Source organism: Acinetobacter sp. LCT-H3 (assembly GCF_001866125.1).
GTDB classification, from domain to species: Bacteria; Pseudomonadota; Gammaproteobacteria; order Pseudomonadales; family Moraxellaceae; genus Acinetobacter; species Acinetobacter schindleri.
Map to the genome: position 1 here is coordinate 1 of NZ_MODX01000024.1, position 48,253 is coordinate 48,253.

The window sequence follows — 48,253 nt, forward strand, 5'->3', positions numbered from 1 at the left end:
CCTCTAGACGATAGGGACGTTGCGAGGTGATAGCTATGTTAAGGACTAAGCTAAGCTTTGTCAAAAGGCTTTTTGCTAAAAATGAATTAACAGATTAAACATTAAACAAGAACAAAGGATTAACGTGATTTCTGATTTTAAACTAGCGTATCCATCAGTTTATAGCATCAGAAATCGACATTAAAACCTCAAATTCCCGTCAATTTACAGGAGTTTAAGCAGTGTGGATTTAATGGTCAGGTGTTTGGGATTCGGCCGGTTGACTGGCTGGAACCGTTTGTTCCGCAGGTGCTTCGGTTTTATCTTCACGGTTGACGATATATAGATACAGCATGGAAGGAGCTAAAATCATTAAAACCAGTAAGATCTTTTTTAACATGGCACAAATGCAAGAGATGAAATTGCAGCAATTATAGCCTAAGCAAATTAAAAAGAGCACCTGAGTGCTCTTGTCCATGAGTTAGAATTTAAAAGTGATATCTGCGATAAATTGGCGGCCAATTTCAGAGTACAGTTTGCTTCCACTCACATATAAATTATTGCGGTTAGTAATATTATTGACCGTTAAGCCAAAAATCGCTGAATAATCTTTTGAAACTTTCCAATCATAGGTGGTGCGCACATCCCATGTAAAACGAGGTTTTACATCTTGTAGCGTATAAGTATCGATTTTAACGCTATCATGCACCACTTTGTCAGCAGAGCTCGCTTCTAGCACTTGCTCATAGGTGTCTTTATAGCTAAAGAAGTTGGAAATTTTTAAAGGAAGAGAATCAAAGCCAATATTCCACATGACACGTGCAGTAATCGGTTGATTATAGTTTGATGCAGGACGGTCACCATAAGGCATGATTTTGCCATCATAGGAAATCAGCTCCTGAAGATCTTCTTCGGTAAAGTTTTCCGTATAATCTGGTGCACTACGGTACACTTCCGAGTAATTGACCGCTAAGCCTGAATCATGTTGAGTGCCTTTAAATTTAAGTGGCTCAATCGTATTAAGTTCTAGCGTTACGGTATCATTTTCGCCATAACCGCTGTTATCAAACTCATAAGAATAAGTAAAATAGTCGTTTGGAATATCAGTTCTATTACGGGTGATTTCATCATCATACTGACGATTCACCCATTTTAAGCTGAGATTGGTGTTTTTAAATTGGCTATTAAACCCAAGGACAAATTCATCTGCAAATGGGGTTTTAAGATCCTTGCGGCGTGTATCATTGGCTGAAACTTTTGCTTCTTCAACCCATTCAGAATTTTGATCAGCACGGCTGATGTCAAAATCTAATGAGGTCAGATGTTGACGCAAGTCCGTCATATACGTTGGGGCATTATAGTAGCGGTTCCAACCTGAAGTCAGGGTTAATAATTTATTGGAAAAAGGCTGATAACTAATGCTGCTACGTGGTGCAAAGTTAAGATTATTATTTGATTCATCATAATCAGCACGCACACCTAGACGGGCATTGAGGTTGTTCCAATGAATATTATCTTCTAGATACAAGGCTGCTTGATGATATTGACCAGCAAAGCTGCCTGCTTTGTATACATTACCCTTTTTAAAGTATTGGCCATCAAAGACCATAGGGACTTTATTGTTCAGGAATACAGCCGTGGTATTTTCATCGCAGAGGGGATCATTGATTTGACATTGTTGACCTTTAAGATCAAACATGTTTTGGGTTTTCCCTGATGTCACGCCATAGAAAGTTGAAAAATCTTTGGTACGTTCCCATTGTACATCATCATAATGATAGGTAAAACCGGCGCTGATTTGATGGTCGGTGTCTGCAAATTTAAAGTTATTAAATACCGCATCTAACCCATAACTCACAGAAGATTGTTTTAAATCAATATCTGCAGAGGTTGCACCTTCCCATACTTTTTCAGTATTTGCCCAGTCTTTGCTCCCTGCTGCATAAATCCAGTTCACACCGCGATCAGATGATGATTTACGTGCATTGTCAATTTGCTGGTAATTGAGCTGGTGTATTAATTGTCCCCAATCTTGTTTTTGTTGCGTCTCTGCGAAAATCAAAACTGATTGATTATTGGTGCTGCTGTGAGAGTTACGACGTTTGTCTGCGTAAGTATTGTCTTCCAAATCACCTAAAGCGAAACCGAATTTCATACTGGTGTCTGCATTTGGATCGACATACAAGGTTCCGCCGACATTGGTATTACGTTTTTCTTGATCAATTTGTTTTGGTACAGGTAAGCCACTTTCAATAGGAATTGTTGATTGACGTTGTGAAGCATAGAGGTCGAAGCCATAAACCTCTGAAAGCTTAGCAAAAATATTGGCACTAACACCTTGGCGAACATACTCTTTTTGGTTTGACTGGGTTGATGCACCTTCAAAAAGTCCTTTGTCTGCATCGGTTTTTAAGTGGTAGTGGTTCCTGTCACTTTCTGTATAGTCATAAGTGATGCTACCATGGACTTTGCCAATTTCAGATTTAGGCGCACAGGTTTCTGCCTGAACCACACCACCGGTGAAGCCACCGTGTTTTGCACTAATGTTGCTGTCTAATACTTTTAAATTACACAATAAATCGGTGTTGATTGCCACACCTTGTGAACCGCCAGACACTGCACCGTAGTTGGTTGTTCCTGAACCAGCAGGGTCGAGGTTATTGCTGTTGCTGACGCCATTGACCACAAATTTATTATTAAATGATTGTGCACCATGAATCGAAATTTCAGTCGGTTTTAAATCAGCTTGTGAGCTGGCTGCCATATGTTCATTGCTAAACTGCACATTCGGATTTACTTTTAAAAAGTCAGTAATATTTTTAGAGCTATTCGGCGTCTTTTCTAAGTCTTCTTTTGAATAAATGGTTTTTCCAAATTCATTTTCTTGCTGAACTGCAATAATAATCGTGTTGAACTTAACCGTAGCTTCATTAAGGATGGATTCTTGATAATTTGATTCTTCTGCAAAGCTAGAGGTTGATAATGTTGTTAGAACTGCAATAGAAAGTGTTGAATAAGCAAAACGCATGAGAAGGGTTGAATCTGTAAAAGATAATGAAAGTGATCATCATTAACTTTGGTGTAACAATCAATAATAATGAGAATTATTTGCATTAATAGGTTTTTTATGTGTGCGGAATTTAATCGACTTAAATAGCTGAATAATAGAAATAAAAAGACAGAGGAAAATAGATGGCGTCCCTACGGGGATTCGAACCCCGGTTACCGCCGTGAAAGGGCGATGTCCTAGGCCTCTAGACGATAGGGACGTTTAGAAGATGGCGGTATCTTATTGATCCGCCACCAAAGTGTCAAGCAGGTGTGGGGTGAGTTTGTTTAAAATATAGCAAAACAGTTCAGCTGTCTTCTGCGTGTCGTATAACGCAGAATGGGCTTCTTTGCCATCAAACTCGATACCGGCCTGAATACAGGATTTTGCCAGTACGGTTTGACCAAACATCACCGCGCTCAAAGTCACTGTGTCGAAGACAGAAAAACTATGAAATGGGTTCTGGTTTTTGGTTCCTGTACGTGCAATAGCTGCCTGTACAAAGCCTAAATCGAAATGGGCGTTATGACCGACCAGAACGGCATGGGTACAGTTTTGCTGGCGGCGTACTTCATTGACAGATTTAAAAATACGTTTAAGCGCAGTTTTCTCATCTTCGGCCATTGCAATACGCATCGGATTAGAGGGATCGATCCCAATAAAGTCCAGCGAACGGCGGTCAAGGTTTGCCCCTTCAAATGGATTGATATGTGCATGGTGAGCAGGGCCCGGCACAAATTCACCTTTCTCATTAAAAATAATAGGAATGGCAGCGATTTCCAGCAAGGCATCAGTTTGTGCATTAAAGCCCGCTGTCTCTACATCGACAACAACAGGCAGGAATCCACGGAAACGTTGACCAATGACTGGGAGAGTTTCATTTGTCACACTTTTCTCCATTGAATGGTTTTACCCGCATATAACGGAATAATCTGTTCACCATCCAAATAGTCCAGACTCTCAGGAATCACTTGATCTTGTTTTACCAGAGTAATGGTATTGGTATTGCGAGGAAGGCCATAGAAGTCAGCACCAAAGTGGCTCGCAAAACCTTCCAGACGGTCAATTTTGCCGACCTGATCAAATGCCTGAGCATAAAGTTCAATTGCAGTGGGCGCACTATAACATCCTGCGCAACCACATGCATTTTCTTTGGCATTTTTTGAGTGCGGCGCACTGTCAGTTCCGAGGAAGAATTTTGGATTCCCACTCGTTGCGACTTCCAGCAGAGTTTGCTGATGCGTCTGGCGCTTTAAAATCGGCAGGCAGTAGAAATGCGGTTTCACCCCGCCAACCAGCATGTCATTACGGTTAAACAGTAAATGTTGTGGCGTAATTGTTGCAGCCACATTACGGTCCTGTTCCAGGACAAAGTTTGCCGCTTCACTGGTAGTGATATGTTCAAGCACCAGCTTCAGCTTCGGGAACTGTTTTAATAATGGAGAAAGTACTTCGTCCAGGAAACGTTTTTCACGATCAAAAATGTCGACATGGTTATGTGTGACTTCGCCATGTAGCAATAAAGGTACCTGATGTTCTTCAAGCTGCTCAATTACTGCATACACTTTAGAAATATCGCTTACACCGCTATCCGAATTTGTAGTCGCACCAGCAGGATAAAGCTTGATGGCATTCACATACTCAGATTCTTTGATTTTTTTAACTTCGGCAGGTGAAGTATTGTTGGTGAAGTACAACACCATGCGTGGATCAAAGTTGCAGCCTTCCGGCACATGCGCCATGATGCGTTCACGATAGCTGTTTGCCTCTTCCACGGTTTTTACTGGTGGAACCAGATTTGGCATACAGATTGCGCGGGAAAATTGTTGAGCTAGATCAGGAACAGTACGTTTAAGTGCTAGACCATCACGTAAGTGAGCGTGCCAGTCATCTGGCTGGAGAATCGTAATCGTATTCAAGGCGAATTCAATCAGAGAAATAATATGAATGATAATGCATCTATACCGAAAATGGTAATGTGAAATACTGACAAAAGATGCATTAACTATGAATTAATTTAAAAAAGTATGTTATTTTAAAAACACTAAAAAAATTACATACATGCTTGCCATGGAATATAAGTATAATTTAGCAAAACTGCAGGATCAAAAGGAAAAAGTCGAAGAGCTTATTGCTGGGCAGAAATTGAGCCGAGTTTTTCCTCAACCGCTTGAAGATGAATTCTGGACCAAAAATCTGGAACGTGCCCGTAAGCACACCGATCAGTATGTCTGGGCAGGATTATTAATCTATTTTGTCGGCATCCTTATCCTTATTCCTACAGATTACTGGATCATCGATAAACAATATTTTGTACATGATTTTGTATTGTCTTTAATAGGTATTATTAATGGCGGAATTAGTTTATTTGTTTTCTATTTATTCTCAAGTTTAGAACGCTTAAAACCTTTTTTTCAGCCTGCTTCACTGGTCTTGATATTCTGGGCACTGGTTTCAACTTCATGTCTGACTATGTCTATTCAGACCGCAGCCTTGCAACATCAATCCATGGCAATTGTCACCATTATTTATGTGCTGGGTTATATCCTTACTGGTGTCAAGCCGATTCAGATGATGATCACTGGTGTATTGGCAGCTGGAACTACGATTATTTGCCTGACCCTGGTTGGGGCTAACTTTAATCTTTTGGTATTTGGCCGAATTCTGTTGGGAAGTTGCCTGCTCGGTTTTGTTATTAGTCATATGATTTTTGCACGTGAACGGATGATTTTTCTTTATTCCATGCGGGCGCGGATCAGTGAGCAGATTCACCGGATTCACAATACCGAGCTGTTACATCTGAGCCAGCATGATGAGCTGACCAAAATCTCGAATCGCCGTACCTTTGATGAAATGCTGGAAATTTACTTTTCTACCGCTCAGCGTCAGGAAAGCTCTCTGGCTATTTTATTTATCGATGTAGATTTCTTTAAGAACTATAACGATTTTTATGGGCACCAGAAGGGTGATAATGTGATTTCGACCATCGCCAAAACTATCAAGAATGCGATCCGGCATATGGACTTTGTTGCGCGTTATGGAGGTGAGGAGTTTGTGGTGCTGCTTCCAGAAACTGATGCACATGGGGCTTATGCAGTATCTACCAATATCTTTAAAGCAATTGAACGTCTGGAAATACCACATGAAAAATCTTTGGTATCCAAGCAGATTACGGTAAGTCTAGGCATTACGGTTTATCGCGGCGAGCAAGCCATGACCAAAGATGAATTACTCGGCATTGCAGATCAGGCACTGTATCGTGCCAAGCAACTGGGGCGCAATCAGATTTATTATCAGAGCATTGCTTCGGCAAATTCAAAACCGCTGCATATCAGTTAAATTTTTCCTGAATTACAGACAATAAAAACCGCGCAGTTTGCGCGGTTTTTTTGACACAACTAAAACTTAGTTTTTGTCTTTTAATTGTGGAACAGCTGAACCGGTACCCACTGCAAGTAAACCCGCACCTGTGTAGATACCCAGTTTCGCACGCGTATCCGTAATGTCCAGGTTACGCATAGTTAACTGACCGATACGATCCATTGGTGAGAACATAGAATCACCTTTCTCCATCGTTAAGCGTTCAGCTTCGTATGTCAGGTTTTCAGATTCAGTGTTCATAATCGTGTAGTCATTACCACGACGTAGTTCTAAAGTTACAGTACCTGTGATTGCTTTAGCAACCCAACGCTGAGCAGTTTCGCGAAGCATAAGCGCTTGAGAATCGAACCAGCGACCTTGGTAAAGCAGACGACCCAAACGAAGACCGTTGATACGGTATTGTTCAATGGTATCTTCGTTATGAATACCCGTCACCAGACGTTCATAAGCAATGTGAAGCAGCGCCATACCCGGAGCTTCGTAAATACCACGAGATTTCGCTTCAATGATGCGGTTTTCAATCTGATCCGACATACCAAGACCGTGACGACCACCAATACGGTTCGCTTCAAGAATGAACTCTACTGGATCTTCGATACGTTGACCGTTGATTGCAACAGGGAAACCTTCTTCAAAAGTGATCGACACTTCTTCAGGTTTGATTTCAACGTCGTCTTTCCAGAACGCAACGCCCATGATTGGCTCAACGATTTTGATACCAGCATTCAGGTATTCAAGATCTTTGGCTTCGTGAGTTGCACCCAACATGTTTGAGTCAGTTGAATAAGCTTTTTCTTTTGACATTTTGTAGTCAAAGCCGTTGTCGATCAGGAACTGAGACATTTCAGCACGGCCACCAAGCTCGTCAATAAACGTCTGGTCTAACCACGGCTTGTAAATTTTAAGCGCAGGGTTAGTCAACAAACCATAACGGTAGAAACGCTCGATGTCGTTACCTTTATAGGTTGAGCCATCGCCCCAAATGTTCACGTCATCTTCTTTCATTGCGGTAACAAGCATTGTCCCTGTTACTGCACGGCCCAGTGGCGTTGTGTTGAAGTAAGGAACACCACCAGTTGAGATGTGGAACGCGCCACATTGAATTGCAGCAATACCTTCTAATGCAAGCTGTAAACGGCAGTCGATTAAACGTGCTTTTACTGCGCCATAGGCTTCAGCTTTCTTTGGAATGGCATCGTAATCATCTTCATCAGGCTGACCCAGGTTTGCAGTATATGCATAAGGTTCTGCGCCTTTTTGTTTCATCCACAACAGGGCTGCTGAAGTATCCAGACCACCAGAAAAGGCAATACCAACTTTTTTGCCTACAGGTACATTCTGTAAGATAGTTGCATTATCAGACATTGTTAATCCTAACGATAGAATAATATAGGCACCACTTATATTGGTGGCCAAAGAGAATTTTGAATGCAGATATTGTAACACCTTTCAAATGGCAAGTTTTCGCAAAAAAAATGCAAAATCTAAAAAATAGACAAAAAAATAAACAATCTAATGCAAAGAGAGCTATCAAAAATGGCCTTGAATTGGCCAAATCCAGGGTTTTAAAGCGGGCTAAGACTAAAGTTCTATAGGCTTCATTTTATTTCAACCTTTGCTTCTCTCGACCTGTTAAATACCGGATGTTGCTTAGCTATCACTTATATTGAATTCCATCTTTTAATATAAAAATTGGTCATACCAATTATATTTTAATAAATTAGCTATTGCAGTATTTTAAATATTTCATTAACTTTGGCTGAATAAAAGACCGAGATTGGTCTGTTTAATGCTAAATTGGTCATACCAATAATCTTTTGGACATGTCCTGTAATGAAATAACAAACAAGCATTTCAAGGAGTAGAGAATGCTTCAACAGTGGCAACAAATTTACGATCCAATCGGAAATATCTGGATTTCCAGCGCGATCGCCCTCATTCCAATTGTATTCTTTTTCCTTGCTCTTGCTGTTTTCAGAATGAAGGGCAGTGTAGCAGGAACGATTACTGTGGCTTTGGCATTTCTGGTGTCAATGTTTCTCTACAAAATGCCAGTCACTATGGCATTGGCTTCCATGGTCTACGGGTTCTTCTACGGCTTGTGGCCGATTGCCTGGATTATTATTGGCGCCGTATTCCTTTACAAGATTTCAGTGAAGACCGGTCAATTTGACATTATTCGCTCATCGATCCTGTCATTAACCGAAGACCAGCGTTTACAAATGTTATTGGTCGGCTTCGCTTTTGGTACTTTCCTGGAAGGTGCTGCAGGCTTTGGCGCACCGGTTGCGATTACTGCTGCATTATTAGTAGGTCTTGGATTTAAACCGCTGTATGCTGCGGGTTTATGTCTGATTGTGAATACTGCACCTGTGGCTTTTGGTGCGATGGGGATTCCGATTATTGTCGCTGGTCAGGTATCAGGCGTAGACACCATGGAAATCAGCCAGATGGTAGGACGTCAGTTGCCAATCATGGTACCCATCGTACTGGTGTGGATTATGGCAATCATGGATGGCTGGCGTGGTGTGAAAGAAACCTGGCCTGCAATTTTAGTCGGTGGTGGTTCTTTTGCCCTGGCGCAGTTCCTGACTGCTAACTATGTAGGTCCTGAATTACCCGATATCACTGCAGCGATTGCATCTTTGGTGAGCTTAACGGTATTACTCAAGTTCTGGCAGCCAAAACATATTTTCCGTTTTGATAATGAAAAACAAGTCGATAGCAATATTGCTTTGGCAAGCCAGCAAAAATATAGCATCGGTCAAATTATTAAAGCGTGGTCGCCATTTGCGGTACTGACTGCCATGGTAACTTTATGGAGCATCAAACCCTTTAAAGATCTGTTTGCCAAAGATGGGGCTTTAAGTGATTTAGTAATTTCCATTAAAGTGCCTTTCCTGCATCAAATGATTCAAAAGTTGCCGCCGGTGGTCGCTGAAGCGAAAGATTACGACGCGATCTATAAATTTGACTGGTTATCGGCGACGGGTACAGCGATCATGATCGCTGCAATCATCACCATCATTTACCTGAAAATGAAACCGAAAGAAGCTGTAGCGACCTTTGCTGAAACAGTAAATGAGCTGAAAACACCGATTTACTCAATTGGTATGGTATTGGCATTTGCTTTTATTGCCAATTACTCAGGCTTATCGGCAACCTTGGCATTAGCCTTGGCACATACAGGACAAGCATTCACGTTCTTCTCACCATTCCTGGGTTGGGTCGGTGTATTCCTGACAGGGTCTGATACTTCAGCAAACGCATTGTTCTCGGCTTTACAGGCAACTACGGCTCAGCAGATCGGTGTACCTGAAGTATTACTGGTGGCTGCGAATACCAGCGGTGGTGTAACCGGTAAAATGATTTCACCACAATCGATTGCAATTGCCTGTGCCGCAGTAGGTCTTGTCGGTAAAGAATCGGATTTATTCCGCTTTACCGTAAAACACAGTATCACCTTCACGGTGATGATCGGTATCATTATCACCTTACAAGCTTATGTGTTCCCATGGATGATTCCATAACACCATACTGAGGGCGATGCAATGAAAGTCTCTGATAAAGTCGTACAAAGTCTGCGTAATCTGATTGAAAAAAATCATATGCAGGTCGGGGACCGTTTGCCCGCAGAACGTAAATTATGTGAACAGTTAGGTGTGTCGCGCTCTTCGTTGCGAGAAGCGCTGCAGCATCTGGTTAGTCAGGGCATGCTGGTGAGCCGTGTTGGTGCCGGTACTTATTTGCAGGAACTGCCGAATCACTGGTCACAGCATCATATTGTGCAGCCTTTAAGTGACCTGATGGATGTCGATCCTGAATACCGTTTTGATGTTCAGGAGTCTCGTCTGATTCTGGAAGGCGGTACAGCCTGGTATGCGGCACAGCGCGCCACACCCGATGATATAAAAAAAATCAGACAGTGTTATGACCAGATTGCGCACTATCAGCTGTTGGGTGATGACGATGAGGCAGCTCGCGCGGATGCCCGTTTTCATCTTGCCATTGCCGAAGCATCGCATAATGTGGTGCTGATCCAGTTGATGCGCAGTCTGTTCGACCTGCTGCAATTTAATGTGGTACTCGGACGACGCAAGGTCTATTCCGAGGCCCACCGTTTTGATCAGTTGCAGGACCAGCACTTTAAGGTGATGGCCGCAATTGAGCGTCAAGATCCAGAAGCTGCACGTCAGGCAGTTTGTGGACACATTGAGTTTGTCATTCAGCAAGTACGCACGATTGATGAGGATGAAGCCCGTCAGCAGCGTATGAGCCGATTAAACAGGATCTAAATTATGATTATCTCTTCTGCAAATGATTACCGTGAAGCCGCACGACGTCGTCTTCCACCATTCCTGTTTCATTATATTGATGGTGGGGCTTATGCAGAATACACGCTGAAACGCAATGTAGAAGATTTATCAAAAGTAGCGCTGCGTCAACGTGTCTTGAATGACATGTCAGCACTAAGTCTGGAAACTAAATTATTTGATGAAACCCTTTCGATGCCGGTGGCTTTGTCACCTGTAGGCTTGACCGGTATGTATGCACGCCGTGGGGAAGTACAGGCAGCAGTTGCGGCAGACCAAAAAGGTATTCCATTCACCTTGTCGACGGTATCTGTGTGCCCAATTGAAGAAGTGGCACCAGCGATCCAGCGCCCAATGTGGTTCCAGCTCTATGTCCTGCGTGACCGCGGTTTTATGAAAAATGCCTTGGAACGTGCCAAAGCTGCGGGTTGTTCAACGCTGGTCTTTACCGTGGATATGCCAGTGCCGGGTGCACGTTACCGTGATGCGCATTCTGGCATGAGTGGACCAAATGCAGCGATGCGCCGTTATATGCAATCTTGCATGCATCCACACTGGGCCTGGAATGTTGGCTTAATGGGTCGTCCACACGACTTGGGTAATATCTCGAAATACCTTGGTAAACCGACAGGCCTTGAAGATTATATCGGCTGGTTGGGTGCCAACTTTGATCCTTCTATTTCCTGGAAAGATCTGGAGTGGATCCGTGACTATTGGGATGGTCCAATGGTGATCAAAGGGATTCTGGATCCTGAAGATGCTAAAGACGCTGTGCGTTTCGGTGCGGATGGCATTGTAGTATCCAACCATGGTGGTCGTCAGCTAGATGGTGTGTTATCCACCACACGTGCCTTGCCACCAATTGCTGATGCGGTAAAAGGTGAACTGAAAATCCTGGTCGACTCTGGTATTCGTAATGGTCTGGATGTGGTGCGTATGCTGGCAATGGGTGCGGACACCTGTATGCTCGGTCGGGCCTTCGTTTATGCATTGGGTGCTGCAGGCGGGGCAGGTGTCAGCAACCTTCTTGATCTGATCGACAAGGAAATGCGTGTGGCCATGACCTTAACAGGTGCCAAGACCATTGCTGAAATTACACAGGATTGTCTAGTAAGGCTTGATCGCGAAATTTCACAATAAAACCAATCAGGATGACCACTCTAAATCGTGGTCATCCTAAAGTAATTCGGAACAACAGAATTGCTGCTATTTCATCTATTCAAGATTAAAAATCCAAAACATGCTTATGGCTGATTTTATAAAAAGATAGCCATAAAAATGAAACGGGGCTCTACTATGCAAAACTCATTTGACGCTACTGCGACCTTAAACAATCTGGTCGCTGTGGTCGGCCAGCAACATGTGTTAACGGACGATCACGATACTCGTCTGTATCGGCAGGGCCGGCGTTATGGTTCAGGTGAGGTGTTTGCGGTCGTCACTCCAGGTTCATTACTAGAACAATGGCAAGTATTGCAAATTGCTGTTGCAGCAGACTGTATCATGATTATGCAGGCAGCCAATACCGGTTTAACTGGTGGTTCAACGCCGTTTGGTGAATATGACCGTCCAGTGATTGTGATGAGTACTCGCCGTCTGACAGGTATTCAGGTGATCCAGGAGGGTAAACAGGTTGTCTGTTTGCCGGGTGCAACACTTGATGCACTGGAAAAACAGCTAGTGCCATTTAACCGTGAACCGCATTCGGTGATTGGTTCATCCTGTATTGGTGCTTCGGTGCTGGGTGGCGTATGCAATAACTCCGGTGGAGCCTTGGTTCGCCGGGGGCCGGCCTATACTGAACTGGCATTATATGCGCGTGTGAATGAACATGGCGAACTGGAGCTGGTGAATCATCTCGGTATCCATCTGGGGCACAGTCCGGAAGAGATCCTGAAAAATCTGGAACAGAAACAATATAATGAGCAGGATATCCAGCAGCAGGAACATCGCTGTGCTTCCGATCATCGTTATAGTCAGGATGTGCGTCAGGTCGATGCTGATACTCCGGCACGCTTCAATGCCGATCCAAGTCGTCTGTTTGAAGCCTCTGGTTCTGCTGGTAAAGTTTGCGTATTTGCCGTGCGTCTGGATACTTTTGAAAAGATTCCAAGCCAGGTGTTCTATGTTGGCACCAACTCGCAGGATGATCTAACAGAAATCCGTCGCTTTCTGCTCAAAGATCTGCCAGGTCTGCCGATTGCTGGAGAATATATTCACCGTGTGGCTTATGACATCGGTGCGGAATATGGCAAAGACACTTTTATGTTCATTGAAAAATTTGGTACTGCCAAAGTGCCTGCCGCATTTGCCATGAAAGACAAGGTTGATGGGATATTGCAGAAAATGGGGCTACGTGGCTTAAGTGACAAAATTCTGCAAATGATCAGTAAAATGCTGCCATCACATTTGCCAAAACGCATGAACGAGTACCGTGATCTGTATGAGCATCATCTGATTCTCAGAATTGAAAATCAGGATGTGGCACAGGTACAGGCCTTCTTTGAAGGCTACTTTAAGGCCCATCCTGGCGGGAACTATTTTCTCTGCACCGAAGACGAAGGACGTAAGGCATTTCTGCACCGTTTTGCCGTAGCTGGTGCAGCAATTCGTTACCGTGATACCCATTTAAGTGAAGTGGAAGATATTGTGGCGCTGGATATTGCGCTGCGTAGGAATGACCGCCAATGGGTAGAAACCCTGCCACAGGAGATGGAAGAGCAGATCTTACATAAACTTTATTATGGTCACTTCCTGTGCCATGTATTCCATCAGGATTACATTGTAAAAAAAGGGGTTAATCCGCTGAAAATGGAACATGCCATGTGGAAGCTGCTGGATGATCGTGGTGCGGAATATCCGGCTGAACATAATGTAGGGCATCTCTACATTGCCAAACCGGCATTAAAAAACCATTACCAGAAGCTGGACCCGACCAATAGTTTTAATGTCGGTATTGGGCATAGCTCAAAGCTGAAATACTGGAAATAAGCAGAAAAACTGGGAATAACAACAATAACAATATGATCTGGCCTATCTCATGCAGTGCTCGCACTGCATTTTTTTATCTGTAAAACATTGGAAAATACAGGTTGTACGAATGTTGCAATAGATCGAAAAACTGCTGATTTAAATCCATTCTTGGGTTTTAATATGCCAAGTAGAGATCATTACCTGGTCCTGATACGATAAAACTAACAATAACAATTTTTTAGGAATCTCTTATGAATTCGAGTATCACCCCGCCCCAGCTGCCACGACTGCATGAGCGTAATCAGACTTTGTCTGTATTGCATGGCATTTATGCCGGCCTGTTGATCTTTAGTGGCGCAGTATTTCTTTATCTTGAATCTCAGCAAAGAACCGCTTCAACCATCAGCCTGGGATTTATCATTCTATTAATGCTGGTATTGATCTATTTCAATGTTCAGGCAGCTCTGAAAGTTAAGAAAGGTCAGGGCGAGGGGCGTACACTTTCCCGAGTTATGGCGGTGCTGATGCTGTTGAGTTTTCCTGTAGGAACAGTACTGGGGGCAATTGCATTATGGAAAAGCTCGGCGAAACAGTGGGAGGCCTGAGTTGACCTGAGAAAGCAATAATTTTGTGAAAATGCCATAAACAAAAATAAAAAACACGCTAGAGTAATATGCAACAAGTTGCAAAGCCATCATCAAAGGGAATAGCCATGACAACGACTCGTTATGCAAATATTTTAAAACCGCTTCATCTGGGATTTACCACGATTAAAAACCGGGTGGTGATGGGTTCAATGCATACCGGGCTGGAGGATCGTTTCTATAATTACCCCAAACTGGCAGCTTATTTTGGCGAGCGTGCCAAAGGTGGGGTAGGTCTGCTCATCACGGGTGGTATTTCTCCAAACCGTCAGGGCTGGTTACTGCCTGCAGGCGGGACCATGAATACCTTGGGAGATATTGCTCCGCATCGACTGGTAACTCATGCCGTGCATAAGCATGGTGCCAAAATCCTGTTGCAAATCCTGCATGCGGGCCGTTATGGCTACCAACCTTTTGTGGTTTCAGCGAGTCCAATCAAGTCCCCGATTTCTCCTTTTAAACCACGACAGCTTTCAGAAAAACAGATTCTGGCTACTATTCAGGACTATGTAAAAACTGCCAGTCTGGCAAAAAAAGCCGGCTATGATGGTGTGGAAATCATGGGTTCAGAAGGTTACCTGATTAACCAGTTCCTGAGTCGTCATGTTAATCAGCGTAATGATCGCTGGGGTGGTTCGATCGAAAACCGGATGCGTTTTGCGGTGGAAATTGTCAAAGCGATTCGGGCCGAGATTGGTGAAAAATTTATTATCTGCTTCCGTCTGTCTTTACTGGATCTGGTACATGATGGTAATACCATGCAGGAAGTCATTACCGTCGCTAAAGCATTAGAGAAGGCCGGAATTACTTTACTCAATACCGGGATCGGCTGGCATGAAGCACGTATTCCAACCATTGTTACGTCTGTGCCACGGGCTGCTTTCGTCGAGTACACTGCAGAAGTAAAGAAAAATGTTACTGTTCCGGTGATCGCATCGAATCGTATCAATATGCCAGATACTGCTGAAGAAATCCTGGCATCAGGGCAGGCGGACATGGTGCAAATGGCACGTCCTTTACTGGCAGATGCTTTCTGGGTTAATAAAACAGCGACCAACCGTGTTGATGAGATCAATACCTGTATCGCCTGCAACCAGGCTTGTCTCGACCATACGTTTAAAAACCAGCGTGCTACCTGTTTAGTGAATCCGCGTGCTGGATATGAAACTGAACTGGTTTATGTCAAAACCAAAAAACCGAAACGGATCGCCGTTGTGGGTGGTGGCGTTGCAGGTATGTCAGCGGCAACGGTGGCTGCCGGACGTGGTCACGAGGTGACCCTGTTTGAAGCGACGAACGATGTCGGTGGCCAGTTCAACCTGGCCAAAGTAGTGCCTGGTAAAGAAGAATTTCATGAGACCATTCGTTATTTCAAGGTTCAAATAGAAAAGACAGGGGTTGAATTACGTCTGAATACCAAGGTCAATCGTGAACAGCTGGAACGTGAAGGTTTTGATGAGGTGATTGTGGCGACGGGCGTTGTACCACGCGCCTTGAAGATTGCGGGTAGTGATGCGCCACAGGTCTTGTCCTATACCGAAGTGTTGAATGGAGCATCTGTCGGAGATCGAGTTGCCGTGATTGGTGCAGGAGGGATTGGTTTTGATGTATCTGAATTTTTGCTAAAACCGCCATTGCAACCCCAGCCAATGCCTGTAGAGGAATGGAAGCGTGAATGGGGAGTAGACCCAAATCCAAATTATGTAACTGAAGGAGGAATGCAGCCTGCGGAGGTTGAAGCACCAGTCCGGGAAATTTATCTGCTCCAACGTAAAACCACACCACTTGGTGCTGGTCTAGGGAAAACCACAGGCTGGGTACATCGTGCACAATTGAAAAAACATGGTGTACGCATGCTGCGGGGTGTGCAGTATAAGTCGGTTACTGATGAAGGCTTATGGATTGAAGTGGATGGACATGACCAATTGCTACGCGTAGATACGATTGTGGTATGTGCCGGTCAGGAATCAGTGAAAGAAATCATGCCAGTTGAAGGTCAAAAAACTATAGCTAAGTATCATATTATTGGTGGTGCCAAACTGGCGGCAGAGCTGGATGCCAAACGCGCGATTCGTGAAGGTGCTGAACTGGCAGCCAGATTGTAAGGATTTGATGAAACTATATGCAGTTGATTGCATTCACTGTAATTTTCACTTGTCAGGTGAGAAAAAGCTCCGTATGATGGCGCACATGGAAGCGTGGCAGAGCGGTTTAATGCACCGGTCTTGAAAACCGACGAGGGCTTATACCCCTCCGTGAGTTCGAATCTCACCGCTTCCGCCAGATACGAAAAACCCCAGTCAATGACTGGGGTTTTTTTATTGCCTGGATATTTTGAATGCGGAACCTGAATCATTAAATTAAAGTAAAAATTAGAATGTGGGGGACATATAAACGACTGAGATAGATTGACAGTGATAAAGTAGATAAAAAGTGCCAAAAGCTAAAACTTAGACCTTTTTTGTGTGGTAAATAGGATTAAACGTGGTTTGAGTTAATTGAGCGCTATAACCACTATAGAGGTTAAAAAAGCAGAACTTCATCTGGACAAAATAATAAAGCTTTCAGCTGGCGAAAATCTTGATCTATGTATTGATACTGATCCTCATGGGAGCAAGTGCTCAAACTTAAATAATAGAAAATAAAACTTCAGCTTTAGGGGGAAATTAAGAATTTTATATTTGCATGATTATTAGAGTCTTTCATAAATTATGTTTAATCACTATCAAGACAATTCCTTCTCCTTATAGAAGATTTGCGAAACAGGCTCCTTAGGAAGAGCTTTCCACCCCCTCATCCTGTTGCGAGGCAGTGCTTCTTATCCCAAAGAGAGAAGGCACTTTTAGTATCCATTTAAAGATAAATAGCACGATCATTTTTTGATTTATAAAAGAGATCTATTAAATTCAAATTAATTTTGAATATATCGTCGAATTTTGATGGTCAGTCCTACTGGCTGACGCTGCTGAAATCCAAGGTGGTATTGATAATTACCTAGCAAGCTTTTAACCAATGCCAGTCCCAGACCATGGCCGTGCTGCTGAGCAGATTTGCGCCAGAAGCGTTGTCCTAAATGTTGAATATCCTCGGCTGTAAGTTGTTGTCCATCATCTTCAATCACCAGGCCATCAGTCTGCATAGAAATCCAGATATGGGCAGCTTGTGCATGTAGCAGGGCATTTTCAAGCAGATTTTTCAGTACCGTATACAGCACAAATTCAGGTAGTTGAATTTCACCCAAGCTGTCCCAGTTCACCTGTATTTTTTCATTCATTTCTGGATAGCGTGTACCTAAGTCTGCAAGCACTTTCTCAAGTGTGGGGTGAAGCCAGATGGTCTCAGTCATTTCCTGGAGACTGTTTTCTGATTGGGTCAGCAATAAAAGCTGTTCGAGTAACAGCGTATAACGTTGGATACTCTCATTGGCCTGCTGCAAATTGTACTGAATGGATTCAGGCAGGTTCTGCTGCTGACCGATCAGCTGGGCCAATTAGACATGGGTTTTAATTGCGGTCAGGGGACTGCGTAACTCATGTGCAGCATAGGCACTAAAGGCTTTCTCCTGTTGCAGACTGTCATTGAGTTTTTGAATCAACTGCGTGGAATTGTTGACAAAAGGCTGTACTTCCTGAGGGATGCTTGCAGGCTTGAGCTGCATTAAAAAATCTGCCGCCTCTGAATAGCTAAGGTCTTTCTGGTTCAGGTATTGACTGAGCTGATCCAAAGGCCGGAACTGTCTGCGGATAATAAAGATGATCAAGGCAATACAGATCAGTAGTGAGAAGACTAAGGGAACCAGTACGGACTGTAGAATCTGCTGTAGTAAGGTATCCCTCAAGAACATGCGTTCTGCCGCCACCACCTGAATATCACCACGACGCAGGACATAACTGCGCCATTCCGTATCACCCTGCTGCCAGGTGCTGAATCCTTCTGGTCGCTGGCTTAAATTTTGGGGGGCACCGCGTGTTTTGGCAATTACCTGATTACCTAACGAGATGTCAGAGCTAAAAAGCGAGACTTCACAGGCAATTAACTGGTTTGCATCATCATTCTTGGCTAATTTTGATAAGGTTGCATCCCCCAGACTATCTAGCGGTAATTGCTGAATCAGCCGGGCAACCATTTGCGCAGATGCCGATAAGCGTTGATCCAGCGTGTCTTGTAAACGCTGTTTCAGGTCAATATACAGCCATGAAAATACCGCACTCCACAGCACAATAAACACGGCCAAAAGACTCATGACCAGACGCCATTTCAAGCTGTGACTAAACATGACGATGCTCAAACGGTTTGAAAATATATCCCACACCGCGAACGGTTTGAATCAAGTCTGGATGCAGTTTTTGTCTCAGGTGATAAATGTGTACATTCAGGGCATTGCTCTCGATAGCGTCCTGAAAACCATAGAGCTTATCAATAAGCTGTTCATTTTTCAGGATCTGATTGGGGTGGCTCATCAGGGTTTTCAGCAGGCTGAATTCACGGCGAGATAAATTCACGGCCTGGTTTTGATAGGTCACAGTCTGGGTATCCCGGTTTAGAACCAGTTCATCAAATTGCAGTGTATTCGAGGCAAAGCCGCGGTGGCGACGGGTGAGGGCATGAATCCGGGCAATCAGTTCCTCCAGCTCAAAAGGTTTGGTCAGGTAGTCATCGGCACCAGCATTCAGGGCCTGAACACACTGATCGGTCCGCAGCCGCGCCGTCAATACCAGTACCGGGAGATCAATCTGGTCGCGTCGCCAGCTATGCAGCAACTCTAGGCCATCCTGATCTGGCAGGCCTAAATCCAATAAACACAAATCGACTGCACTATGCCGGATAAAATAATCTGCAGCACGTGCGTGACTGACATGCTCCACTGAAATATTCAGATAGTTCAAAGCAGCACAAATGCTCTGTGCGATATAGGGATCATCCTCAACCAATACAATAAACATAGAACATCCTGATCAAACTGCCATTATTTTATAAATGATTTGCGCTGTTAATGTTGCCTTAATTTTAGTTTTTCAATAATGCAGTCCTAACAGGAGGAGAGCAGCTGGATGTTGAAGTGGATATTGGGTGCCGTGATCGGCGGTGGAATCATGACGGGAACTGCATATGCAGATTTTTTACCACCAGATCAGGCATTTCAGTTTCAGGTGGTTTCTACAAGTCAGGATCAGGTAGAGCTTAGCTGGAAAATCGCAGAGGGTTATTATCTGTATCATGACCAGCTTAAAGTGTCTCATCAGCAGACCCCAGTTAAGTTGGCACTGCCCAAACCCGAAGACAAAGACGATCCCAATTTCGGTTTGACCCAGGTGTATTATGGGCAAGTCAAAACCAATATGAATGTGCAGCCCAACCAGCAGTTTGTGGTGCAATGGCAGGGCTGTGCAGAAAGTGGTTTATGTTATCCGGTGCAACGTACCACAATAACAACTGATGCAGATGGTTTATTTCCAGCGCAAAACTTAAGCAAGCCTCAAAAGCTGCTGGTCAGCACTACACAGCCAGAAGCAAACAAACAGATTCTGACTGCTCAGAAAGATGAGCTCCAAGCTATAGAGCAAACTCCAAGTACAAATCAAGCGCTGGCTGAAGAAAAGGTAGAGGAAATGCAAGTCGCTGCAGTTTCTGAACCTGTGGTGCAGCCTGAGGTGGAATTAACAGAGAAAAATGACCCGCCTATTGCAGACCCTAAAAATCAAACTTCGTCAGCAGGCATGAATAGCCAGTGGAACAATGACCAGTATTTTTTAAGTCTGCTGTCAGAACAAGGTCTGTTAATTAATGCTCTGATTTTTCTCGGGCTTGGCATTTTGCTGGCATTTTTACCGTGTTCTTTACCTTTAATTCCAATTTTAACGGGTATTCTGGTCCAGCAGCACCGGGGCTACCGTGCTGCACTGATTGCGCTGGTCTTCGTTTTGGGTATGGCACTGGTCTATGCGGTCATGGGACTTGCTGTGGCACAGCTCGGTTACAGTTTTCAGCGCTGGTTTCAAAGTCCGGTATTCATCAGTATTTTCAGCATTCTGTTTGTTTTGTTCGCACTTAATCTGTTTGGAGCATTTCAGCTGTCTTTACCCCAAGGAATGTTACAGCGTCTGGATCAATGGCAGCAAAAGCAGAAGGGTGGCACGCTGATTGGTGCCGGTCTTATGGGCATGATCGCGGCACTGATTGTCGGGCCATGTATGAGTGCGCCGTTGGCCGGTGCCTTAATCTATGTGTCTCAGCTCAATCAACCGATGCTGGGAGCCAGTTATCTGTTCGTCTTAGGCTTTGGGCTGGGCTTGCCGCTATTTATTGCTGCCGTATTTGGGTCCCATCTTTTACCCAAACCTGGCATATGGAGGGATCGCCTGAAGTTTAGCTTTGGCTTTGTCATGCTGGCGCTGGCCTTGTATTTCGCCCGTCCACTATTGCCCGGCATTTTATACCTGAGCCTTTTGGGTGTGGTACTGATCACCTGTTCAGGCTACTTCTTGTTCAAGATGCTGCCTCATGTGCATCGGTCTGTATCGAAAATAGTCCTGATGCTGCTCAGTGATGTGCTGGTCTATGCAGGAGGTATGCAACTCTATCATGTCTGGAGCCAGGTACAGGTCGCCCATGTAGAATCACGGCTTGAATGGCAGAGAGTCAGTACAGCCGCACAATTGCAACAGGTTTTAGCTAAACATCCTGCACAGCCGGCGGTGATTGATGTCTATGCAGACTGGTGTGTGGCCTGTCAACCGATTGAAAAGGAAGTGATTCCACGTAGTGATGTCCAGACGGCTTTACAAAATGTGGTTCGTATCAAATTAGACCTGACCCACTATCATCCAAGTCAGGATGAGCTGCTAAAAGAATGGCAAATCCTGGGTCCACCTACTTTTATATTTTTAAATGCAGCGCATCAGGAACAGCGGGACTTGCGTTTGGCCGGAAGCTTTAGTGTGGCACATTTACTAGGTACATTGCAGCAACTGCAAGGGGAGCAACCATGATGATTTCCAGTGATGCACTGCATCTGGGACCTTTGATGTTGCCCTGGACACTCTTAATTGTTACCACTGGCTTGATGCTTTTATCTGCCGTTTTGTTTGGATTAGCCAGAAAGTGTTCATGGTCTAAACAGCAGCTTGGACAAAGTCAGGATTTGCTCTGGAGCAGTTTTTTGCTGGGGATGCTGGGTGCACGTCTTGTTTTCGTTCTGCTCAATGCCGAGCTGTATTTTGCAGCACCCATCGACATACTGAAAATCCAGGACAAAGGTTTCCATTTATGGGGAGGGGTGCTGATTGGTGCTTTGTGGTATGTCATTCGAAACAGACAGTTGCAGACCCGATTCAAAGCCATCTTGTTGATCATCTTTGTACTCTGGATCGGGCTTGGACTCGTATTCAAATCCAGTCTAAAAACTGAAGCAGCGTTTCCTGATCTAGCCTTTGCCGGACTAGAACAGGAGCATCTGGGTACAGACAAGATTCCACTCAGCCAGTTCATTGGCCAGCCCACGGTAATTAATTTGTGGGCGAGCTGGTGTCCGCCGTGTCACCGCGAAATGCCAGTGTTGGCCAAAGCAGCCGAGCAGCACCCTCAAGTGAATTTTGTCATGCTCAATCAGGGTGAGGAGGTTGAAACTGTAAATGCCTATTTAAAAAAACATCAGTTTCAATTTAAACATGTCCTGCTGGACCCGTATGGTGAACTACCCCAGCAGCTGAATAGTTTTGGCCTGCCAACGACGCTGTTTTTTAATGTTCAAGGCCAGCTGGTCGAGCGGCATATGGGGGAACTCAGTCCGGCCATGTTGCAGCAATATTTAAACAGAATTTCAGATCAACCTTAAAAAACGAAAGGACTTAGTATGAACAAAATTTACCAAGTGCTTGGTGCAGGCATGTTCCTGATCATGAGCATGCACACACAGGCAAATATTAAACAGCATATTGAAAAACAGGGTTTTGTGTTTGTAAAACAGATTCCGGCACCGCAAGGAATGACCGGCTGGGTAGGGCATGAAGACCAGTATTCCAATACGGTATTTATCTCCAACGATGATAAATACTATATCAAGGGCGAACTGTTTGATGCACAAGGGAAAAGCCTGTCCAATGAGCAGATTGAAAAGCATATGAAAAAAGCGGTATTGGACGATGTATGGAAAACCCTGGAAAAATCGACCTGGATCCAGGATGGCAAGCCAGATGCACCACGTGTGGTCTATGTCTTTTCCGATCCGAATTGCCCATATTGCTATAAATTCTGGCAGGCGGCCCGGCCTTGGGTCAAATCAGGCAAGGTACAGCTGCGTCATATTCAGGTCGGTGTGATCCGCGAAGAAAGCCGTGGCCAGGTGGCAACATTGTTGATGTCGAAAAATCCAGCGGCAGTTTTTAACGATATGAACAAGAATAAAGGCAAAAAGCAGCTCAAGAAAATGGAAAAGATTCCTGCCGAAATTGCTGCAAAGATTGATGCTAATCAGGCCCTGATGGGGAAATACGGCTTTTTCTCCACACCGTCGATGGCCTGGAAAAACAATCAGGGTGAATTTAAATCTACTCAAGGCCTGGCGATGGATGTCAAGGAAATTTTTGAACAATAATATTTTAACTGCATGATAGAAAAGTAATTTTTACTTAAAACATCTATACATGATAGGGAGGCAGATTTACATTGGTGGATAGGCTAAGCATGAAGAGCAGATAAGAAATGTCAAATTTGGATGATCCACGGGTACTGCTTGCTTTGGAACGAACCGCTCTGGCGTGGAACCGGAATGGTTTGGCATTAATTGCTTTTGGTTTTGTGATTGAAAAATCCAACCTGCTAGTGCAACTGGTGGACCCAGACACTTATGCACAGAAAATAGCTTATTCACAATGGCTGGGAATTGTGGTGATTGTATTTGGTATGTTGGTGAATTTCGCCTCAATCCTGCAATATCGACGGGGTTTGACATCACTGCGACCGCCGGAATTTATTGAAGGTTATTACACCCAGTATCCCGTATGGCTAAATCTGTTTACTGCTTTTAGCGGACTGCTTCTGATCATTTCTTTTTGGCTGCACTAAGAAGAGGGCTGGGCGCAATACAGCTCGTACAGCTTTTGCATCAGGCTCAAGACCTTGGGATCACTCAGACGATAGAAAATCTGTTTGCCCTCACGTCGGGTGCCAACCATGTCGGCCTTACGCAGTACAGTCAGCTGTTGTGAAAGTGTAGGTTGATGAATATCGGTAGATTCTTCAATTTCCTGAACATTCATTTCTCCGTCGACTAAGATACATAAGATTTTCAGACGATCAGGATTGGCTAAAACTTTTAGGCATTGGCTGACGAAATCGACCTGTGAAAAATCAATTTTGGCATTTGCAGCAATCATATCCATAGATGTCCTCGAAACCTTTGATGTAGCCCGTGCAGTTTACACAATTTACCATAAAACTTCTTGATTATTATTTTATATTATATAATATAAAAAAGTATATTGTATAGGGATTGATTCATCATGCATGACTTCCTCATCGCATTTATTGGCGGTTTAATGCTCGGACTTTCAGTGGTCGGCTATCTTTACGTCAATGGCCGTATTGCAGGAATCAGTGGTTTGGTTGGGCAGGTATTAAACCCAAAAACCGTATTTAAAACGCCTGCGATCTGGTTTTTATCAGGCTTGATCATCACACCGTTTATTTATGGTCTGTTTGTACAACCTGAAATTGAATTGAATGCCAGCCCATTGATGATGATTGTGGCAGGTCTGCTGGTAGGCTTTGGGACACGTTTGGGTTCGGGCTGTACCAGTGGTCACGGAATTTGTGGCATTAGTCGGCTGTCTAAGCGTTCTATTGTCGCGACGATGACTTTCATGTTTGCAGGTTTTGTCACCGTTTATATTATCCGTCATATCACAGGAGCATTCTAAAATGAAAAATGTGTTTGCCTTTTTATTTGGTGCCCTGTTCTCTGGGGGTCTGATGGTGTCAGGCATGTCTAATCCGGAAAAAGTACTCGATTTCTTGGATCTGTTTGGGGATTGGGATGCCAGTCTGGCCTTTGTCATGATGGGCGCGATTGCAGTGGCCTTTATTCTTTTCCAGAAAGCAGTACGTAAGGCTCAACCGAAAACAATATTTAATGAGCCTATTGATTTGCCTAAAAATAATCAGATAGATAAGAAACTGATTACGGGTGCGGTTTTATTTGGTGCAGGTTGGGGGATTGCGGGCATCTGTCCGGCACCAAGTTTCACCTTGATCGGTTTGGGTCACTATCAAGTGCTCTATTTTGTTGTAGCAATGCTGGTGGGTGTATGGATTCACCGTAAATGGTCAGGAGCTTAACTATGCAAGACATTTCAATGGAAAAACAGGTACAACAACCGGTTGTGCAAGATTTCTTTGAAGAAAACACCAATACCTTCAGTTATGTGGTGAGTGATCCTGCAACCGGACATTGTGCCATTATTGACAGTGTCCTGGATTATGATGTGGCCTCGGCCAGCACATCGACTACACATGCAGATCGTATTATTGCCTATGTTAAGGCACAAAATTTAACTGTCGAGTGGATTCTGGAAACCCATGTTCATGCAGATCATCTGACAGCAGCACAATATCTCAAGGCAGAACTGGGTGGAAAAATTGCCATGAGCCAGAAGATTTCTGTGGTACAGGAAACCTTTGGGGCGATTTATCATCTGGACATGAAACAGTTTAATGCCCTGCAGCCATTTGACTACCTGTTTGAGGATCATGAGCATTTCAAGATTGGTGAAATGGATGCCTATAATATTCCTACACCAGGGCATACACCGGCCTGCCTCAGCTATGTGATCGGGGATGCGGTATTTGTGGGGGATACCCTGTTTATGCCGGATTATGGTACAGCACGTTGCGATTTTCCGCGTGGCAGTGCATCAACCTTATTCGATTCGGTACAGTCACTGTATCAGCTTCCGCCTGAAACTCGGATGTTCTTGTGTCATGACTATCTGCCTTCAACACGTCATGACTATGTCTGTGAAACAGATGTACACACCCAGAAAACCCAGAATATTCATATCCACGAAGGCACCAGTAAAGCAGAGTTTGTCGAAATGCGTCATCAGCGTGATGCCACTTTAAGTATGCCGAAACTGATTTTACCGGCGATTCAAATTAATATGAAAGCAGGGCAGTTTCCTGAGCCTGAAGCCAATGGTGTGTCTTATTTGAAATTGCCATTGAATTATTTTAAATAATTTTAAACTGCTGCTTCTGTAAGCCCTGTAAATACAGGGTTTTGTTGTTTATAAGACTTGATTATAAAAGGAAGGAAAATGTCAGCTCATTTTATTTCCTTCCTATGCTTCACCTCATTCTGTGCCACACTACATTTAAGCATCGGAGGAAAAGAGCAGCTTAGTCTTGATATATTAAAATAAGTATTTAACTATCCTAAATAATTTTAAAAACTTAACATGACCTGAATATGAGTTCCCTGATCTGTAGACAGGATATTCAGTGTACCATTCGCACGTTGAGCACGTATTTTCATACTTTGTAGCCGTATATGCTTGGTTTCTATAATACATTCGGGATCAAAACCGACGCCATTATCCCGAATATTCAGGATTAATGCCTGCTCTGTCTGTTCAAGCCTGATACTAATCTCGCTTGCCTGACTGAACCGTACCGGGTTTATCGGAGCGCAGTATAGCCAACTAGATACAAAAGCATTCCGCGAGTCGGCGTTAGAAAGTACAGATCCATTGGCTTTACAGTATGAAAAAACGAGTGTCTATAGTGCGCCGTTATTCATCGGTGCGCAGTTTGACAAAAACTTTGTCTTTAGCGAAGGCGTGATTCAGCCATATGCCCGTTTTGCATTCAGCCATGAGTTGTCAAGCAAACGAGAAATGGATGCAAGTTTTGTTTCTGCACCAGGTTATGTCTTTAGGACACAAGGTGGTGAACCACAACGTAATAGTTTTGATATGAATGTGGGCTTTAAGATGACCTCGATTACCAATCTGTCAATTTTTGGTCAGTACTATGGGAAGTACGCTTCATCAAGTTCGAGTGATCAAGGTGGAAGTATCGGTTTAGAGCTGAACTGGTAAAAAATGATTTAATAAAAAACCGGCATAGGCCGGTTTTTTATTAAATATAAATCTTTAAAATATCAATAAATTACTGAGATAAATTTTCTGAGTATTTACCCATTAAATAAAGAAATTTTAATGACGACAATATTATTGTTTGACTTCAATTTTCACTAATGCCAAAGCAATCCTGTCCACATGCTGATAGGCTGGTTGTTCTAATTCTTCTCCAAAGATGTCCGGGTCAATCTCTTCATAAGACCAGCTGATATTTTTATACTGCCTCATTAAGTTTTCTAAATGCTCTACAAAACGATTACCATCCTGAGTGACGGTAACGCCTGTATATAAGAATATACATCCCCGCGGATTCAGATGCTGGATACCTTCTTTAATGATGCGAAAAGAGAGAGCATTGCCATCTAGCTCATCACCGCCATGCCGGTATTGACGTTGATGTGGGTCGATTAAATAGGGGGGATTGGCAAAAATCAGGTCAAACCGGCCTTGCAGATTTGCAAATAAATCACTCTGTACCGGATGGATTTTTTTTAAACCAGCAAAGTCGATATTCATTTGACTATATAACAGGGCTTTCGGATTAAGATCCGCGACAATCAACTCATCATAATCTGGAAAATATTTTGCGATACTGATGGCAGCTGCCGAAGTACCACAACATAATTCAACCGCGCGTTTCAATGGATCAGATCGACTCGCTAAATATTGCTTCAAGTGATAGGCAAAACGATAAGTATCTGGGCCAAAAAATACTGCATCCTGTTCTATGGTCGGAAAGGCAGAGTGAATAAATAACGCATTGTTGAGAGAAGCTACCCGTACCTGACTTAAATACAAGTTTTCCTGAATTTTGAGAAGCTGATGTTCTTCGAGTATGGAAAAAAGCGCAGGATCAAGATCTGTTTTTTTAAATCCAAGATTCCAGCCAAATATATCCTTTAGCGTAATTTCTTTGTTTACATCATTTTGTTTACGATCCAGAATCCGTTGATGAGAAAGTGGGGTAATTGCAGTAAATTGATAGTCTTGCTGTTTTAAGAAATTCAATAAATAAAGTAAAGCCTGCTGTTGGCTGGTTTTTATATCTAAGATCTGGTTCATAAGGATTTTCTCTTCTGATTCTTAGAAAATATTAAGTAATCATTCTGTTGCGCTCATAATAAAAAATGACTCGAAGGATAGCCATAAGAATAGGTTGAGTTTCTTCGTACGTGATAGACAGGTACTTAAAATGAATAAGCTTAATAATCGCTGAAAATGATAAATACTTAGGTAAAGAAGTGCTGTGGATTGGTATTATTTATTATTATCTGCAATTTTGCATAGAGAGAAATAAGTTCACGATATAAAAAATAAAGGCTATTCACCTTGCAGATGAATAGCCTTTTAGAACTAAAATTGATAAAAATCTTAGTCTTTGACTTCCGGCAAATCAAACCAGATTACTTGAGCATCATCCAGAGCTCTCATATCCACTACATCCAGAAAAGCAATTGCATCACCTGCATTTAGGGTGTATTCGGCAATCTGTACTGAACCTGAAATCACATGCACATAGTTAATATGCTGAGTGGCTTTGATTGCTAAAGCCTGATCTTTTTTGATCACTGCGGTTTTCACTTCAGCATTCTGACGAATATGCATCGGTGCGTTATCATTTGGTCCACAAATGAGATGCCACTGGTTAGGTTGTTCACGTGGATCCAGCTTAATTTGCTGATAGTTCGGTTGTGCATCATGTTCGTTTGGAATGATCCAGATTTGTAGCAAATGGACCTGTTCATCACCCTGGTTCATTTCACTATGGCGAACACCTGTACCGGCACTCATCAGTTGCCACTCACCCGCAGAAATCCCGCCGTGATTGCCCATGCTGTCCTGATGGGTAATCGTACCTTTAAGTACACAGGTCAGGATTTCCATATTGTCATGTGGGTGTTGACCAAAGCCTTGGTGACCATCGATCAAGTCGTCATTAATCACACGCAGTGCGCTGATACCCATATATTTAGGGTTATACCAGTTACCAAATGAAAAGCTGTGTTTAGATTCTAGCCAGCCCATTTTGACATGACCACGGTTTTCGCTTTTATGCAGGAAAGCATCCATTTTTCATCTCATCTATTTTTTTAACATGATCTTATCTTAGCGTTGTATTTATTTTATAAAAAGCCTATCCATGCGACAGATCATTGCAGTTTTGCAACGATCTGAATTTTATTGAAGCATAAAAAAAGCCCACTCGAAAGCGGGCATTTTTTATATAGAACTGATTATTCCAGGAAGCGGACAGTTACACCGGACTTCACTTTACGGCCAAGATCATTGGCATCCCAGTTAGTCAAACGGATACAACCGTGTGAATAAGACTTGGAAATCATCGATGGATTTGGCGTACCATGAATACCAAATGATTTCTTGCTCAGACCAATCCAGATATTACCGACTGGACCATTCGGGCCAGGTGGTAAGGAAAGCGGTTTGGTGTTATTACCTTGAACAAAGTTAGAAGGTGAATAGCTATAATATGGGTTACGCGCCACACCTGTTACTTTATAAGTACCTGTTGGAGAAGGCGTGCTGGTATTACCAATACTTGCCGGGAAAGAGGCAATCATTTTATTTTTGCTGTTAAACAGATACAGCTGTTTGGCACCTTTGTGCGCTACAATCAAATGAATGTCTTCTGGCAGGTTGTTACGGACATTGGCAACCAGAAGTTTTTGTCCTGCTTTGCTGAAGTTTGCTCCCGGATTGAGCTGTTTCAGGAACGCTTCATCCATGTGGAATTTTTCAGCAAGCATTTCCGACATGCTGGTGTAGTACAGACCAGGCATTTTAGCCTGTAGCGCATAATCAGATGGAATTGATTTTGCCAAAGGTACTTTCAGATCTTCTGCTGAAATCGTGTATTCAACAAATGCAGGCTTAGACGCTTGCAATTCTATCAGCTTATCCCAAGTTTCTTTAGTCAATGTACCGGTCGGCTTGATACCATTCATTTGCTGGAAAGAAGCCAGCGCTTTCAGGGTATTTTTACCACTGGTTCCATCAATTGCACCTGGCGAAGCATGAGCATTGTTCAGCATGACATGTGCACGTGCGTAAACAGGGAACTGACCTTTACCGATGTCTTCATACCATTCAGCATTATTCAGACCATCTAGCGTCCAAGAGGCTTTATTGGCATGAGCAGACGTGCTTTTAGCGGCTGCTGTTGGGGCAGCACCGATATCCGCATTTTGATCTTCAGCTGCCTGCAGGCCATCCAGGGTCTCAGAAGCCTGAGTAAGATCGCTTTGTTCCCGAGCTGAAATAGGAGTATCTGTAGATTTGGCTGCTGATGCTTCTGTAGCAAGCGGATCGATCGGGTCTTGAACCGTAACATCGGTCGCTACTTTTTTGGGATTTAATGGCTGTTCAGTAGCAGAAGCAGCGAAGGCAGTACCTGCAATAATGCAACTTAAACTCATTGCGAGCATTGTGCGAACGAACATGTAATTCAACCTAATTATTCATAAACTATTTAAATAACGTAATAAGTATTACAGAAAAACTATGGAGATGCAGTAGTTGTTTTGTGACACCCTTAATTCTTCACTTATGATGATCGATTTTTAAAGTAATGTGAAGTTATTAAAAATGGAGGCTTTTTGCTATGATGTCCTGAATGTCAAAGATTGATGGTAATGTGAATGACGACCTTAAAAAATGATCGTTTTCTGCGTGCATTGTTGCGTGAACCTGTAGATACCACACCCGTATGGATGATGCGCCAGGCAGGCCGTTATTTACCAGAATATCGTGAAACACGTGCCAAGGCAGGGGATTTCCTGTCTCTTTGCAAGAATACCGAATTTGCCTGTGAAGTGACCTTGCAGCCGCTGCGCCGTTATGAACTTGATGCTGCCATTCTATTTTCGGACATTTTGACTGTGCCGGATGCATTAGGTCTGGGTCTGTATTTTGAAGCCGGTGAAGGTCCTAAGTTTCATAAAACCGTACGTACCGAGCAGGATGTAGCGAATATGCCAGCATTTAATGCCAAATCAGATCTGGACTATGTCATGAATGCGGTTACTACGATCCGTTCAGCATTAGGTGGACAAGTTCCCTTAATTGGCTTCTCGGGCAGTCCATGGACACTGGCGACTTATATGGTTGAAGGTGGTTCCAGCAAGGATTTCCGCTTTACCAAACAAATGATGTATGCACAGCCTGAAGTGCTGCATGCATTACTTACACGTCTGGCAGATGCAGTAACGGATTACCTGAATGCTCAGATTGATGCAGGTGCTCAGGCGGTGCAGATTTTTGATAGTTGGGGTGGTGCACTAGCGCATCGTGAATATATCGAATTTTCACTTAATTATATGCAAAAAATTGTCGCAGGTTTGCAGCGTGAAAAAGAGGGTCGCAAGATCCCTGTGATCCTGTTCACCAAAGGTGGTGGCCAGTGGCTTGAGCCAATGATAGCAACGGGTGCAGATGCTTTTGGACTGGACTGGACTACGCCATTGAATGTTGCCCGTCAGACTGTTGCTGGTCGTGCAGCACTACAAGGCAACCTTGATCCTGCAACCTTATATGGTTCTCCAGACGCAATTGCTAAAGCTACCCGGCTGATGCTGGACGATGCATATGCTAATGGTGAAAAGACCGGTTATGTGGCAAATCTTGGACATGGCATTACACAATGGGTAGATCCAGCCCATCCTAAAGCGTTTATTGATACCGTGCATGAGTACAGCGCTAAATATCTTTAGGATGTAAACCTTGATCGACCTACTCAAATCAGGGTTTGAATTTTCTTATAAGGCAGCATCGGCTGCCTTATTTGGGATCTTACTCCTGCTGGCTTTTGCTTTTAGCGCTTCAATGGGGAGTGAACTGTTTTACGGCTTCTACCGTTATGACTACCTTCTATTTTATGCTCTGGTGATTCAGGTCATTCTATTGTATGCCAAATTAGAATCCTGGCCAGAAGCCAGAGTCATTGCGCTATTTCATATTCTGGCGATGGTGATGGAAATTTTTCTAACCCATCCTGCGATTGCTTCCTGGCATTATCCACAACCCGCCATTTTCAAGATCTTAACCGTCCCGTTGTTTGCAGGATTTATGTATTCAGCGGTTGGCAGTTTTTTTGCGCGTTCATTACGTCTGTTTCAGGTCTCTTTTAATCACTTACCTGGTTTTGCCAATATGATGGCACTGGCCGTGTTGTCCTATATTAACTTCATGAGCAAGTTCTTTATTCCAGACTATCGTATTCTTCTTTTTATCTGGAGCGCGCTGATCTTCTGGAAAACTCAAATCCGCTTTCAGCTGAACCGGCATTCCTTTCAGTTGCCGATGTTACCGGTCTTGGCTTTACTGGCCTTTATTATCTGGATTGCAGAGAATATCAGTACCTTTTACCAGATCTGGCTCTATCCAAGTCAGGTAGAAAAATGGCATATGGTCGGCTGGGCAAAATTAGGTTCCTGGTACTTGTTATTATTGCTCAGTCTGGTTCTGGTTATGAAGATTTTAGGGGTGCGTGATTCTAGAGGAAATTGGCAGTTGAAAGCTTCTTCATAAAATTAATGTTTTCTTTGGTTAACATGGACGTTTTTGACATTGCGTATCGATCAGCTTCCAGCTAATCTGCTTAATGTGTAATATAAATTACATAATTATATCAATAACAAAGATGCAGAGAATAACCGGAGAATAAGTATGTTGAAAAAAATTATGCTCGCAGCAGTATTAGCGACTGGTTCGAGCCTGGCGATGGCTGACAATGATGTTGGTTGTGGTGTCGGTAGTCAGGTGTGGGCAGGTCAGTCAGGCATTATTCCTAAACTGCTTGCTGGTACTACAAACGTTCTGTTTACTAACCAATGGCTCGGGATTACTTTCGGTACCTTGGGTTGTAGTCAGGGAGGAACAGTCACTGCACAAGTTGTGACGTTTACCAATGAAAATGCGGAAGCATTGGCACGCGATATGGCTGTTGGTGAAGGTGAAAGCCTGAATGTGCTTGCAGAATTGCTGAATATTAAATCTGAAGATAAAGCACGCTTCTTTACTTTATCCAAGCAGAATTTCTCTGAAATCTATTCAGAAGAAAATCAAAATACTTTACAGGTTTTGAGCTCATTACAAAACGTGATGGCTAAAGATGAAGTGTTAAAATCTTACATCTAACGGATCCTTAAAAAACCCTGCTACTGGCAGGGTTTTCTTATGACTATAAAAACCAAAGAATACGTTGACTGAATGAAATATGCTTTTTTACTCATAGCTTTGCTATCGAGTCCCGTAAGTTTTGCTACGACCGTTTCCCCAGATATTCAGCCTTATCTTGATCAGGCGGTACAGAAGCAGCTGTTTAAGGCGGAAACCTGGCAGCGTTTAATGTATGCCAATAGCAAAGGTCAGAGTGAGGTCAGCTACTCTGGTTATTTTCTGGCAGAGCAGGGAGGAAGTAACCTGCAACAGGAAATGCAGCAGAATATACAGGCATTATTTTTAGCTGCTGCCCCCAATCAGTCCGTGCGCTGCAAGTTTCCCGCACGTAGTCACTGGCTCATGCAGCAGTTAAATATCTCTGAGCAGCAATTGCCTGAGCTAAGTTGTCCTGATCTTGAACGCTGGATTGGGGAGGTGAAGCCTTATAAAGCTACCCTGATTTATGCGACAGATTTTATGGGGAATCCGAGCTCAATGTTTGGGCATACTTTGCTGCGTCTGGACCCTAAAGACCAGCAGGAACTCAAGCTGATTTCTTATGCAGTCAATTATGCAGCGACTGTAGACAGCAATGATAACTGGTCCTTTGCCTGGAAAGGCCTAACCGGGCAATATCCGGGTGAATATTCACTGATGCCTTATTATCGCAAAGTCAAAGAATATGGCGATTTTGAAAGCCGGGATTTATGGGAATATGAACTTAATCTGACGCCTGAAGAAACCACTTTTCTGGTACAGCATCTGTGGGAAATGCAACAGGTCAATTTCCCTTATTATTTTATTAATGATAATTGTTCATATCGTCTCTTAGGTCTGCTCGACTTGGTCCGACCTGGACTGAATCTGCAAAAACAGTTCGGTACGACCGCTATTCCGGTAGAAACCCTAAAAGTTGTAGAGCAGCAGGGGCTGATTCGGGAAAAAATCTATCGACCCGCCCTCGAAACCCAGTTGCTGGCTCAATCGCGCCAGCATGGTAAAATTCTGGCAAAAACTGCACATCAGGTCGCTTATGCAGAAACTGCTAAGATGTCTGAAATCTTGCACAACTATCCTGCTGAAGATCAGGCCAAGATACTGGAAATGGCCTATGATCATTTATATCTGGATTTTCTGCGTCAGGAAGTAGATGAAGCATTTGCCCAACCACGCTTTCGCAAGTTATTGGGATTAAGAAGCCAGCTGGCCATAGAGAAACAGCGTCAGCAGCCAGAAACTCCAAAAGTAGATCCGACACAAAGCCATCATGCACGTAATTTCGTATTTAAAGCTGGACAGGTACAGGATCAAACTGCGATTCAGTTAGGTTTCCGTCAGGCTTATCATGATCTGATGGATCCACAAGGCGGATTACGCACAGGCACTCAATTATTATTCCTCGATGGTGCACTGCAATACCGTGATGATCGTATCAAACTGGAACATCTGGACCTGTTAACAGTTAATTCTTATAACCCGATTCATGCGTTTAAGGTTCCGTTGTCTTGGGGTTTTAATCTGGGCTGGAAACAGGAAGCTCTTGACCGGGAAGGAGGGTTCAGTACTGAACAGCAGCATGGTGTAGCCAATTTTCAGGTACAGGGTGGCTATAGCTGGGCTAATGCCGAACGTGAACATCTATGTTATGTGCAATTACAAACACATGTGCAGGCTGGTAAAGCCCTTGATGAGGGCTGGCGCGCAGGTCTGGGGCCAACCGCGGGCTGTCAGAATATCTGGACGGACCGAATTAACAGTCTGGTACAGATAGAGCTCCCTTATTGGCATGACAGTCAGCAATGGATGCTCAACCTGAATACAGAACTGCAATATAGCCTAAATATGCAAAATGCCATTCGGATTGGATGGCAATACCAGCAGCAGGGGAGTCTGGACTGGCAGGCATTGCATTTACACTATATTCGTTATTTTTAAGTGAATTTTCGAGTAAAATCTCTAAAATTTACTGATTTAAATAAAAATAGAAGTTACAAAAATATAAGGATTTTGTGGCTTTTTTAGATGTCGTTTCATCAAAATTATAGATGTATGGGGTAACGATAGCTTATAAATTTGATATATTGTTCACCTAATTTATTGGGGTGTTTGAGTATGGACAATGAATGTATGGATATGCTAGCGGGACAGTGGCAGCATATATGCCAAAATTATTCATTAGATGATTTAGTCCATACCTTCCAGTTTATACAGGATAATGCCCTGATACTGGTGGAAGAGTTTTATAAAAATATGCTGCTGGAAAAAGAGTCGGCAGAGTTCTTTTCTGACGATCTGATTCAGCAGCGTCTGCGCAACACCTTGCATCAATGGCTGTTAGAAAGTTTTAGTGTCGGTATCAATAAGCAGTATTTACAGGCTGTACAGAAACAGCATACCGTCGGTCATGTCCATGCCCGGGTAGGTATTCCGTCCTGGCTGATTATGCGTGGTGTACGTGAAATTGAACGCAAGATATTTGAGCTGTTAGAAGAAGATGATCAGTTGCTGACACTGACGACCTGTAGCTATCTGGTACAGGTTATGAGCTTCGCTACTGAAATCATGTGCCGTTCCTATGAGGCAAAAACTGCCAAAAATCAGGAAATCAAGCACAGTTATCGTCTGTTCTCTGCCATGCAGGATGTTGCAGTACAAAAAGATAAGCAGCGTAGTTGCTTACTCGACTGGGAAAATGAGCTGATGTACAAAGTGTTCTCAGGTCAGGAAACCTTACGTCATCCGCTACTGTCCAAATCTGAATTTGGCCTATGGTTTATTCATAAAGCCTCGTATGCATTTACCGGCTCAGATCAGGTTCAGCTAATTATTGAACGCATTCATCAGGTCGATACGCTAAATCAGATCATTTTAGAATGTCAGGACAAAACAAAAAAACTGAACCTGATTCAGCAGATTCGTGAGCTGAATCGTGAGATTCAGCATCTGATTGATCAGCTATTTCAGGTGGCAGAATATATTGAATCGGGTAATGATTCCCTGACTCAATTACTCAATCGTCGCTATCTAAATACCATTATTTCCCGCGAAATTACTTATTCACGTCAGAACCAGACACCACTTGCCTTATTGGCGCTGGATGCCGATTTCTTTAAAACCATTAACGACAAATTTGGTCATGCGGCGGGTGATCTGGCCCTGAAATTTATTGCGGATGGATTACAGAAATACAGTCAGGGCAGTGACTATGCTTTTCGTGTGGGTGGTGAAGAATTCTTGCTGTTACTGGTCGATACCGATCAACGCCGTGCCATGAATATTGCAGAAAATATCCGTAAATTTATTGAAGAAGGCATAATCACGACTGCACAGGGTATTCAGTTCAAGTTTACCGTGAGTATTGGCTGTGTGATTTATGATGGTCATCCGGACTACCAGAAGTTCCTGGATACTGCCGATACAGCTTTATATGCAGCAAAAAATACTGGTCGTAATCGGGTGTATCTGGCAAAAAATGACCCGGATACGCGAGTATTGAATACACCATCACTGACCTAAATTATTGATGGGATTGCAGCGATTCAATCCAGTCTTTAAATTGCTGTTTTTGCTTAATATACTCGGGATGAAGTTTGGCTTCATCCCATTTTTTTTTAAAGATACGTGCTGCGGCAGCTTTAACGGGATCTTCTCGCTGACGAGGCAATTCGTCTCTGCCGTGGGCGCCGCTCAATCCTTTTTTGTCATCTGGCACCGGACCGTCATATTTTTTACCGCCTTTATGATTGGCATAGCGGCGGGCACGGGTATAGCCCATCTGCAAGAATTTACGTGCCATATCCGCACCAATAAAATCTTCTTTTCCCAGATAATCTATAAACATGGCATAAATCTTAGTACTGCTCGCTTGGGCCTTCTCCTCATCGGCAAAACGCCAATATGGCAAAATTTCCGATTTATACGGTTCAACTGAAAGCACGCCCTGTTCACCACGTCCAATCCGGTACAATTCAGGCCGTTTTCTAAAATCAATTTTTTCAAAATCCAGCGAGTAATCAAAACTGGTCGAAACTACCCGTGAGGTTTTACGGGGAACATTTTTTGAAACTTTTTTAATCGTCATATTTTCTCCTTATGTATCTATATTTCCCTATAACCATGAATGCCTTTCTGTATTTTTTAAGTCCATGAGCTTTCTTAAAATGTATGTATTTTTTATTAAGTGCATATAGACAAGCAGATCAATATGCATAACTGAACAGATGATCAGGAATAATGTAGGATGGAAGAGTGCTAAAGCGGGTAGTGATGCTGTAATGAATTGTAGTAGTCGAATTTATTTATAGTTTTAAAAAAGAAAAACCTGCAAAAGCAGGTTTTAGGCTTCAACTACGACAAAGTATTTTTTGACTGCCTCTACCACTTCAAAAGTACCGACGAAGCCTGGCGGAATAATACCTGCATCACCGGCTTTGATTTCTACATAACTTTTTTTGTTGGCATCATGCAGGCGAACTGTACCTTCAATGACCGTAAAGAATTCCTGTTTATTCTCAGCAAACACAATATTCCATGCACCGACTTCGCATTCCCAGATACCACAATTCATATTGGGATGATCATACAAGCTTTGTGTAGAACGTTTAGGATTGCCAGCGACCAGGCGATCAGGACGGGGATAATCAATTATGGTTTCACTCTGGGTTAAACCATGACCTGCTAACCAAATCGATGACATAGTGAATCCTCAAGTTAAAGTTATCTGAAATTGAACAAATTAAAGCACATATAAAAAAGCCTCAACAAGTGTCGAGGCTTTTGAAATCAAAACGATTAGTAAGCTTCAGGTACTGCGCTCAGGAATTCACGACGTTCTTCTTTATTGGTTTTAAAATCACCCACAAAAGAAACAGTACGTGTCGTTGATTCCTGCTTACCCACACCACGCATCATCATGCACATATGCGCAGAATCAATTACTACAGCCACACCACGTGCGCTAGTCACTTCAGCCACTGCTTCTGCAATTTGCTGGGTCAGATTTTCCTGAATCTGTAAGCGACGTGCAAACATTTCAGTAATACGGGCAAATTTAGACAGACCTAAAACACGGCCTTCTGGCAAATAAGCAATGTGCACACGACCATAAAATGGCAATAAATGGTGTTCACACAGCGAATAGAATTCGATATTTTTGACCAAAACCATCTCATGGTTATCAGACGGGAATACCGCATTATTGGTCACTTCTTCCAGAGTCTGGCTATAGCCGGAAGTTAAATACGAAAAAGCTTTCGCAGCACGCACAGGCGTATCTTTGAGACCAGGGCGATTTAAATCTTCACCAACGGCAGTAAGAATGTTTGCGTAGGATTGCTGCATAGTCATATGACGTATTCACTTACACTGAGATAGAACAAGGACGGCATTGTAGCAGAAAACTATTACATTGCCTTAATTTGGAGTTAATTCCGATTACTGTTTGAACTTTGGATTCTTTTCCGCACGCTTGAGCAGAACCAGCACAGCGCCAGTACCGCCCTGGTTTTCAGGTGCGCTGACAAAGGCCAAAACATCACGGTGCTGACGCAGCCAGCCATTTACGTAGGTCTTTAAAATGGCTTCCGGACCTTTACCATGTACGATCTTAATTACGTTCTGATTTTCATCTTTCGCCATCTGGATAATTTGCAATACTGCAACACGTGCTTCTTCCACGGTACAGCCGTGCAGATCGACTGCTTCATACCAGCGCAGATTGCCGGCTTTCAGATCTTCAAAGACTTTGTGCTGTAGGGTCGCAATGCGATAGCTCAACGCAGCCTGACTTCCGACTGGATTCAGTATGGCCTGGGTATCTGAAAGGGCAGTTTCATCAGTCTGCATCGGACCTTCAGCAGCAGCACGTTTGGCTAGTGTCTGTGCATCCGGTTTTTTCTTGCCGGCTTTTTCGATTTTTGCGATATTGCCATTATCGATTTTTTGTACACCCTGCATCTGTTTACGAAACAATTCCAGCTCATCAGCTTGTTCCTGTTCAGGTGTTTTCACCGCAGGTGCCTCAACTTCAACGCGTGGCTGTGGATTGCTGATCTGTTTTTTAAATTGCTTTAGCAAATTAAACTGATCTTTGGAAAGCGAAGAATCGTGTTTGCTCATAATCAAAAAACATGCAAGATGCGAAAATATTGATAAATTATAGTCCTGATTCAAGAAAATGAGAACTGCATTGCGCGCATACTGTTTAGGTATTCTGTTCAAGTGAATATTTAAATGAAATTTAAACGTGAATATACAATAAGAGCTCACGTTTATTATTTGATTTTTTAGGTCTTACTGTTCATATAAGCAGAATGTATTTGAGTATATCCAGGCTGATATAAAATGATTGGACTAGCTTCAATTTAACTCATCATTATTGTAGTGGTATTCACGGCCACTCTTCTATGTATACACTACATTAATTCTTCGGTATTAATATGCTCGACCAGATAACCAAATCATAAATATGTCTATTATGACATAAAGTATTGAATTATATATGAATCAATTTATACACGCTGGATTTTAGAGAGATTTCAAGCTGGGGCAGAACAGAAAAACAGATAAATTAGAAGGTCTAAAAGTTGATTCAGGGAGTAGGAAGAATCAGGGCAAAACGAATTTTGCCCTGAATTGAAAATTTTTATATAGCTTCTGGTTCACCAAACAGTTCGCGGAATGCATGATCCGGACGCGGCTGTTTCATAAAGCTTTCACCAACCAGAAAGGCATGAATATCATGTTCCTGCATCATCGCGACATCTGCAGGTGTTGAAATACCACTTTCAGTCACCAACAAGCGAGATGGATCGAGTAACTGTTTTAAACGCAGTGAGGTATTTAAATCAACATCAAAGGTCTTCAAGTTACGGTTATTTACACCCAACAGGCAGCGATCTGAAAGTTTAAGCGCACGTTCGAGTTCGGCCTCATCATGCACTTCGACTAAAACATCCAGATGATGCTCAAAAGCAGTCTTCGACATTTCTTCCAGTTGCTGATCAGACAGGCAAGCCACAATCAGCAAGATACAGTCTGCATGTAAAGCTCGCGCTTCAATCACCCCATAAGGATCAATCAGGAAATCTTTACGTAGGGCTGGCAAATCGCAATGCGAACGTGCAATCTGAATATTCTCATCAGCACCCTGGAAGAAATCCACATCGGTCAATACGGATAAACATGCAGCGCCTGCATCCTGATACTGTGCGGCAATTTCCGCTGGATTAAAGTTTTCACGGATAATGCCTTTGGATGGAGAGGCTTTTTTGATTTCAGCAATCACCCCCGGGCGCTTAGCCAGCAATGATTGAGCAAAGCCACGTACAGGTGTGGCAGCTTGAGCCAGCTCTTCAACATCCTTATAACTTTTTTGCTTCAGACGTGCAGCAAATTCTTCTTTTTTCCGGTCTACGATCTTACCTAGAATCGTATTTGCGATATCTACCATGATTAAAAATTCCTGCTGTCTTAGATGTCGTATTCTTTGAGCGTATTGCCAAATTCTGCCAAAATGCCCATTTTTTCTAGAGCTTGCCCCCCATAAATAATGTCATGGGCAAGAGCAACACCTTGTTTATAGCTGGTGGTTAAACCAGCTACATAGATACCTGCACCAGCATTAAGCGCCACCATATTTGCGGCTTTTTCACCAATTTCAGATTTCTTTTTGCTTAATGCGTCTTTAATCAGTTTTAAGCTGTCGGCAGCACTGTCAATGGTTAGACCTGTTAAGGTTTGAGAGGCAATATCGACCTGTTCAGGAATAATTTCCCATTCAGTGATTTCACCATTCTTGAGTTCAGCCACATAAGTTTTAGATGCTAAACTGATTTCATCTAAACCATCTTGTGAATGCACCACCATGACGTGTTCAGCACCGAGTTGCTTAAGCACTTCAGCCATTGGGCGGCACAATTCATGTGAGAAAACACCAATGACAAAGCGTTTTACTCCAGCCGGATTCGTAAGCGGGCCGAGTAAATTAAAAATACTACGGAAACCCAATTCTTTACGTGGCGCAGCGGCATATTTCATCGCTTTGTGGTGATTTGGGGCGAATAAAAACCCTACACCAATTTCACGAATGCAACGTTCACTTTGCTCAAGACTCAGATCAAGGCGAATACCTGCTTGCTCTAGGACATCGGATGAACCTGATTTACCAGAAACCCCACGACCGCCATGTTTAGCAACAGTTCCGCCTGCAGCCGCAATCACAAAACTTGAAGCAGTAGAGACATTAAATAAATTTTGACCATCACCGCCTGTGCCAACAATGTCGACCAAATATGGCAAATCGCTGACATCAATTTTCAGTGCCAATTCACGCATTACACGTGCTGCAGCAGTAATTTCATCGATGCTTTCGCCTTTTAAGCGTAGACCCATCATTAGGGCGCCAATTTGTGCATCAGTGGCTTCACCCGACATGATGCAACGCATCACGTCTTCCATTTGTGGCTGAGTCAGGTGAATGTTTTTTGTAATATGGTTTAAAGCTTGTTGAATGTTCATCATTATTTACGCATAAATTTCTAGGAAGTTTTTAAAGATTTGATGGCCATGCTGGCTCAGGATGGACTCCGGATGGAACTGCACACCTTCAACAGGCAATGTCTTATGTTTTACGCCCATGATTTCTTCCATTGAGCCATCTGCTTCATTGGTCCAGCAGGTCACTTCCAGACATTCCGGCAAGGTCACCTGATCAATCACCAGTGAGTGATAGCGCGTCGCAGAAAATGGAGAAGGCAGGTTGCTGAAAATCCCTTTGTCACTGTGATACATGTCGGATAGACGGCCATGCATGACACGTTTAGCGCGTACAATGTCACCGCCAAATGCCTGACCAATACTTTGATGGCCGAGACATACGCCTAATAGCGGAATCTTGCCAGAAAAGTGCTGAATCGCAGGAATGGAAATACCGGCTTCACTTGGAGAACATGGACCAGGACCAATGACCAGATACTTGGGTTGCCATCGCTCAATATCTTCCAAAGTCACGGCATCATTACGGACTACTTTTACTTCTTGATTCAGCTCGCCAAAGTACTGGACGATGTTGTAAGTAAAGGAGTCATAGTTGTCGATCATTAAAAGCATGAGCTTAACCTATTGAAATTAATGCACTTAAATTGTGCTTGAGTAATTCAGAGCGTGCTTTATTAGCAGTTTTTTAGCTAGCTAGAAAAGCTGACTAAACTGTTGATTTCATTGTGTGAAAATAAAGCGACAATCATCATAGCAAATAATCTGAAACTACGGCGCAACAATTTGCCCAATTTTTCTGCTTAGCCAAATGAACAGGGTTGATAAGGCTCAACACATACGGTGATATAACCAAAATATAGTAAATAACTAAAAGTAAGTTAAGGTCAAAAAATATGTATACATAATTTTGATGCTTTAATTTTTTTATGAGTTGCTTTAAAAAACAACAGTTGATTAGCAGGCGGAGAAAACGGAACAGTATTCTTATCGTTTATTTATCTAAAGTGACTCAATTTGGTGAGTATTTTCTTAACCTTAGTCTTTAAGAAAAACTGAATATTCGCAGTATAATACAAAAATACCTTTTAAATCGATTAAAAACTCACCTAAAGTTTATAAAAGCTACATAAGCTCATCATTATTTACCAGAAATAACATCTATAGTGATTTTACCGCACTGTTAAGGTGCAGTATGAAATCTAACGAAACAAAAATCACAGAGAATGCTTGAATATAGTGCATTTAATTATACAGACAGTATAATAGGCCGAAAGTATTTCTTTCAATCCACGTATTCTCATAAGGATTTCAAGATTTTAGCTATATTTTTAAAAGTTGGTACGGTAATTGCTTAATAACTACCAACTACTAACACGCACTTCGTAAGTGCAACAAAAAAACATCGGAGCAAATTGAGCATGGCGAACAAGGTCCTTCAACTCATCCAAGAAAGTGGCGCAAAATGGGTAGACTTCCGTTTTACAGACACTAAAGGTAAAGAGCAACACGTGACTTACCCAGCAGACACTATTGATGAAGATACATTTGAAGACGGTAAAATGTTCGATGGTTCTTCAATCTCTGGCTGGAAAGGTATTGAAGCGTCAGACATGATTTTACGCCCAGATGCTGAAACAGGTTTTATCGACCCGTTCTTCGCTGAGCCTACAGTTGTTGTGACTTGTGATGTCATTGAACCTTCAACTGGTCAAGGTTATGACCGTGACCCACGTTCAATCGCTCGCCGTGCAGAAGAATACCTAAAATCTACTGGTATTGGTGATACTGCATTCTTCGGTCCTGAACCAGAATTCTTCGTATTTGACGAAGTAAAATGGGAAATCGACATGTCTGGCGCTCGCCATACATTGATCGCTGAAGAGGCTGCATGGTCAACTGGTAAAGACTACGAATCAGGTAACTCTGGTCACCGTCCACGCGTTAAAGGGGGTTACTTCCCAGTCCCTCCAGTAGATTCTCACCACGATATGCGTGCAGACATGTGTGCAAAAATCGAAGAGATCATGGGCCCAGGCCGTGTAGAAGTACATCACCACGAAGTTGCATCTTGCCAGCTTGAAATCGGTGTAAGCTTCAACACAATGGTTCGTAAAGCAGACGAAGTACAACAGTTTAAATATGCTGTTTGGAACGTTGCGCACCAATACGCGAAAACTGCGACTTTCATGCCTAAACCAATGGTAGGCGACAACGGTTCTGGTATGCACGTTCACATGTCAATCTCTAAAGATGGCAAGAACCTGTTTGCTGGTGATGAATATGCAGGTCTTTCTGAAACTGCACTTTACTTCATCGGTGGTGTGATCAAACACGCGCGTTCATTGAATGCGATCACTAACCCGTCTACAAACTCATACAAGCGTCTGGTACCGCACTTCGAAGCACCAATTATGTTGGCTTACTCTGCGCGTAACCGTTCTGCTTCTATCCGTATTCCATATGTTTCTAGCCCTAAAGGCAAACGTATCGAAGCACGTTTCCCTGATCCAATGATGAACCCTTACCTAGGTTTCGCTGCATTGTTGATGGCTGGTCTTGACGGTATCCAGAACAAGATCCACCCAGGTGAAGCTGCAGACAAGAACTTGTACGATCTTCCTCCAGAAGAAGAAGCTAAAATCCCTACAGTGGCACACAGCCTTGAAATGGCGCTTGAAGCGCTTCAAGCGGACCAGGATTACCTGCTTAAAGGTGGTGTGTTCACTAAAGAAATGCTTGATGCCTACATCGAGCTTAAAACTGAAGAAGTACGTCGTTTGAACACGACTACTCACCCAGTTGAATTCGACATGTACTACAGCCTGTAATTCTTCCAAGAATTTCACTGTAAAAAAGACCCGCCTTTGTGCGGGTTTTTTTGTATGATGTTGTTATTGATTAAAGATAAATGATTATGGCAGCACGTAAAAAACATACTGGCTTTTTTCCCTGGATTGATCCGCAAGATCACAGTAAAGGTTTTAAACTGAATTTTTCTGAAGTGACCTATATAGAAGTCGGACGTACACCTGAAGGTTATAAGCAGGTGGAATTCGTTGCATTGCGAAATCCTGAATTGGCTTTGGATTATAACTATCCGCAAAGCTTTTATATCACCACAGATGGAATAATTCTGAAAAAACTGCCAAGTGGCAAATATGAAGTTATCGCCAAGACAGATAATGCCTGATCATGAAGTTGGGAATGTTGTGAGTTTAAAATTTAAGAATCAGCCTAGACAGCAGATACCAGCTGTATTTCGGGAATGGCTATATGCATCAGGATCATTAACCCAGCAATTAACTGATTTGGCAGATGGGCAATTTAGGGTACAGCCATTAAAAGAACATTTTCAGCGTTTAAGCTTTGAAAATGCCAGCTGGATGGGGATGCCACATCAACATACCTCTTGGGTGCGGGAAAGCTATTTATATGGTTGTGATGAACAACCTTGGGTAAAGGCTAAAAGTATTTTCCCTATTTTAAGCCTGCAAAAACGGGCACGGATTTTTCAGCATATTGGATCGAAGCCGATTGGCTGGCTGTTATTCCAGCGTACCAATCCGCATTGTGAGCGTCGTGTGATTTATCTTGAAGATGGGTGGACCCGCCAGAGCTGCTATACTTGGCATGGCTGTAAATTTATCGTACAAGAAACATTTTTACCGGCTTTCCAGCAATATATAGAAAATCAACAGGCTTAACTTGATATGGCAACTGCACAAGCAATTAGCTGGCGTGAACGTCTGAGCGCCTATTATTATCTTTGTCGTTTTGATAAGCCCATTGGCACAGAACTGGTTTTTTGGCCCACCATGTGGGCGCTTTGGGTGGCTGCAAAGGGAATACCTGATCTGAGTATTCTGGTGCTAATGATTCTTGGTGTCATCTTTATGCGTGCAGCAGGTTGTGCCATTAATGACTTTGCCGACCGAAAGGTGGATGCACATGTGGAGCGAACAAAAACACGTCCACTGGCAACTGGAATCATTAGTGGTAAAGAAGCAGTAATGGTATTCCTGGTGCTGGTGGCTGCTAGTGCCTGCTTGTTGTTCTTCTTACCGATTGAAACGTTCTATTGGTCATTTGGGGCTTTATTTCTAGCTTTCATTTATCCTTTTATGAAACGCTATACGCATTTACCGCAGGTATTCTTGGGTGCGGCATTTTCATGGTCCATTCCCATGGCTTATACCGCAGTAGGGCAGACTCCGGATTTAACCTGCTGGTTGCTGTATTTTGGTAATCTGGCCTGGACTGTAGCTTATGATACACAGTATGCAATTACTGACCGGGAATATGATTTAAAGATTGGTGTAAAATCTACAGCGATCTTATTTGGCCAGCATGACATTCAAATTATTAGTGCTTTACAGGCCGTTAGTATTGGGTTGATTGCTGCGGCACTTTGGCTGGAAAATTTATTGCTTCCATTTGGTCTGGCTGCACTCATTGTTGTAGCTATTGATTTTATTTACCAATGGTACAAAACACGTGATCGAGATCCTCAATGGTGTTTTTGGGCATTTCGTCACAATCGCTGGATTGGCTTGTTAATTTTTTGCGGTATTTTTATGGCTTTGGTCGTTTAAAGATATTTATCTTAAAAGTTAATTTGGCATAAAGCATCCTATTCGGGTGCTTTTTTTTATGCCTTAATGGAGCTTGCATGTAGTTTCATGCTTAAAAATAATGATTAAAAAGGATATCTTATGAAATTTACAAAAATAGCAGTTGCATTGGCAGTTTCTGTTTCCATGCTGTCGTTAACAGCGTGTAATGATGATAATGACTCATCTATTTTGACTCAGAAACCAACATTTATCTCAGAAGCTAATTATGCTTTGGATAGTGTCGATAGTAGCTCATCGATCAAGGTGATGACCTATAACATGACCAATGTACAGGGGAAAACAGCAGAAGCAACAGCTTTGGTATTGTTTCCTGATGCGCCGCAGCCTAAAGATGGCTATCGAATTGTAGTTTGGGAACATGGGACTGTGGGTGCGGGGGATGATTGTGCGCCGAGTAAGAATGTTATTCACCCTCGTTTTAAAATATTAGCCAATAGTTTATTAGCAGCAGGTTATGTCATTGTTGCACCTGACTACGAGGGGCTAGGTACAAAAGGTGTACATCCTTATCTAAATTTATCTAGTGCAGCACAATCAGCAATTTTTGCTGTTAAGGCAGCGAAAGCTCATTATGGTACAAAGCTGAATGGTGAATGGATGTCGATTGGTCAATCACAAGGCGGACATGCATCATTAGGCACAGCAGAATTTGCCAATGCAGATACCAGTTATAAGGGAGCAGTTGCAGGTGCACCGGCCTCAAGTTTAGGTCAAATTATTCAGATTTATCTTGATCCGAATTTAAATGTTGATACGAATGGTCAGCCTAAAGCGCATGGACTGAATCGATTGGATGAGCAGTTGATGCAAGTGCGTTATGCAGTAAGTATGGGACAGCTAACGGGTGCACAAGGGCAAATGCTTATCAGTCAAATTGCAGATGGATATGCAGAGCTTTTAGCTTATGCGGCATTAACCAGTTCAGGTATTAAGGCGTATGAACCCAATTATGATTTGAAAAATATCTTTACTGCAGATGCGGGCGTGATTGCAGAGCAAGCCTATGGTCGTACTGGTGATGAGGGGGTGTGTTTAAGTTATTCAGACCCGAACAGTGCAAATGGTCTACAAGAACAGTTTAAAGCTGGGGTGCTTGAATTCTTAAAAGATTCAAATCATATGATTTCTCAGTATGGAATTAATTTAAATAAAATCCAAACAGATCCAGTGGTTCAGAAATTCTTGCTTGATAATCAGCCTGCAACTAACGCAACTGCGGCTAAAGTGATTAAAACACCAGTTTATATTATTCAGGGTGCAAATGATCAGGCTGTATTGCCACCTGTTACTCAAGCATTGGTTGCTAATATGAAATTACAGGCAACCAAATATTTCCCACAAGCCGACTATTCAAGTAAATATGAGTTGGATGTTGTGCCAAATGCGAGTCATACGCAAGCGATTGTGTGTAGAAATGAAAAAGCTATCGATTTTATTCAAGCCCACATGCCTGCAGGAACTGGCATCGTACTAACTAGTGCGCAGAAAGATGCAAGTACCAGTCCGCATTGTACAGGCGCTGCAACAACCAATTAATTTATTAGTTGATTCAAAAAAAGGAGCTTCGGCTCCTTTTTTTATTTGTTATTTTGCTAAGTCTTGAGCAATCATCTGAGTTTGTTATAGTGGCTCAAGATTTTAGATCAAGAGTATAGGTTTGTTATGTCGCAACAGACAAAAACCCGCAGTGTCAAGAAACTGGTTATTTTTGGAACCCTGGCTTTATGTATTCCAATTTTTTTGGTCACGATGGCATTTCTGGCTGTAAATAGTGATGCCAAAAATCAGGAAAAGTATAAACAGCAGCAGGCTGAAATGATCGCCCGAATTGAAGCACGTGAGGCAGCTGAGAGAAAGCAGGCAGTGGAACAGCAAGCAAATGCTAAGGCAGATGTGCAGGCAGCCTCAGAGGCTAATATTCAGCAATAAGTATTTTATATAAATTTGTTATCTTAAATCTCGTTGTAGTTGTCTGATGCTCGGTATTTCCGTGTATCGGACAACGGTATAGCCTGCTGCAATCAGCATGGCATCGCGTTCTGCATCTTCCTTTTCTTTACCAAAATGACTCGGATCATCGAGCTCTACAATTGCAACGACATTATATTCCCGGTCCATCACTACAAAGTCAGTCACCTTGCGATTGAATTTACTCCGGATGTTCATCTGGTCATGAGTAATCAAGGCACTGAAAGCAACTTGTGCCAAAATATGATGATGGGGAAAAGTATCTTTGAGACGAGTAAACATCCTGCTTTCAAAGGCAGTAATGACACGTTTGGGGTAAAATTTTTGCTGGCGGGTAAACAGGTGCGGGAAGAGCAGGTAAAATAAGGCGAAACTTGCCAGACAGCCAATCACAAAAAAAATAATCTGACTCAAATGAAACACAGCAAAACTTAGGGTAAATAAAAAACCCACTTCATAATGAGTGGGTTCTTCGAGAATCTTGGCTCTCCCACCTGGGCTC

The 48,253-nt window shown here is 42.9% G+C and carries 44 protein-coding genes, 2 tRNA genes and 1 pseudogene; 27 read left to right on the top strand and 20 right to left on the bottom strand.

Going from position 1 to position 48,253, the window contains the following annotated elements:
* Positions 1-229 precede the first annotated feature (229 nt).
* From BK820_RS15520 to pyrC, 5 genes are all read right to left on the bottom strand, one after another.
* Complete coding sequence (locus BK820_RS15520; protein ID WP_004810670.1) at positions 230-379, bottom strand: hypothetical protein; 150 nt, start codon at positions 377-379, stop codon at positions 230-232.
* Positions 380-460: 81 nt separating this feature from the next.
* Entirely contained in the window at positions 461-3,007 is a 2,547-nt protein-coding gene (locus BK820_RS11855) for a TonB-dependent receptor plug domain-containing protein (protein ID WP_071321043.1), read from the bottom strand.
* A gap of 165 nt (positions 3,008-3,172) precedes the next feature.
* Positions 3,173-3,248 (bottom strand) — tRNA-Glu (locus BK820_RS11860).
* Between the two features lie 20 nt (positions 3,249-3,268).
* Entirely contained in the window at positions 3,269-3,928 is a 660-nt protein-coding gene (gene rnt / locus BK820_RS11865; protein WP_008303612.1) for a ribonuclease T, read from the bottom strand.
* The gene (gene pyrC, locus BK820_RS11870) at positions 3,913-4,947 is read right to left on the bottom strand and encodes a dihydroorotase (protein WP_004810663.1); all 1,035 of its coding nucleotides are present in this window, start codon (positions 4,945-4,947) and stop codon (positions 3,913-3,915) included. Before pyrC ends, rnt begins: the two co-directional genes overlap by 16 nt.
* 151 nt (positions 4,948-5,098) lie before the next feature.
* Here pyrC and BK820_RS11875 point away from each other — a divergent pair, with 151 nt between their 5' ends.
* A complete protein-coding gene (locus BK820_RS11875; protein WP_071321046.1) occupies positions 5,099-6,367 on the top strand; it encodes a GGDEF domain-containing protein in 1,269 nt (422 codons plus the stop codon).
* A 66-nt stretch (positions 6,368-6,433) separates the two neighbouring features.
* Here BK820_RS11875 and argG read toward each other — a convergent pair whose 3' ends face one another.
* Positions 6,434-7,774 (bottom strand): argininosuccinate synthase, encoded by a 1,341-nt coding sequence (gene argG / locus BK820_RS11880; RefSeq protein ID WP_071321044.1) that lies wholly within the window; start codon positions 7,772-7,774, stop codon positions 6,434-6,436.
* A gap of 503 nt (positions 7,775-8,277) precedes the next feature.
* Between argG and lldP the strand changes: the two genes are divergently transcribed.
* The 7 genes from lldP to BK820_RS11915 all read left to right on the top strand — a co-directional run bounded on the left by lldP (position 8,278) and on the right by BK820_RS11915 (position 16,622).
* On the top strand, positions 8,278-9,939 hold the full coding sequence (gene lldP / locus BK820_RS11885; protein ID WP_004810658.1) for an L-lactate permease: 1,662 nt from the start codon (positions 8,278-8,280) through the stop codon (positions 9,937-9,939).
* A gap of 21 nt (positions 9,940-9,960) precedes the next feature.
* Positions 9,961-10,704, top strand: a complete 744-nt coding sequence (lldR, locus tag BK820_RS11890) for a transcriptional regulator LldR (RefSeq protein ID WP_004810656.1) — start codon at positions 9,961-9,963, stop codon at positions 10,702-10,704.
* Positions 10,705-10,707: 3 nt separating this feature from the next.
* Positions 10,708-11,862 (top strand): FMN-dependent L-lactate dehydrogenase LldD, encoded by a 1,155-nt coding sequence (lldD, locus tag BK820_RS11895; protein ID WP_004810654.1) that lies wholly within the window; start codon positions 10,708-10,710, stop codon positions 11,860-11,862.
* A gap of 156 nt (positions 11,863-12,018) precedes the next feature.
* Complete coding sequence (gene dld, locus BK820_RS11900) at positions 12,019-13,713, top strand: D-lactate dehydrogenase (RefSeq protein WP_071321045.1); 1,695 nt, start codon at positions 12,019-12,021, stop codon at positions 13,711-13,713.
* 233 nt (positions 13,714-13,946) lie between these two features.
* Positions 13,947-14,300 carry a hypothetical protein gene (locus tag BK820_RS11905; protein ID WP_004810650.1) on the top strand — a complete coding sequence of 118 codons (354 nt, stop codon included), beginning with the start codon at positions 13,947-13,949 and terminating at the stop codon, positions 14,298-14,300.
* Between the two features lie 107 nt (positions 14,301-14,407).
* Positions 14,408-16,444 (top strand): NADPH-dependent 2,4-dienoyl-CoA reductase, encoded by a 2,037-nt coding sequence (locus BK820_RS11910; RefSeq protein ID WP_004810648.1) that lies wholly within the window; start codon positions 14,408-14,410, stop codon positions 16,442-16,444.
* 87 nt (positions 16,445-16,531) lie between these two features.
* Positions 16,532-16,622: transfer RNA gene (locus tag BK820_RS11915), tRNA-Ser, on the top strand.
* A gap of 628 nt (positions 16,623-17,250) precedes the next feature.
* Here BK820_RS11915 and BK820_RS15200 read toward each other — a convergent pair.
* Both BK820_RS15200 and BK820_RS11930 read right to left on the bottom strand, forming a co-directional pair.
* Positions 17,251-18,615: pseudogene (locus BK820_RS15200) on the bottom strand (sensor histidine kinase).
* The gene (locus tag BK820_RS11930; RefSeq protein ID WP_004810643.1) at positions 18,608-19,282 is read right to left on the bottom strand and encodes a response regulator; all 675 of its coding nucleotides are present in this window, start codon (positions 19,280-19,282) and stop codon (positions 18,608-18,610) included. The pseudogene BK820_RS15200 and the gene BK820_RS11930 overlap by 8 nt, the downstream one beginning before the upstream one ends.
* A 108-nt stretch (positions 19,283-19,390) precedes the next feature.
* On the opposite strand from BK820_RS11930, the gene dsbD reads away from it, so the two are divergent.
* The 4 genes from dsbD (at position 19,391) to BK820_RS11950 (ending at position 23,402) form a co-directional block, all read left to right on the top strand.
* Positions 19,391-21,328, top strand: a complete 1,938-nt coding sequence (gene dsbD / locus BK820_RS11935) for a protein-disulfide reductase DsbD (RefSeq protein WP_004810641.1) — start codon at positions 19,391-19,393, stop codon at positions 21,326-21,328.
* Complete coding sequence (locus tag BK820_RS11940; RefSeq protein ID WP_004810637.1) at positions 21,325-22,173, top strand: TlpA disulfide reductase family protein; 849 nt, start codon at positions 21,325-21,327, stop codon at positions 22,171-22,173. The genes dsbD and BK820_RS11940 overlap by 4 nt, the downstream gene beginning before the upstream one ends.
* 18 nt (positions 22,174-22,191) lie before the next feature.
* On the top strand, positions 22,192-22,932 hold the full coding sequence (gene dsbG / locus BK820_RS11945) for a thiol:disulfide interchange protein DsbG (protein ID WP_004810636.1): 741 nt from the start codon (positions 22,192-22,194) through the stop codon (positions 22,930-22,932).
* 107 nt (positions 22,933-23,039) lie between these two features.
* Positions 23,040-23,402, top strand: coding sequence for a YidH family protein (locus BK820_RS11950; RefSeq protein ID WP_004810634.1), 363 nt, complete (start codon positions 23,040-23,042; stop codon positions 23,400-23,402).
* On the opposite strand, the gene BK820_RS11955 is transcribed toward BK820_RS11950, so the two are convergent.
* A complete protein-coding gene (locus BK820_RS11955; protein ID WP_004810630.1) occupies positions 23,399-23,719 on the bottom strand; it encodes an ArsR/SmtB family transcription factor in 321 nt (106 codons plus the stop codon). The two genes, BK820_RS11950 and BK820_RS11955, sit on opposite strands and share 4 nt — an antisense overlap.
* 120 nt (positions 23,720-23,839) lie before the next feature.
* Between BK820_RS11955 and BK820_RS11960 the strand changes: the two genes are divergently transcribed.
* From BK820_RS11960 to BK820_RS11975, 4 genes are all read left to right on the top strand, one after another.
* Positions 23,840-24,256 carry a YeeE/YedE family protein gene (locus tag BK820_RS11960; RefSeq protein ID WP_004810628.1) on the top strand — a complete coding sequence of 139 codons (417 nt, stop codon included), beginning with the start codon at positions 23,840-23,842 and terminating at the stop codon, positions 24,254-24,256.
* Between the two features lies 1 nt (position 24,257).
* Positions 24,258-24,674 (top strand): DUF6691 family protein, encoded by a 417-nt coding sequence (locus tag BK820_RS11965; protein ID WP_004810626.1) that lies wholly within the window; start codon positions 24,258-24,260, stop codon positions 24,672-24,674.
* 2 nt (positions 24,675-24,676) lie between these two features.
* The gene (locus tag BK820_RS11970) at positions 24,677-25,573 is read left to right on the top strand and encodes an MBL fold metallo-hydrolase (RefSeq protein WP_004810623.1); all 897 of its coding nucleotides are present in this window, start codon (positions 24,677-24,679) and stop codon (positions 25,571-25,573) included.
* 441 nt (positions 25,574-26,014) lie between these two features.
* Positions 26,015-26,434: an autotransporter outer membrane beta-barrel domain-containing protein gene (locus BK820_RS11975; RefSeq protein ID WP_081398997.1), complete on the top strand. Its 420-nt coding sequence runs from the start codon at positions 26,015-26,017 to the stop codon at positions 26,432-26,434.
* A gap of 132 nt (positions 26,435-26,566) precedes the next feature.
* Here BK820_RS11975 and BK820_RS11980 read toward each other — a convergent pair whose 3' ends face one another.
* From BK820_RS11980 to BK820_RS11990, 3 genes are all read right to left on the bottom strand, one after another.
* Entirely contained in the window at positions 26,567-27,538 is a 972-nt protein-coding gene (locus BK820_RS11980) for a methyltransferase (protein ID WP_004810618.1), read from the bottom strand.
* 309 nt (positions 27,539-27,847) lie between these two features.
* Complete coding sequence (locus BK820_RS11985) at positions 27,848-28,546, bottom strand: pirin family protein (RefSeq protein WP_004810616.1); 699 nt, start codon at positions 28,544-28,546, stop codon at positions 27,848-27,850.
* 164 nt (positions 28,547-28,710) lie between these two features.
* Positions 28,711-29,934, bottom strand: a complete 1,224-nt coding sequence (locus BK820_RS11990; RefSeq protein WP_004810614.1) for a L,D-transpeptidase family protein — start codon at positions 29,932-29,934, stop codon at positions 28,711-28,713.
* A gap of 198 nt (positions 29,935-30,132) precedes the next feature.
* Between BK820_RS11990 and hemE the strand changes: the two genes are divergently transcribed.
* The 5 genes from hemE to BK820_RS12015 all read left to right on the top strand — a co-directional run bounded on the left by hemE (position 30,133) and on the right by BK820_RS12015 (position 36,169).
* Complete coding sequence (hemE, locus tag BK820_RS11995) at positions 30,133-31,203, top strand: uroporphyrinogen decarboxylase (RefSeq protein ID WP_004810612.1); 1,071 nt, start codon at positions 30,133-30,135, stop codon at positions 31,201-31,203.
* 10 nt (positions 31,204-31,213) lie between these two features.
* Positions 31,214-32,020 (top strand): DUF817 family protein, encoded by an 807-nt coding sequence (locus BK820_RS12000; RefSeq protein WP_004810610.1) that lies wholly within the window; start codon positions 31,214-31,216, stop codon positions 32,018-32,020.
* 138 nt (positions 32,021-32,158) lie between these two features.
* The gene (locus BK820_RS12005) at positions 32,159-32,629 is read left to right on the top strand and encodes a DUF3015 family protein (protein WP_004810609.1); all 471 of its coding nucleotides are present in this window, start codon (positions 32,159-32,161) and stop codon (positions 32,627-32,629) included.
* Positions 32,630-32,701: 72 nt separating this feature from the next.
* Positions 32,702-34,588, top strand: coding sequence for an Lnb N-terminal periplasmic domain-containing protein (locus tag BK820_RS12010; RefSeq protein WP_004810607.1), 1,887 nt, complete (start codon positions 32,702-32,704; stop codon positions 34,586-34,588).
* Positions 34,589-34,765: 177 nt separating this feature from the next.
* Positions 34,766-36,169 (top strand): diguanylate cyclase, encoded by a 1,404-nt coding sequence (locus BK820_RS12015; RefSeq protein ID WP_034424121.1) that lies wholly within the window; start codon positions 34,766-34,768, stop codon positions 36,167-36,169.
* A 1-nt stretch (position 36,170) separates the two neighbouring features.
* Here the strand turns inward: BK820_RS12015 and BK820_RS12020 are convergent, their stop codons facing one another.
* From BK820_RS12020 to BK820_RS12050, 7 genes are all read right to left on the bottom strand, one after another.
* Entirely contained in the window at positions 36,171-36,734 is a 564-nt protein-coding gene (locus BK820_RS12020) for a DUF4385 domain-containing protein (RefSeq protein ID WP_004810603.1), read from the bottom strand.
* 255 nt (positions 36,735-36,989) lie between these two features.
* A complete protein-coding gene (locus BK820_RS12025) occupies positions 36,990-37,349 on the bottom strand; it encodes a cupin domain-containing protein (protein WP_004810601.1) in 360 nt (119 codons plus the stop codon).
* A 95-nt stretch (positions 37,350-37,444) separates the two neighbouring features.
* Positions 37,445-37,993 carry a GTP cyclohydrolase I FolE gene (gene folE / locus BK820_RS12030; RefSeq protein ID WP_017401324.1) on the bottom strand — a complete coding sequence of 183 codons (549 nt, stop codon included), beginning with the start codon at positions 37,991-37,993 and terminating at the stop codon, positions 37,445-37,447.
* 93 nt (positions 37,994-38,086) lie between these two features.
* Positions 38,087-38,770 carry a Smr/MutS family protein gene (locus BK820_RS12035; RefSeq protein ID WP_004810596.1) on the bottom strand — a complete coding sequence of 228 codons (684 nt, stop codon included), beginning with the start codon at positions 38,768-38,770 and terminating at the stop codon, positions 38,087-38,089.
* Between the two features lie 526 nt (positions 38,771-39,296).
* Positions 39,297-40,103: an indole-3-glycerol phosphate synthase TrpC gene (trpC, locus tag BK820_RS12040; RefSeq protein WP_004810594.1), complete on the bottom strand. Its 807-nt coding sequence runs from the start codon at positions 40,101-40,103 to the stop codon at positions 39,297-39,299.
* Between the two features lie 20 nt (positions 40,104-40,123).
* Positions 40,124-41,170 carry an anthranilate phosphoribosyltransferase gene (trpD, locus tag BK820_RS12045; protein ID WP_034424202.1) on the bottom strand — a complete coding sequence of 349 codons (1,047 nt, stop codon included), beginning with the start codon at positions 41,168-41,170 and terminating at the stop codon, positions 40,124-40,126.
* Positions 41,171-41,176: 6 nt separating this feature from the next.
* A complete protein-coding gene (locus BK820_RS12050; RefSeq protein ID WP_004810589.1) occupies positions 41,177-41,761 on the bottom strand; it encodes an anthranilate synthase component II in 585 nt (194 codons plus the stop codon).
* An 800-nt stretch (positions 41,762-42,561) separates the two neighbouring features.
* Between BK820_RS12050 and glnA the strand changes: the two genes are divergently transcribed.
* The 6 genes from glnA to BK820_RS12080 all read left to right on the top strand — a co-directional run bounded on the left by glnA (position 42,562) and on the right by BK820_RS12080 (position 47,712).
* Positions 42,562-43,977 carry a type I glutamate--ammonia ligase gene (gene glnA, locus BK820_RS12055; RefSeq protein ID WP_171056638.1) on the top strand — a complete coding sequence of 472 codons (1,416 nt, stop codon included), beginning with the start codon at positions 42,562-42,564 and terminating at the stop codon, positions 43,975-43,977.
* Between the two features lie 86 nt (positions 43,978-44,063).
* Complete coding sequence (locus BK820_RS12060; protein WP_004810585.1) at positions 44,064-44,339, top strand: hypothetical protein; 276 nt, start codon at positions 44,064-44,066, stop codon at positions 44,337-44,339.
* Complete coding sequence (locus BK820_RS12065; protein WP_004810583.1) at positions 44,332-44,853, top strand: chorismate--pyruvate lyase family protein; 522 nt, start codon at positions 44,332-44,334, stop codon at positions 44,851-44,853. Before BK820_RS12060 ends, BK820_RS12065 begins: the two co-directional genes overlap by 8 nt.
* A 6-nt stretch (positions 44,854-44,859) precedes the next feature.
* Positions 44,860-45,741 carry a 4-hydroxybenzoate octaprenyltransferase gene (gene ubiA, locus BK820_RS12070; protein ID WP_004810581.1) on the top strand — a complete coding sequence of 294 codons (882 nt, stop codon included), beginning with the start codon at positions 44,860-44,862 and terminating at the stop codon, positions 45,739-45,741.
* 120 nt (positions 45,742-45,861) lie between these two features.
* Positions 45,862-47,319: an alpha/beta hydrolase family protein gene (locus BK820_RS12075; protein WP_004810580.1), complete on the top strand. Its 1,458-nt coding sequence runs from the start codon at positions 45,862-45,864 to the stop codon at positions 47,317-47,319.
* Positions 47,320-47,445: 126 nt separating this feature from the next.
* Positions 47,446-47,712 (top strand): hypothetical protein, encoded by a 267-nt coding sequence (locus BK820_RS12080; protein WP_004810577.1) that lies wholly within the window; start codon positions 47,446-47,448, stop codon positions 47,710-47,712.
* Between the two features lie 18 nt (positions 47,713-47,730).
* On the opposite strand, the gene BK820_RS12085 is transcribed toward BK820_RS12080, so the two are convergent.
* The gene (locus BK820_RS12085) at positions 47,731-48,174 is read right to left on the bottom strand and encodes a DUF2726 domain-containing protein (RefSeq protein WP_034424198.1); all 444 of its coding nucleotides are present in this window, start codon (positions 48,172-48,174) and stop codon (positions 47,731-47,733) included.
* Positions 48,175-48,253 lie beyond the last annotated feature (79 nt).

Bases quoted from the DNA above. Each gene is read 5' to 3' on its own strand.
- dsbD (WP_004810641.1), top strand. From the start codon at position 19,391: ATGTTGAAGTGGATATTGGGTGCCGTGATCGGCGGTGGAATCATGACG.
- BK820_RS11950 (WP_004810634.1), top strand. From the start codon at position 23,040: ATGTCAAATTTGGATGATCCACGGGTACTGCTTGCTTTGGAACGAACC.
- rnt (WP_008303612.1), bottom strand. From the start codon at position 3,928: ATGGAGAAAAGTGTGACAAATGAAACTCTCCCAGTCATTGGTCAACGT.
- BK820_RS11905 (WP_004810650.1), top strand. From the start codon at position 13,947: ATGAATTCGAGTATCACCCCGCCCCAGCTGCCACGACTGCATGAGCGT.
- BK820_RS12050 (WP_004810589.1), bottom strand. From the start codon at position 41,761: ATGCTTTTAATGATCGACAACTATGACTCCTTTACTTACAACATCGTC.
- BK820_RS12065 (WP_004810583.1), top strand. From the start codon at position 44,332: ATGCCTGATCATGAAGTTGGGAATGTTGTGAGTTTAAAATTTAAGAAT.
- BK820_RS12005 (WP_004810609.1), top strand. From the start codon at position 32,159: ATGTTGAAAAAAATTATGCTCGCAGCAGTATTAGCGACTGGTTCGAGC.
- BK820_RS11910 (WP_004810648.1), top strand. From the start codon at position 14,408: ATGACAACGACTCGTTATGCAAATATTTTAAAACCGCTTCATCTGGGA.
- BK820_RS11960 (WP_004810628.1), top strand. From the start codon at position 23,840: ATGCATGACTTCCTCATCGCATTTATTGGCGGTTTAATGCTCGGACTT.
- BK820_RS11955 (WP_004810630.1), bottom strand. From the start codon at position 23,719: ATGGATATGATTGCTGCAAATGCCAAAATTGATTTTTCACAGGTCGAT.
- BK820_RS12035 (WP_004810596.1), bottom strand. From the start codon at position 38,770: ATGAGCAAACACGATTCTTCGCTTTCCAAAGATCAGTTTAATTTGCTA.
- lldP (WP_004810658.1), top strand. From the start codon at position 8,278: ATGCTTCAACAGTGGCAACAAATTTACGATCCAATCGGAAATATCTGG.
- BK820_RS11980 (WP_004810618.1), bottom strand. From the start codon at position 27,538: ATGAACCAGATCTTAGATATAAAAACCAGCCAACAGCAGGCTTTACTT.
- dld (WP_071321045.1), top strand. From the start codon at position 12,019: ATGCAAAACTCATTTGACGCTACTGCGACCTTAAACAATCTGGTCGCT.
- BK820_RS11990 (WP_004810614.1), bottom strand. From the start codon at position 29,934: ATGTTCGTTCGCACAATGCTCGCAATGAGTTTAAGTTGCATTATTGCA.
- BK820_RS11970 (WP_004810623.1), top strand. From the start codon at position 24,677: ATGCAAGACATTTCAATGGAAAAACAGGTACAACAACCGGTTGTGCAA.
- hemE (WP_004810612.1), top strand. From the start codon at position 30,133: ATGACGACCTTAAAAAATGATCGTTTTCTGCGTGCATTGTTGCGTGAA.
- argG (WP_071321044.1), bottom strand. From the start codon at position 7,774: ATGTCTGATAATGCAACTATCTTACAGAATGTACCTGTAGGCAAAAAA.
- trpD (WP_034424202.1), bottom strand. From the start codon at position 41,170: ATGAACATTCAACAAGCTTTAAACCATATTACAAAAAACATTCACCTG.
- folE (WP_017401324.1), bottom strand. From the start codon at position 37,993: ATGCAGCAATCCTACGCAAACATTCTTACTGCCGTTGGTGAAGATTTA.
- BK820_RS15520 (WP_004810670.1), bottom strand. From the start codon at position 379: ATGTTAAAAAAGATCTTACTGGTTTTAATGATTTTAGCTCCTTCCATG.
- BK820_RS11855 (WP_071321043.1), bottom strand. From the start codon at position 3,007: ATGCGTTTTGCTTATTCAACACTTTCTATTGCAGTTCTAACAACATTA.
- BK820_RS12010 (WP_004810607.1), top strand. From the start codon at position 32,702: ATGAAATATGCTTTTTTACTCATAGCTTTGCTATCGAGTCCCGTAAGT.
- ubiA (WP_004810581.1), top strand. From the start codon at position 44,860: ATGGCAACTGCACAAGCAATTAGCTGGCGTGAACGTCTGAGCGCCTAT.
- lldR (WP_004810656.1), top strand. From the start codon at position 9,961: ATGAAAGTCTCTGATAAAGTCGTACAAAGTCTGCGTAATCTGATTGAA.
- lldD (WP_004810654.1), top strand. From the start codon at position 10,708: ATGATTATCTCTTCTGCAAATGATTACCGTGAAGCCGCACGACGTCGT.
- BK820_RS11940 (WP_004810637.1), top strand. From the start codon at position 21,325: ATGATGATTTCCAGTGATGCACTGCATCTGGGACCTTTGATGTTGCCC.
- dsbG (WP_004810636.1), top strand. From the start codon at position 22,192: ATGAACAAAATTTACCAAGTGCTTGGTGCAGGCATGTTCCTGATCATG.
- BK820_RS11930 (WP_004810643.1), bottom strand. From the start codon at position 19,282: ATGTTTATTGTATTGGTTGAGGATGATCCCTATATCGCACAGAGCATT.
- BK820_RS12015 (WP_034424121.1), top strand. From the start codon at position 34,766: ATGGACAATGAATGTATGGATATGCTAGCGGGACAGTGGCAGCATATA.
- BK820_RS11985 (WP_004810616.1), bottom strand. From the start codon at position 28,546: ATGGATGCTTTCCTGCATAAAAGCGAAAACCGTGGTCATGTCAAAATG.
- BK820_RS12060 (WP_004810585.1), top strand. From the start codon at position 44,064: ATGGCAGCACGTAAAAAACATACTGGCTTTTTTCCCTGGATTGATCCG.
- trpC (WP_004810594.1), bottom strand. From the start codon at position 40,103: ATGGTAGATATCGCAAATACGATTCTAGGTAAGATCGTAGACCGGAAA.
- BK820_RS12075 (WP_004810580.1), top strand. From the start codon at position 45,862: ATGAAATTTACAAAAATAGCAGTTGCATTGGCAGTTTCTGTTTCCATG.
- BK820_RS12025 (WP_004810601.1), bottom strand. From the start codon at position 37,349: ATGTCATCGATTTGGTTAGCAGGTCATGGTTTAACCCAGAGTGAAACC.
- BK820_RS11875 (WP_071321046.1), top strand. From the start codon at position 5,099: ATGGAATATAAGTATAATTTAGCAAAACTGCAGGATCAAAAGGAAAAA.
- BK820_RS11965 (WP_004810626.1), top strand. From the start codon at position 24,258: ATGAAAAATGTGTTTGCCTTTTTATTTGGTGCCCTGTTCTCTGGGGGT.
- BK820_RS12020 (WP_004810603.1), bottom strand. From the start codon at position 36,734: ATGACGATTAAAAAAGTTTCAAAAAATGTTCCCCGTAAAACCTCACGG.
- BK820_RS12080 (WP_004810577.1), top strand. From the start codon at position 47,446: ATGTCGCAACAGACAAAAACCCGCAGTGTCAAGAAACTGGTTATTTTT.